This is a genomic window from Sphingobium sp. JS3065 (assembly GCF_026427355.1).
Classification (GTDB): Bacteria; Pseudomonadota; Alphaproteobacteria; order Sphingomonadales; family Sphingomonadaceae; genus Sphingobium.
This window is the reverse complement of sequence record NZ_CP102668.1, coordinates 1-57,671: the sequence shown is the minus strand read 5'-3', so window position 1 is coordinate 57,671 and position 57,671 is coordinate 1. Positions and strand designations below refer to the sequence as shown.

Below are 57,671 nucleotides of genomic sequence, written 5' to 3'. Positions count from 1 at the left end.
CGCCGTAGCGCCGACGCGCAGATTCAACATATTCGTGCACGGTGTCGCGGCTAAGCCCGAGTATCTGGGCAATCTCCCAATCGCTCTTCCCCTGGGCCACAAGAGCGATGCATTCGACTTGGCGCGGACTGAGGGGAACGAACACGAAGGTCCTCATCTCTTCGCCGAGCAGTTCGCGCGCCCGGTCATAGGCGACCGAACCCAGCAAGCGGGCGGTGAGAATTTCCTCCACATCCAGCGGTTCATCACGCGCTCGGGCGACCGTGAAAATCGCCTCAGGCTCACCCGGCGTCCTGATCGGCAAGCTATAGCCCGCTGCAAGGTCATGATCCCTGGCGCGTATCAGGATGCTCCGCTGGCGCGAAGAAAGCTCAAGCACGTCGCCCACCCGATCCCAGGCGAGCCCCGATGGCGTGCGGGCGCAGGCCGCATGGATGGGGTCTTCGACATAGTGGCGCTCCTCGAGCACCTCCTCGAGCCAGGCCGACGGATAGGTGGTGAGAAACAGGCTTTCCCCGCCTCCGCGCCGAAGATCGACATTGTGGAGCAGCGTGAACCAGCGGAAGCCAAGTTCGCGCACGGCCGCATCGATGGTGCCTTGCAGATCGCCGAGGTTTCCAGCACGCGCACATTCCTCTGCGAAACGCGTGAGGTCATCCAGGCGGCCGCAATCTCTTATCCTGTTCGCCATAGACGGCCGAAACTCGTCGCCAGGACAACTCCCCGTCCAGTGATAAGCGATCAGCACGGTGATTATCACGGCGAGTTGAGAACGATTCGCAACAGTCTTCGAGGAATGAATCGCCTATGACACTTTGCCCGCTGGTAAAGTGTCATAGGCGACAAATGATGCCCAACGGTGCGGATTTCGGATTCACATTGATCCTTTTTTGTGCTTGATTCAGTCGCGTTATGTTTCAATCCTCGGCTCCTCTCGAACCTTCCGGCAACTGCGATATCGCAGCCTTACTCGAGAGATTGGCGCAGGCCTCAAGCCGCCCCCGCTACGCCTTCATGCTGCTCAACCTGATTGCCCAGGTCGCCGGCCCCGACGGCAGCGCCGGTCCCTGGATTAAGCAGGACAACGAGCTTGTTTCGCTGCGCGACTGGCTTTGCGCTGCGCTCACGCCGATGGCCCAGCGCAGCGCGCGTAACGTCGCCTTGGCCGAGCGGGTCCATAGAGACCTCGTCAGAAGCGACGCGCTTCCGCGCGATGCGCAGGATGCACAGCGTGCGGTCGCTGAGGAAATGCGTGCGCGCATTCGGACCGCCGGCAAAAGCAATCTCAGCCGTGCGGTTTCCGAGCTCGTAAATGCAGGATTCCTGCGCCGCCATTATCAGGGCTGTCGCGTCGACCATCAGAACCGCGGCGGGCAGCGCCACGCCGTCTATACATTGGTTGGGGATGCGCGTCTTCTCGGCCCGACGGTTCACGCGCCGAAAGCGTTGGTCCAGGGTGAATTCGCGTTCACGGGCTAAGCAGACTTGCATCCAGCCTGCAGCATTTGAACAAGATTGCCGTCAGGATTGATTGACTTCGGCTATCCCAGCCTGACGCAGAAAATCAGCGGCCCCTAGGTTCATGTCGATCTCCATTCCGGATCGGAGCCAACGATAGACGAAAGGCAGGAGCAGCGGATTGCTGGTTCTGCGCTGGAATATGCTGTTCTGAAATTCGCGCGACCGTCTTTCGCATTCGCTGTCGTCACAACCTCCCGCGAGCACCAGTTCCCACAATGCTTCCGCCTCTGCGCGGGCCAGTTTCTGAGCATCGGCGGCATCACGCTGCCGGAAGGCGTCGCGCACCGCCCAAGACGGGTGGCATCAATCCGCATGACTGGCTGAACCAGACGCTGACCGCGCTCGCCAACGGCCATCCGGCCAATCGAGTTCATGAACTGATGCCCTGGATCAACGTGGGCTGAGAACACCGCTCTGATGTCCGCTGTCAACGTTGCGGGCGCGCAAAGCCACCGCTGGGCGAAGCTGTGCCGTGGTGACCGCGCATAGGTGGAGACGGGACCTGAGAGACGTCGGTGATCAAGCTCTGATACGCGGGTTGGCTACCGCATTCCCGATTGTGCGTCCGGGGCTGATCCTATCTTACAGCGGGCGTCGGCGATGCCGGCCACAAAGCGTGTGACGGATATTCCCCTGCCGTGGTCCCGCCCCCGCCTGTGCGCGGGAGCTATTGTGATCGTCAGGCGGGTTGGACCTCCCGGGCGATCGCCCACATGAAGCCGGCGAGCTCGCGTGCGATCGCCGCGCAAACTACCGTGGTCTTCTTGCCCTTCGCGTTGAGCGCTCGATAGCGAGCCGTCAAACGGCTCTGCGCCTTCCAGGCGATCTCCCGCACCTTAGGTGTGGTCTGCTCCAGGCGGTACAGTTTGTTCTTACCCACCCGGGGCGGGTGACGGTAAGTCCAGGCGCTCTCCACCAGCATGTGTCGGACTCTTCCGTTGCCGGCCTTGGTGATCCCGCCACGTCGGATCGCGTCGCCAGTCGAACGCTCGCTTGGCACCAAGCCCAAATATCCCATCAACTGGCGCGGGCTGTCAAACCGGCGCACATCGCCAACCTCGGTGACGAAAGTGACCGCGACGACAAGCTCCACGCCTCTTAGAGCCAGATCCGAAAGTTGTTGAGCAATACCAGCCTGTTGTGATTCACGCCGTCCTTGCGAAGAGATGGAGTGCCCCATGGCATGGACTGGTATTGCCCGGCGGGAGCATAGCCGGGAAGGATTGAGATATCCAACCGATATGACGGATCGGGAATGGGCGTTGGTTTCGCCTTTTATTCCTCCAGCCAAATCCGGCGGTCGCCGCCGAACGACCGACATGCGGGAATTGTTGAATGCGCTGCTCTATCTTGCCGGGGGCGGGTGTGCGTGGCGCATGCTGCCCAAATGCTTCCCGCCGGTCTCGACGGTGCGGCGCTATTTCTACGCCTGGCGCAATGCTGGATTGTTCGAGGCGATCAACACGGTTCTGGTGATGAACCTGCGTGAGATCGAGGGACGCGACGCCTCGCCCAGCGCTGGGGTGATTGACAGCCAGAGTGTGAAGACCACAGAATCCGGCGGCCCCACGGGCTATGATGCAGGCAAGAAGATCAAGGGAAGGAAGCGCCATATCCTCACTGACACTTGCGGCTTTCTGATCTTCATCCTGGTCCATGCCGCAGACATCCAGGACCGGGACGGTGCCGTCGATGTCCTCAAAGCAGTGCGCCAACGCTTTCCTTGGCTACGACACGTCTTCGCAGACGGCGGCTATGCAGGGGACAAACTCAGAGACGCACTGGCCTCGATGGGAAAGTGGACTGTCGAAATCATCAAGCGGTCCGACGCTGCCAAGGGCTTCCATGTCCTACCCCGCCGGTGGGTGGTCGAGCGCACTTTCGCATGGCTCGGCAGATGTCGTCGCCTCGCCAAAGACTGGGAGGCATCCATCGCCTCATCAACTGCTTGGACCCTCATTGCCTCCATACGCATGGTCACTCGACGAACCGCAAGGTATTGCTATGCTTGATAAACTTCTGAATCGGACACTTAAGGCCTGGAGCGCGCGAACGACCGGTGCCAGTGACCAGCTGGGCAGAAACTCTTCGATCGCGGCCTCGATGCGAACGATACGCTCTCTGTCCGTGCGAACCGCATCGACGAGTTCCTGCAGTGCGATTTGGTGAGCGGGATGATCGAAGTGCTGTTCTTGCAACCAGCGGAGGTGGCGTGCCCCCCATGCCGTTTTGCGCGGAAAGATGCGCCCGTGCTTCAGCATGAACGCACTCACCTGTTGTCGGTGAACGCGCTGGGTCTCGACCGCCGCAGCGCGAGCGCGGACCAGGTCGCGCATCGCTTCATGGCCCTCATCAGGAACCCACACCGGCGTCAGTTCCCCTGCGCGCAGGAGCTTGGCCAAACCGACCGCATCACGCCTATTGGTCTTTACCCTGTCGCCGGGGCGCCTCGGTATCAGCGAAGGTGCGACGACGTCGCAGGGATAGCCCATGGATGTGATCAACCGGTGGAGGCCATAGCCCGTCGGCCCGGCTTCGTAGCAGAAATGGATACGTTCGTGCTCGGCGGCGATCCGCTGCACTACCCGTCGCATGGCCTCGAGAGAGGCGTCGACTTCTCCCAGGAACCGCACCTCGCCTCCGCGCTCGCCGTCCGCGACCGCAATCGCGTTCCGCGTCTTTGCCACATCCATTCCGACGAAAACTTCTGTAGAATGCTCCACGGCTCATCCTCCTGCGATGAGGATCGGCTCGGCCACTCCGAGCAACCCTCGCCACCACAGTGTAGGGCGAGCCACCCTCAGCCAAAGAGCGGACATACGGTCTTACGTCGGGTTCCGCGAAGTCGAGGATCAGCTGGCCGTCGTCGCGCATGGACAAGCAGCAACGCTCGCCGACGACCAGCGTGCCGCGTCGCCGAAGCGCTGCGTCATGTAGCGAACCCCCTACCGCGCTTACTATTCGCCCCCGATCGAGCAGATCGATGCGTAGCGCACGCCGCTGCCTATCGACCTGACGCTGATATAGCTACGCAACGATCAGGTGGCCGTTCGCGTTGCGCTGTACTAGGCACTCAGCGGATTGCCGGCCAATCGCGCGACGCGCTGACGTGGTACAGCATGCCGAACTGGCAAGTCGCCGATCGCCTCTCGGAAGGCGACATCCCGGCCGCGGCTGTAATGAATAGAGTTTCTGTCAAGCCGGGTTAGCCGCTGCAATATCGATCGGGATCGCAGTCAATACCGACATGCCAGCTCTCGGCTCGACATCTTCCCGCAGCCCACTTGCAAGGATATTGACGTTGGCGCCGCCGGCAGCGTTGGCTCGCTTCCAGCCGCCTTGATGACCCCAGCCGTGCGGAATTACGATCGTACCCCGCCCGACGTCCGCAGTCAGCTTCGCAGGCAAGGTGATTGCGCCGCTTTTGGAGCGCACTTCAACCTGTTGGCCGTCGCCAATGCTTTTCTCCGCCGCGTCCTCCGGATTGATCAGCGCGTATTGCGTGCGAGCGGGCGGCATCGTTCGTTCGAGATTATGCAGCCAACTGTTCTGTGACTTTACCTCCCGCATGCCGATGAGGCGGAAGGGCAAATCGCCGGGATCTCGATGGGCCTTCAGCCGCACGAGCTCTGCGGCAACGGTGTCGCTGGCCAGATCGATCCTGCAATCGGCCGTGCGCAACCGCTGCTCCAGCGGCAGGATCGGAAGCTCTGATTTGAGTAGAAGGCCGTCCTTGTTGCGCTTGATTTTCCGCAAGTTCAAACCGCCTGGTCGCAGGCCGAACAGGTCGCCCGACTGGCTTTTGCGGAGCATGAAGTCATACAAGTGACTGGGCGTGAGTTGAATGCCAAGACGCGCCAGCCGACGATGCCATTTCGATGCGTATGCTCCGCCCAGTCCCATGCGGCGGGCAATATCCTGCAGGACGCGCCACTCCTCCCTGACGCCAGGCGGTGGCGGTACGACCGGCGGGGTGTACCACAATGCAGGACGCAGCATCCACGGCAGGATGCCCATGGGCAGGTCTTCCCGTTCGTAAAATGCCGTGACCGGGAGAATGTAATGCGCATGTCGGTTCGTTTCGTTGACGTAAAGGTCAAGCGAGAAATGGAGATCGAGCTGCTCGAGCGCGTCGCGCAGCCGATCGCCGCCCCCGGCACTGGCCATCACCGGATTGCCGGCAAAGGTCATGAGCGCGCGAACGCGTTCCTCGCCCGGCGTGGTGATATCCGGGACGAGCGATGTCGAGGGATGCGCGCCCAAGACATCGGGATGCTTGTAGACACGAGTCGGATTGCCGCCCGAACGGGCAAGCCCCGCATGTTCCAACTGCTCGTCGAAGGCAATCGGCGACCATCCAAAGACATTGCCACCTTCGCGCTCGATATTCCCGGTCAGCGCATTCACCGTGTCCTGAAGGATGTTCACCAAGGTCGCGAAGCGCTGCAGGCAGGTGCCCGTCCGGCCATAGACTACCGCACTGGGCGATCGTGCGAAATCTCGCGCCAAGGCGCGGATGACATCCGGTTCCAGCCGGCATCGCTCGGCACAATGCTCAAGAGAGAAATCCATGAGCAACTCGGCAAGCCGATCGACATTCTTGCCGTATCGATCCAGAAACGCGCGATTGGCGAGCTGTTCGTCCAGAATAACGCGGATCATCGCAATTAGCAAAAACGCGTCGCTGCCCGGGTGGACCGCGACGTGTTCGTATGCTCGCGCCGTTTCCGTGCGCCTCGGGTCGACCACCACGACACGTCCGCCCCGCTCGACAATGCTCTTCAGGGCGTCGCGGACGCGCGGCTCGCTGAAGGCAGACCCGTGCGAGACATAGGGGTTGGCGCCCAGGATCAACGCGAAATGCGTGCGCCACAAATCGGGTTTGACGGCCACTGCTTCCGATCCGAACAGAACCCCGCTGGCGACGAACTTGGCCGCGATATCGTCGGCGTACAAGGCATAGCGCCATTTGACACCCAATGCCGCGTGAAATCCGCCCATCCACATTGCGCCGGCAAAGCCGTATCCGGTCGGATTACCCTTGTAGGTCGCAAAGGCGGCCGTTCCGTGCTCGTCGCGGACCCGTATCAGGCGCGCTGTGATGTCAGACAGCGCGTCTTCCCAACCGACCTCCACGAATTCGCCAGGGCCGCCGATGCGCTTCAGCGGATGGCGGACGCGGTCAGGATCGGTGACGACGTCGGCTACAGCCTGTGCCTTCAGGCAAAGATGGCCTCGCGAGACCACGTGCTCGCGATTACCCTCGATTTTGACGATCCTCCCCTGGTCGACGGTCGCGATTAGCCCGCATAGCGGCTCACAGACACGACAATAGGTTCGCACACGGCGGGGATCGGCCAGATCTCCTGCACCGAGAACCCGTCTGCTGAGCGCCAGAACTTTACGAACAGCGGCTCGCAGGCATGGAAGCCAATTCATGACACCACCTTATCTTCAATGATCTGGCCTCGCAACATAATTAATGAAATAAACAATCCATCTGCGGGCACATCCACACATGGCTGGGCATAACAGTGGACGCTATGCTAACTTGACGATATTACTCGATCGATTAAAAGGCGGCGAGGTCTTTGGCATGCAAGTTCACGCACGGATGATCGCGTCCGAGCTGGATAGGTTGCGAATTTCTTAGGTAATATGTCGAGTGCTAGGCACATCGATGGTCGAACCATAGTATCACGAGGCAGATCTTAGTAATATTTAGATTGGTACAAGGAGCCGGTATGAAAGCGACTAGCTTCAGTGAAGGAATGGAGCGGTGATGATCACCATAGAGGCAAGGGTGCCCCCCCTCGTGCAGGCACGAGTGTTAAGCAAATTGCTGAAGCCCATCAGCAATGGAGATGCACCCATGTCTTACGATTATCATATCGGCGTGGATTACCACAAAGCCTATACGCATCTGGTTGTGCAGGATGTCGGCGGGAAGGTACTGCGATCGGGCAAGGTGAAGAACGACCCGCGCTCGCTTGCCGGTTTTTTGGCGCCCTATCTGGAGAACAGCCATGCGGTGATGGAATCGAGCCGCAACTGGACGGTGATGTACGACTGGCTGGACGAGTTGTGCGACGATGTTGTCCTGGCGCACCCGCTGAAGGTGAAGGCGATAGCCGACGCCAAGATCAAGACCGACAAGATCGACGCGACGATCCGGGCGCATCTGCTGCGGGCCGATTTGATCCCGGAGTCCTATGTACCATGTGAGGTCGCGCGCGAACTTCGCCAGGCGTTGCGAGAGCGGATGTTCTTCGTGCGGCTGCGCACGATGGTAAAGAACCGGGTGGTGACGATCGTCGACCGCTATCCCGAGCAGACCCGAGCGCTGCGGGAGATGTCGGATCTGTTCGGCAAGATCGGGCGGGGCCAGCTCGAACTGCTTTCGGTGTCGACGATCGATCGCGAGCATATCGATCGCGCGCTTGCCTTCATCGATGACATCAACCAGCGGATCCGCGAGTCCGAGAAGACGATCCGTCGCTTCAGCAAGGACAATGCGGACGTCAAACGTCTGAAGACGATGCCTGGCGTGGGCGAGTTCTTCGCGCGCCTGATCGCCGCCGAGATTGACGATGTTACACGCTTCCGTTCGGCCAAGAAGCTCGCCGCCTATGCCGGGCTCGTGCCTTCGACCTATGCGAGCGGCGGCAAATGTTGGAACGGGCGGATCATCAAGGCTGGCAATAAGTGGCTGCGCTGGGCTTTCGTAGAAGCCAGCATTCCTGCCATGCGCGCCGAGCCTGCCCTCAAATTCGAATATGAGCGCCTGAAGGCGACCAAGGGCGCGAACCGCGCCAAGGTCGTCATGGCGCGCAAGCTCTTGACGAGCGCCTACCAGATGCTGCGCGACCAGCGTGACTATGAGCACCGCGACGCGCTAGAGCGACCGTCTGATCCTTCTCGGCTGTCCTGATGTGCCTCTAGTGGGTCCTGCATCGCGGGGCCGCACTCTCTGGGAGAATGGGAAGCCGAGAGCCGAATAACCGGAATGTGACCGAGCCTATAAGGCAAGGGCACGGATTGGAGAATGGCTCAATGCCGAAACGAGGCCAGGGCGCCTGTCCTCGAAAGTTACAACTCGTCCGTGCTGGCGTTGGCGGACACAGGAAAAACAACGAACCCACGAGGGAAAGTGCTTTTGACGTGCACTCCGCCTCTTGAGTTCTTTCATTGGAGAGAGGCATGAGCAAGGAAGTATGCGTTGTTACGGGGGGCGCGTCGGGAATCGGACTCGGCGCGGCTATGGCGATGGCTAGGTCCGGCGCGACCGTTGCCATCCTAGACAAGCGAGCGGAAGCTTGCGCATCCGCTTTGGAAGAGATGAAGCGCGCCTCTCTCACTGCACATTCCTACGTCGTCGATGTGACCGATCCCGTCGCGGTGAACGCTGCGGCAGAAAGCATCGAGGCGGAACTCGGCCCCGTTACCGGCCTGGTCACGTCCGCCGGTATCAGCATTCCCGGGGCGCCGGAACATATGCCATTGGAAGACTGGCAGGCCGTGATGGACGTGGGGGTCACGGGCATATTCATCTGCTGCCAGGCATTCGGGCGATATATGTTGGAGCGCAAGCGCGGTGCGATCGTCATTGTATCGTCGATCGCAGGGTTTGGCTGCGCGCCCAACCGACCCAACTACACGGCATCCAAATGGGCCGCGATGGGCTTGACCAAATCGCTAGCGGTTTGCTGGGCCGATCGCAATGTGCGCGTAAATTGCCTTGCCCCCGGCTTCGTGGACACACCTCTGGCCAGAGCATCGACCGGCGGTTGGCAAGACATTCTTATGTCTCGCAACCCCATGGGCAGGTCCGCGTCGCCGGACGAGATCGGCAATGTCGTTCAGTTCATGCTTTCGGACGCTTCATCCTACATGACGGGCAACATCATGGCGGTGGACGGCGGACAGACCTCGTCGCATTTCCACAGTCGAGAACCAGTTCCAAGCTGAGTCTGCGGGACTGCCCGACCTCGATCGATCTTTGGAGCGGGCGCGGCTCAGGCCACTCTGGACCGTACCCGCATTACTGCGTGGCCGACGGCGGCGGCATCGCCCACCGGGCGTCGGTATGCGTCATTGTTGGATATCATCATGTATGACACGCTGTTCACGCCCTTCGATTGCGGCAGCCTGACGCTGCGAAATCGCTTCGTGATGGCGCCTATGACCCGGTTCATGTCCAACAACCAGCGACCCGGACCCGAGGTGGCCGCATACTACCGGCGCCGCGCCGAGCACGGCGTCGGGCTGATCATTACCGAGGGCGCGACGGTCGATCATCCGGTTTCCTCCCAATCGCTGCGCGCTCCCGCATTTTTCGGGCAGGCGCTGGATGGGTGGACACGCGTTGTCGAAGAGGTCCATGAGGCGAGCGCCAAGATCGTGCCGCAACTTTGGCATGTCGGTGCGATGCGGAACCCTGGAGGCGAACAGCCCAATCCGCATCTGCCGAGCGCGACGCCCTCTGGGCTGTATCGGCCTGGCAGCAAGCAGATCGCCGAACCGCTGAGTAAGGTCGAAATTCAGGCGATCATCGACAGTTTTCGCCGCGCCGCCGTCGAAGCTCGGCGGCTCGGGTTTGATGGGGTCGAGCTGCACGGTGCCCATGGCTATATTCTCGACCAGTTCCTGTGGGGTGCACTTAATCGGCGAGACGACGAGTATGGTGGCGATGCCATCGACCGCACTCGGTTTATTGTCGAACTGGTGGCAGCGATTCGCGCCGAGGTCGGCAACGATTTTCCCATCATCTTGCGGGTTTCCCAATGGAAGCAGCAGGATTACGACGCGCGACTTGCGGACACGCCCGATCTGCTCACAGCGATCTTCAGCCCGATATCGGATGCCGGCGTCGATATGTTCCATTGCTCTCAGCGGCGTTACTGGGAGCCGGAATTTCCAGGATCGCATCTGAATTTCGCCGGCTGGATGAAGCGGCTCCTGAACAAGCCGGTAATCACGGTCGGGAGCGTCGGGCTGAATGGCTCGATGGTCGTCGAAGCTGATCAACACGATGCAGAGGTCTCTCGAGATCTGGAGCCCTTGGCAACCGGTGTTGCCACAGGCGAATACGACCTGATCGCGGTGGGTCGAGCGTTGATCGCGGACGCCGAATGGGTCGACAAGGTCCGCACGGGCCGGTTGGATGAATTACATGCGTTTTCAAAAGACCACCTAACCTCGCTTTGGTGACCGGCGAGACCGTCGTCTCGCGACGCGCGTCTTGAGACCAGGATCGCCACTCACTTCGACGGTGGCATATGCTGCACTGCTTCATGTTCCGCGCCGGATTTGGAGCTTGCGGATAAGTGAGCATCCAACTGTTGTGCAAGTTCCAAACGGCAGCAGTTAAACTCATAGCTAAATAGTCGATTGACGCTTGACACGCTTTAACGCGCATTACTAATTAGTCGCAATCCGGGCGGCCTGTACTATGCAAAGGCCGACGGGTCGTTCATCAAGGAACTTGTCCACGAGCCCGATCTTCTCACCCCCCTGAATCAGCCCAATGGCGTGGGCCTCTCGCCTGACGGGAAGCGGCTCTACGTATCGGAAACCGCGACAGGTAGGCTGTGGGGCTGGTCGGTCGTCGCACCTGGCGAACTAGGTCAGTTGGAGCTGCTGCCTGGCCGCGAGAACGGCATCTTGGCGTACGCCGCGAACGGCGCCGGCTTGCTTTACGATGCGGGCGATTATAGCCTGTTCGACTCGTTGGCAGTCGATAGTGAGGGCAATATTTGCCTTGGCACACTCCAGAATAGCGGGATCACGGTCGTACGTCCCGAGGGCGGGAAACGGGACTTCATCGCGATGCCCGAATACGACTTCTTCACAACCAATATCTGCTTCGGCGGGCCGGATCTGCGCACTGCCTAGGTTACGGCATCCGGCCTTGGTACGGTGTGGGTGATGGATTGGCCCATCAGCGGTCTGCTGCCAGAATATACGACCGGCTGGCGATCACAGTACAATCCTCGACCATGAACAACCGACTGACCCGGCCAAGCCGGGTCACGGTTACGGCAGCGACACAACGTTTAGCCCCTCAACGCTTCCAGCAGCGTCTCGCCCAGCAGGCTGGGCGACTGCGAGACGCGGATGCTGGCTTCTTCCATCGCCGCGATCTTGCTCTCCGCATCGCCCTTGCCGCCCGACACGATCGCGCCGGCATGGCCCATGCGGCGGCCTGGGGGCGCCGTGCGGCCGGCGATGAAGCCGGCCATCGGCTTCTTGCGGCCGCGCTTCGCCTCGTCGATCAGGAACTGCGCGGCCTGCTCCTGTCAACGGGCGCCGAAGATTCCGCAAAAGTGGGCATCTAAAATTCCCTAGTTTGGCGGGACGGTTGTGTCGGTGATCAGCCGTGATGGAGATCGGGATTTTCCTTTGCTGGCGGGCGGCCACGCCGTTTGGGCAAGGGCGGCGGGTTGATGGACGGTGCCATGCGCGCATGCTCGGGCAGCAGGTCAGCGTGCTGTCGCATGCGATAGCTGGAGCCCTCGATCTGGATGACCACCGCGTGGTGAAGGAGGCGGTCGAGCAGCGCGGTGGCCACCACCGGATCGCCAAAGACATCACCCCATTCGGCAAAGCCGCGGTTGGATGTCAGGATCATAGCGCCCTTTTCGTATCGGGCATTGACGAGTTGGAAGAACAGGTTGCCACCGCCCGGCGTAACAGGGAGATACCCGATCTCGTCTACGACGAGCAGCGCGGATCGGCATAGGAAGCGGATCCTTTCGCGCAGCGTGCCCTCCCGTTCCGCCTTGGTCAGTGAAGCGATCAGATCGGCGAGCGGGATGAAGTAGACGCTCTTGCCCGCCTTCACGGCCTCGACTGCAAGAGCAGTGGCGATATGGCTTTTTCCGGTACCGGGCGGACCCAACAGATGCACCACCTCGGCCCGGTTGATGAAGTCCAGGCCAGCGAGCGCCAGGATGCGGTTCCGGTCGAGCGATGGCTGGAAGGAGAAGTCATATCCGTCCAGCGTCTTGATGATCGGCAGCCTTGCCATGCGCAGGGCCGCCTTGATCCTGCGGTTCTCCCGGAGCGATAGTTCTTCGTTCAGCAATATGTCGATGGCCTCGATGCCATCGATTTTGCCCTGCTCTATGCCGCGCAGGGTGGCGTCGAGCATCTCCAGAGCGCGTGGCATTTTGAGATGGACCAGGCTGCGGCGGATATTATCGACGCGGGATGCGGCACCCCCTTGGTTCATGGCCGTTCTCCCCGCGCCAGTTGGCTGCCGATCGCCTGATAGATGGCCAGGGAGCGCACAGCGACATGCTCGCCTATACGACCGATGGCGATTACCTCTTTGCCATGGATACGGCGCTTGGCGCCGCTGCCGCCTGTCCGATGCGCAGGATCGATCCTACACTGCCGACGCCCCTCAAGAACCGGGTGCTCGGCAATGACCTGGCCCAGGTCTACGATCCTGATCTTGTCAGGCAACTGCTGGATTTCGACGACGCGCCGAGTGCGATCGGGAACGCTGTAGTAATTGCCGCCGACAGAGACCATCCCATCATGGCTGACGCGGCGCTCCAGCTTCAGAACGGCGTCAAAGCGACCCGCCGGGAGCAGCTGCAACTCAGGCTGCTCGGCGGCGAAGGCTTCAACAATAATCCGCTGCGTCGTCCCGTGGACACGGACATTGGCGACGGTATCGAGCCAGTCGATTAGCTGGACATTGAGATCGTCCAGATTGCGGAAGCTGCGGCCCAGGAAGAAGTCCTTGCGGATATAGCTGAACGGCCGCTCGACCTTTCCCTTGGTCTTGGCCCGATAGGGACGGCAGGCGCGTGGCACGAAGCGGTAATGCCCCGCCAGGGCCAGCAATGATCGATTGTAGATGATATGGCCCTGATCATCTTCGCCGGTTACGGCGGTTTTCATGCGATCGTAGAGGATTTCGATCGGGACGCCACCGAGCGCTTCAAAGGCCTGCATATGACAGCGCAACAGAGTTTGGAGATCCTGGTGCATGACGTAGCGTGCAAACAGGAAGCGCGAATGTCCCAGCACCAAGCTGAATAGCCAGACGATCCGGCTGACGCCGGGCTCATCGGTAAATTCGACGACGAACCGGGCAAAGTCGACCTGTGCCTGCACGCCAGGCGGCGTCTCGAACCGAACCTCGAAGGGCTTGGGGCCGTTTTCCGGTCGAATCGCTGCCAGGAACCGCTTTACCGCAGTATAGGCGCCCATATACCCCAGCTCACGGATTTCCCGCGTCAGACGCGCCGCCGTCAGATCGGGAAAGGCCACCACTCGCTCACGCAAAAATTCTAGATAGGGTGCCAGTTTGTTCGGTCGACCCAGCATGCGTGGGCCGTAAACCGGGGCCTCGACACCCCGTTCGATATATTTTCGGATGGTCTTGGGATCGCGACCAGTGCGTCGGGCAATGGCGGATATCGATACGCCCTGCCGATGTAATTCGAGGATCATCATCAATTCTCCAAGTCGGATCATCGGCCCCGTCTCCGCGTCTGCAAAGGAGATGAGGACAATGTCGGCTCATCTCATTCTGCCGGGGCTAGCCCCGGCAGAATGAGATGAAGGGGCCACCAACTAGGGAATTTTCAAAGCCCACTTTTGCGGAGAATTGCATGACCGATGACAGCTCCTCGGCGTCGCCGCCGATCTCGCCGATCATGATGATCGACTGGGTCGCCTCGTCGGCCAGGAACAGCTCGAGCACGTTGATGAAGTTGGTGCCGTTGACCGGATCGCCGCCAATGCCGACCGCGGTGGTCTGGCCGAGGCCCGCGTTCGTGGTCTGGAACACCGCCTCATAAGTGAGCGTGCCCGAGCGGCTGACCACGCCGACGCTGCCCTTGGAAAAGATGTTGCCCGGCATGATGCCGATCTTGCACTCGCCCGGCGTCAGCAGGCCGGGGCAGTTCGGGCCGATCAGCCGCGACTTGCTGCCCGACAGCGCGCGCTTGACCTTCACCATGTCGAGCACCGGAATGCCCTCGGTGATGCACACGATCAGCGGCACTTCCGCGTCGATCGCTTCTAGGATCGAGTCCGCGGCGAAGGGCGGCGGGACGTAGATCACGCTCGCGTCGGCGCCGGTGCGCTCGACCGCTTCGGCGACGGTATCGAACACCGGCAGGTCGAGGTGGGTGGTGCCGCCCTTGCCCGGGGTCACGCCGCCGACCATCTTCGTGCCATAGGCGAGTGCGGTCTGCGTGTGGAAGCTGCCGGTCTCACCGGTCATGCCCTGCGTGATGACCTTGGTGTTCTTGTCGATAAGGATGCTCATGCTGCTGCCCCCCGAACTTGCGCGACAATCTTCTGCGCCGCGTCGCCGAGATCGTTGGCCGGGACGATCGCCAGACCGGAATTGGCGAGGATGGCCTTGCCCTCCTCGACGTTGGTGCCCTCGAGCCGAGCGACCAGCGGCACGCTGAGGTTCACTTCCTTCGCCGCCTCGACGATGCCGGCGGCGATGATGTCGCACTTCATAATGCCGCCGAAGATGTTGACCAGGATGCCCTTCACCGCCGAATCGCTTCCTCGACCGCGATCTCGTCGAACGGGTTCATGCTCATCTTGACGCTCGCCAGATCGACGGCCGTCCCGTCCGCCTTCACGCGGGGCTTCACATTATAGTCAAGCACCCGCTTGACCGGCACCAAGACTTTCATCGATCAAACCTCGCGGTATTCTTCAGTGTTCGCATGATGCCGAGCGACGCCGTCAATATTTGAACTTGAGCTGCACTCTGACCTCGCGACCAAAGTTCAAGTTGCCGATGAGATCGGCAGGAACCGCCGCCGCGGTACCTGTCGCTGATCCGGTCAGCGGCACCGAGGTGGCACGGTACGCTCGGAACACGTTGGTGAGATTGCGGCCGATTACGCCGAAGCTCCAGCGGTTGCCAAGCTCCAGCTCGGCATTAAGGTCCAGCCGAATCGACTGCTGCTGCCGCGCCCCCGGGGCTTGCTCCTGCATTGGGTTGTAAGCGTCGGTATAGAATGCGTCGGCCCCGACGGTTAACTTTGCCGACTGAGACAATTGCTTCTCGTAACTTCCTCCCAGGCTTCCCGACCAGAGCGGAGCGTTGGCAAGACGGCGTCCAGCGAAACGCTGCTGCAGCCCCACACAGCCGGCTGCGATCGACTGGCCAGAATAGCAGACATTCTGAAAGTCGATGAACGTGGCATCGTTCAGGTAAACCGAACCATGGACCTCTAGGCCCGGCACCGAGCGCGGGCGAACGCCAACATCGAGCTCGACCCCTTTCACGCGTGCCGACGAGGCATTCAAGATTCGCTGAACGTTGATCGTCGGATCGAAGAACGTGACTTGCAGGTCGTCATATCGATAGGAATAGGCCACCAGGCTGCCGCGTGCTCCGCCGGGCAGGCGTCCCTTGATCCCGGCTTCCCAGCCTTGCGCTTTTTCCGGCCGATAATCTCGGGTAATCGGCGGCGCCGGAGGCTGCGGTAGCAGCGGCGTAACGCCACCATCAAACCCGCCTGACTTGAAGCCACGCTTGTAAGCCAGATATGCGGTCAGGTTGGACGTCGGCCGCCATGTGACCGTCGCTTCTGGCGAGACGTTGTCAAACTCAACCTCAGTGCGCACCAGGTTGGTATAAGGAACGCCATTCGCTGAAACCGCCAACCGCTTGCGTTCGCGTGTCCAGCGGGCCCCGCCTGCAAGCTCTAGCATTGAGATCGGACGAACGAGCAGTTGACCGTAGGCCGAATAGGTTTTGCCATCCTGAGTCAGCCGGTTGCGGGGGAAGAATGTGACAAACAGCGGCTGGCTATACGTCCAGATGTTGGAGTCCTGGAAGAATGCGCCACCGAACACGTCGAAAACGCCGCCGAAATCAGTCGAAAGCCGGAATTCCTGCGTGAACTGACCGACATTTGTGGCCGAGAGCGAGGCTGAGCGAACAGCCGGCTCATAGCTGAACGGCGAGAAGAAGATGTCGTCCAGATAGTAATACCCGGTCAGCGACGTGACGTTGATATTGGGTGCCAGCTTGTAGTTGATCTCGGCAGAGACGACCACTTGGTCGGTGTCGCCGAACGGGCGGCCGTTGCCATATTGGGGTGCTGCCGCGACCTGGCTCGGCACCAGATCGCCATCATACACGATGCGATCCTGCTTGCAGTCATCGATTGGGACAAGCGCCTGTGGGACGCCCGATCTGCAGTAGATGCGCTGACCGATGCGGCCGCCGCCAGTGCCCTTTGAGTTGAAATAGGACCCCTTGAGTCGGACCGATAGCGGGCCGTCCGGGTTGATCAGGAGCGTCGCGCGGGTGAACCACTCCTTGCTACCCGGGGCACGATCGTCCGCAGGCGTCAGCGAGACGCCGGGAACGGTCGCCCCGCGCACCTTGAAATAGCCGTCGGTATCGGCGTATCGCGTTACGACCCGAAGCAGGACGTTGTCGGCGATTGGACCCGAGACCATGCCTTCGACATATTTGCTGCGGGCGTAGAATTCGTAGCCGGCCAGTAGCGACGCTTCGAACTCGCGCTTCGGATCCGCCGACCGCAGCGAGATCACGCCACCCGGGCTGTTCTTTCCAAAGAACAACGCCTGCGGGCCGCGCAAAACCTCGACCGAGGCGACGTCGATCAGACCCGTCCGAAGCACCGTAGCGTGGCTGACCTGAATGCCGTCGATGTTGATCGCCACCGCCTGATCCTGCAAGCCGTTGGTCGACGGGCTGGCGATACCGCGCAACGCGATCGTGCCGCCAGCGGGGTTCGGGGCAGGCGCGACGAGCAGCCCTGGCACCAGCGAGGCGATCGACGAGATGTCGCTGGCAGCCTGACGCTCGATCGTTTCCCCGCTTACGGCCGTCACCGCCACCGGCACTGTCAGCGCGGTTTCGGCGCGCTGGCGGGCGGTCACGACGATTTCGGCGGGCTCCTGTGCACCTGCCTCCTGAAGGGCGGGCGCGGCGTCGCTTCCTCGGGCAGCTGCCGGTGAAACCGACATCATGACGCTGCATAGCAGCGCCGCGTGTAGTCGCTCAAGCCGCCCGCTCGCCATCCCCATCGACCTCTCCTCTCGCTATACTCGGACCGCATCCGTGCGCTCAAATGTTGGTTTCATCCGCGCGCAGGCAGCGAAAAATCTGGTCGACGACGATCTCAAGATTTTTGCGGCACTGCGTCACCACATCGCCCGGGTCAGCCGTGTTCGCCGCGATGCCCAACGGCGTTGGCCAACCTCGCAGGGCGTGAGTGATCGTGCGGAGCGTGTGTAACGTCGAGCTTGCCGCCTGCCACCCGGCTGCCGTGGCGACGAGCCCGACGGGCATGCCGTCGAAATATGGGCGCTCGTCGCTGCTCATATCTTCGGCATAGTCCAGTGCGTTTTTGACGAGGCCGGAGATCGAGCCGTGATAGCCCGGCGAGCCGACGATCAAGGCATCCGCTTCCCGAAGCGCCGCCAAATAGCGCGCTACCCCGGCATGAGACTGATTGACGCCGTGCTCATAGTGCGGAAACGCGATCGCCGGCCCTGTGAACAGCGTCGTACGCGCCCCGCGCCGTTCCGCAATCGCAAGTGCTTCGGTAAGCACGCGCGCCGTGGTGGATGTTTCACGCAGCGTGCCGCCGATCGCGACGATATGAACAGATGCCATAGGGCGGGATTAATCGATCGATTATGGCGAGTCAACAAGTGTTAACTGCATATTTAAGTCCCGGTTGATTACGGCCTGATGCGTCAGCAGGGATCGATGCGGACCGGTATCGCCGTCATCGCAGGCATCGCATTTATTGCTTCAACGTTAGTCGTAGTGCTGACCAGCTGACTCGTCGATACGCCATGCTGGCTGTAGTCGTCGTCGGGCAGCAGTCCGCGGCAGTGCGTCATGGCGACGCTTCCGCGCCGCAAACTGGGGTCGGCCGCGACGATCACGCCGATGCTGCCGGTCGCACTGGTTAGCGCGATCCGGCCGCCGCGCTCAATGCCCAGATCCGCCAGATCGTCAGGATGCACGTAAAGCGGATTTTGGGCGTCGCGCTTGCGTGTTTCAGGCAACGTCCGCCCCACGCTGTTATAGGTCGTTCGAACGCGCCGAACGATCAGCAGATATGGATAGGCAACATCCGTCACGGATGTTTCGATCAAGTCTGCAACCTCTGCAAGCTCCTCGACGATATCAGGCGGCGCGATCGCGAACCGGTGCGTCGTTTCGCGAGCTTCGACGACGAAGTCGTGCTCGTCAAAGACGTGTCCGCGCGGAAACTGCCGCAGCGTGTCGAGCGGGACACGTGAATCGCGAAACTGAATGTCGAGCAGGTCGTCCGTCGATGGCGGTGGCTGATCGAGATCGAGCTCGGCACCAGCATAGACGAGCCGAAGGCCCAGGCGCTTCGCAAGCGCCCAATAGAAATGCCAGTCATCAATGACCTGAGACCCCGGCGGCGCGGATGCGACGGCTGGGATATATTGGTTAAACTGCGAACCGCTCAACGCGAGTTCCATGTGCGGTGGGCGCGCGATATCGGTGCGCTCATAGACCATCTTCGGCGGGATGATGTAATCGCACAGCATCGTCGTCGCGGTCATATAGGGATCGACCGCAACCAACAGGTCCAACGCCTTCAGACCCGCGACAGCCTTCGCCTGGTCGGGCAAAGCCACCGCCGGGTTGCCGCCGTTGACGATCAGCGCGCGAATACGGCCTGGACCGTGCAGCAGCATCTCGTCGGCAAGGATGCCGCTCATCCGCTGGCCAAAGATTGCGCCATGACCCGTGCTGCTTTTCGGGCCATTCTCCCAGCCGCGGTCACCTGGAATCACATCGGCCGTAAAGCGGCGCATCGGTGAAAGCACGCCCGGGCTGAGCACCGCTTCGCCCTCGCGAAGCAACCGGCCGCACAAACCGTTGAGCGTTTCAACTAGATGGTCGGCGAGATTTGATCGGGGCGCCATCGAACCACCAGTGCCAATGATCGCGATGCCTCGGTTGGCATCATGGGCGAACATTCGGGCGGCGCTCACAAGGTCGGCCGCGCTGATACCGGCCTGCGTGGCCACCCGATGTTCATCAAATGGATCGACGGCGGCCCGCAACGCGTCAAGGCCGTCCACATAGTCAACGCAGAATGGACGATCCTCCCACCCATGGGTCAAGATCACTCGGATCAGCCCCGCCAGGATAAGGGGGTCCTGCCCCGGGACCGGCTGCAGGAATAGGTCAGCCTGGGCGGCGGTTTCGGTCCGTCTAGGATCGATCACGATCAGCTTGAGACCACGCTGTCGGGCCGCTTTGAGGCGGCGCGAAGGATCATAGTCCAACAAACTGTACCCGCCTTTCGAGACCAGGGGATTGGTCCCGATCAGCAGCGCAACGTCTGAATCTTCTAACCGATGCTTGCCCGCGTTCCAGGCACCCATTCGCGCCTTCGTCACGGCATGACACGACTGGTCGATCGTCAGCGTCGTGAAATAATTTTGCGAACCTAGCGCCGCCATCCAATCGACAAGCATCTGCGATGCAGTTGCGTTCTGGTAGGTTTGCGTCCCCTTGAACAGACCGACGCTGTCCGGACCGGACTCCTCGACGATCGCGCGGAGCCTGTCAGCGATCTCGCCCAGCGCGGTGTCCAGATCTATCGGCTGGAAGCCGCCGTCCGCCATCCGCTTCATCGGATGAAGGAGACGTTCGGGGTCGTTCATCAGTGCGGGCGCTTGAAGACCGATGGAGCAATTATAACCGCGGCTCGCTGGATGATCGCGGTCACCCCGGACGGCTGTCACCTGCCCTTCGTCGTCCAATGACACGACCATGCCGCAAATGGCAGTGCAGACCCGGCACATCGAGAGCACTTCGGCCATAATCACCTCGATCGGTTGTGCTCAACCACGCTCCCGCAAGATCAGGTCGGCAATAATTCGCATGCTGATCCAAAGCCAGCGGGAGATGCGCCGCGCATATCGAACGGCGCATCTGTCATCACCCAGTGCGATTAATATTTGACCGTCAGACGTAATTCTATCGTGCGCGGACGATTGGAGAAGCCCGCGAAATCCGACATGTTCCCCGGTAATGTCAGGCTGCCCGTGTTGGCAGCGACAATCGGCGTCAGCGTTGCGCCGACCGCCTGCTGAATACGGAGCTTGTCGGTCAGGTTGCGGCCTACCAGCGCCAGCTCCCAGCGCTCGTTCTGCGCACCAATGCGCAGATTGGCGTCGAAGAGCCAATAGGCGCGTTGAAGCGACTGGATCGGCTGCTCGGCGATCGGATAATAGCTGCTTGAGTAGTTGCCGCCGCCGGACACACCAATTTTCAGCCCGGATCCGACATTCTGGTCATATGCCACTTGGAAGCTGCCGGTCCAATCCGGCGCTTTGACGAGAGGTTTGCCAGCATAGTCCTGTTGCAGATAAGCCGTGCCAGCGGCATTAAGCGTGCGATTGCACCCCTGAGCAACGGTCTGGCCAGTGTAACACGGGCCGACATAATTGGAATAGCGCGCTTCATTGTAGTTCACCGCGCCCATGAACGACAAGCCCGGCACCGCGGGCGGAGCGTAGTTGACGGTCAGCGCAACACCCTTGACCGTCGAGCTAGCGGCATTCTGCAACCGCGTAATGCCCGTCAGAGGATCGAACGATGCAACCTGCAAATCGGTATACTTGTAGCTGTACAGGTTCAAATCAGTGCGCAAACCTGGGGCGAGCCTGGCCTTGATGCCACCCTCGAAGCCACGCGCCTTCTCGTCACCGAAAGTGTAATCCTGCGTCGTAGGCTGGCTGATGAACGAGCCCACATTGAAGTTGCCTGATTTGATGCCCGTACGATAGCTGACATAGATGTTCGTATCGGCGTTGGGCTTGTACGAGAACGTCGCCTCCGGGCTTACGGACTTGAACGTGCGCGACGGCCGCGAAAGCGTGATCGGGCCAGTGAGACTCGAGGTCAGTGTCGCCGACTTCCGTTCGTTCGTGTAGCGCGCACCACCGCTCAGCTCGAACTGATCGGCAATCTGCCAGGTCAGCTGACCAAAGACCGACCATACATCGGTATCCACGCTCCATCGGCCGTTGTTGCTGGGCGGCGGCGCGCCGTTGCCAGCGATGTCCAAAGTGGCAGGTGCAAAGGCATCAAAGCTGCCCGTGCTGATGAATCCACCCACCATGAAGTTAAGCGGGGTATCGAAATCGCTGGAGAGGCGAACCTCCTGCGAATAATCGACCTTGTCCATCTCGGTGTAATTGCTGACGATCCCGGCGGTCGTGTAACCTGCGTTGGTGACTTCGCGGTGGCGGAACTTGTAAAGCCCGGTCACGGAATTCAAAGTCAGTCCGCCGGACAAGTCATAATCGACGGCGAGCGACGCCAGATATTGATTGAGCTTCAACCGTGGCGTGCCGTCGCCCAATTGAGCAAGGCCAGCGGATGCAGTTAACGGGTTAGCGTAGGGAACGACACGCTTGTCCAACACACAGTCGCCGACGCCGGCAACGGTGCCACGTGATTGGGGCGTGCCGCGGGGGCAGTAAAAAAGTTGAGATTCGAAGCCTGCTGGGCTGCCGGTCTGCTGCCCGGCCGTACCCTTGAACCGGATCGTCAGCCGCTCATTCGGCTCGAACTTCAGCGAGAGGCGGCCAGCGAGATCCGTGCCGTACGGAACGCGCATATATTCGGGACCACGCAGAACACCGTAGGTCGGGTGGACCGTCCCCGGCGGCAACGTGTTAACGAAATAACCTTGGCTATGCGTGCGGTAGAGTGCCAGGCGTGCCGACAGCGTGTCCGTCAACGGACCAGAGATAAACCCTTCGGTCAGCAACCGGTCGCCTTCAAACTCGTAGCCGATGCGAGCCATCGCGCGAAGCGTATCGGTGGGTTCGGCGGAGGTGATCGAAATTAGGCCGGCGGTCGAATTCTTGCCGTAGTACAACGACTGCGGTCCATTGAGAATTTCGATCTGCTGCAAGTCGAACTGCGCGAAGCGAAACGCGCCGCCGTTCGTGGCGGTCACCCCATCAATCACCAGCGCAACGGCCTGATCGACGACCGAGCTACCTGAAGCGCCCGAACCGACCCCGCGCAGCGCCACGCTGCCGCCAAACGAGCCGGCATTGGGCGATACATTGAGGTTGGGCGTGCTGGCAGCGACGTCGCGCAGATCGACAATGTTGCGTCGTGCCAGCTCTTCTGACCCGACCGCTCGGATGGTGATCGGCACGTCGATGCTCTGCTCGTTGCGCTTGCGAGCGGTAACGATGATGTCGTCAGCAGACACCGGCGTCGACGGAGCAGCCGTCTCCGTACGGGTTTGCGCTGCCGCTGCGGTCGGAGCGGCGAGCGCGCCTGCTACGCCCACAGCCAATGCACCGCCTAGCAATGTCGAGCTCAAAAGCGCTTCACGAAAATGCGGCAATTTTCTGACCTCCCCTTAATCGACTCTATAACGAGCTTAGGAACGTTATTAGTCGATTAAATAAGGCCGTCAAGTGCAGTGTGGTCGCCAGGCGTGAATGCCTTACAGCGCGTCAGACCCGCACAGACGAGGCCATTAGATTTCGATTACGATCTTCCCCACATAGTCCCTGCGAAGCATGCGCGTGATCGCCTCACTCAACTGATCGAGCGGGTATCGAGCAGCGATCAGGGGGCGGATGCCGGTTGCCTCGATCCCGGCGACCATATCCTTGATATGATCGAGACTGCCGACCTGAAGACCCTGGAGCCGTGCGTTTTTCTGCATTAGGGGCACAGTCGAGAGTTCCCCGCTCCATCCACCCAGGATACCAATCTGGCCAATGAAGCCAGCTTCGCGCACTGCGGCAAAAGATTGCGCCAGCTCGGTACCGCCGGCAACGTCTATTACGGCGTCACATCCGCGACCGTCGGCAAGTGAATAGGCAATCGCGCCCCAATCCGGCTGAGCGTTATAATTTAAGACATGCGTCGCGCCCAAGTCGCGCAACATTTGCGCCTTGCTGTTTGAAGATGACGTCGCAATCACCCGGGCGCCGCATGCAACTGCAAACTGCAATGCAAAGATCGAGACGCCGCCGCTCCCTTGCGTCAGCACCCAGTCGCCTGGCTTAATATGGGTTTCAACAAATAGCGCGCGCCATGCGGTTAGCCCAGCACAGCCCAGGGTTGCCGCTTCTGCGGCGCTATACCCCGCCGGGGGACGGGCAAACCAGGACGCCGGATGCGTTTCAAAAACGCGAGCATGTCCATCCACGTTGAGTCCGGGCCGGGTGACCCACCGCGCTGGTGTATGTGGGCCGCCATCCCAAGCAGGGAAGAAGCGCGCCATCACGCAGTCGCCAACGGCCCAATCGCTGACATCGGAGCCGACCGCATCGACGATGCCCGCCCCATCGGCTAGAGGGATACGGCCCTCGTCGTCCGGATCGAGCTGGCCCGTCATCATCATCAGGTCAGCGAAGTTGAGCGACGAAGCTTGATTGCGCACCCTAATTTCGCCGGGTCCCGGATCAATTACCGTGCAACTACCATGGACGAGCACAGGGCCGTCAGGACTCGAGGTTACTCGAACGCAACGATTCAACATCTGCCGTTCCTTTGACCAAGAAGGTTGGCGCGGAAGCCTAGCTCACGCGAATGGCAGTGGCGGCTGACGGTCCTGCCGCGACATGGCACACGGGCTGGTCAATGCCACCCCACGAAGCTGACACGTCGAGACGTCGGCGCCCCCGCGGCTTCAGCCGTTTTCCTTGCGCAGCAGGCCGTTAAGGATGAGCTCCAGCAATGTCTTGGTATACAGACGCCGGATATCATCGTCGATTTTGTCGACATCGAATGCGATGCGCATGATGTGCTGACCCATGAAAATATGGTCGCATGCACCCAAGATGATGAAAAAGAACATCATTGGGTCGATCGCCTTGAACTCGCCGGTCGCGATACCTTCTTCCAGCAGGATCCGCTGTGTGCGTGCCAGAGGCTTCGAAATCCTTGTCGCGACGACCTTGCCAGATTCGGGATCGGCGAACAAATAATGGAACAGGCGATTGATGAACGGATAGCGAAAATAAATGGTGATGATCGCCTGCACGTGAAGGCGGATTTTGTCAGCAGCGCTCATCTTCATATCGACGAGTTGGTCAAGCCGCACCATGCTTTGCGCAAGGATGTCCTCGACCAGAGCAAGCAGCATGCCCTGCTTATCGCCGAAGTAGTATTTTATCAGCGCGGAGTTCAAACCCGAATGCTTCGCAATCTCGCTCAACGAGATATCGATGGTGCTCCGCTCGGTCATCAGCGCACAAGCCGAATTAAGCAACACTTGCCGAGAATTCATTTTTTTTTCGCCAGCCGTGGCGCCCGAAGGCGCGATCGCCGCTGCTCTCGGCATAACCTTGTCTCTTCATGATCCGTGATCATCGGTCAATCGCATCCACCGGACATGGTGTCAAGCTTGAACATGGCCACGGTCGGTATATACTTAGACGATTAGTTATAGGCTGAAAGTTCCGCTAGTCGGGACAGGTGCTGATCAGCATCGCCAAATTCACAAGCTAGCATAATCGCCCGCTTGAAATAATGACCAATAGCGAGTTCGTCGGACATTCCCATGCCGCCGTGCAGCTGCACCGCATTTTGGCCGATAAAAACTAATGCGCGCGCGATCGCCACTTTGGCCGACGATGCCGCGATGGCACGATCGTTTGGGTCCGCATCAAGGCTCAATGTCGCGCGATAGACGGCCGACTTCGCAAGCTCCAGCTTCATGTGCATATCGACAATGCGATGCTGCACCACTTGGAATTGCGAAATTGCCTGACCAAACTGGCGTCGCTGTTGAACGTAATCGATCGTGTCCTTTAACAGCCGCGACATCACGCCGATCGCCTCCGCCCCGGATGCCGCAATCGCATGATCCAGAATGACTTCCATGTCTGCAAGCCCGCCGTCGAGGTCGCCGATCAGCGCTGTTCTCTCGATCAAAACAGACTCGAAGTGAATGTCGGCAGCACGCCGGCCGTCCAACGTGTAATAGGGCCGAAGCGTAACGCCCGGCGTATGCGGATCGACCAGGAACGCCGAGATGCCGCCGCGATCGCCAACCCTGCCGGACGTGCGCGCGGCAACGATCAGATCGGTCGCCCATGGCGCGGCCATTACGACCGATTTTGAGCCGTCGAGGATCCAGCGGTCACCCGATGCCGTAGCGCTCGTAGTCACATCTGACAGCCTGATGCCATTGGCAGTGTCGGCCCAGGCAACAGCGAAGCGCGCGCGGCCCGACACGATCCGTGCGATATCCACATCGCGATTGCCTGCTCGGGCCAGGAGTCCACCGGCGATCACGACTGTCTCGAGGTAGGGCTCGTTAGTCAGGTTTGCGCCCAGTTCCTCCATGATCGTCATGACATCAATGCTGCCGCCGCCAAGTCCACCGGCCGATTCCGGTAGCGGGGCGCCAAGGATCCCTAGCTCTTCGGCAAAGGCCGTCCACAAGTCGTCGCGCCAGCCCAGCTCACTGTGGCTTACCGCGTTGCGAACCGCGATGTCGTTCCGCGCCGCGAGGAATGCCCTGAGCGTCTCGCGCAGCTGACCTTGCTCCGCAGTCAAATCGAAATTCATGCTAGTGCCTCACAGCTGAGCGTGAAGTGCGGTTGATGATCCGGACGACCGCATGGGGGTTGTCAAAGTGCCTCAACGATGGTCACATTCGCGATGCCGCCCCCCTCGCACATCGTCTGCAGCCCATAACGCATACCGCGCGCCCTGAGCGCGTGTACCAGCGTTGTCATCAACTTGGTTCCTGATGCGCCCAGCGGATGGCCTAGTGCAATGGCACCACCATTGACGTTCAGCCGGGCGTGGTCCGCGCCCAGTGTCTGGAGCCAGGCAAGCGGGATCGGGGCAAAGGCTTCATTCACCTCGAATAGGTCTATGTCGGCGACGCTCATCCCCGCTCGCTCCAGCGCCCGCTTTGTGGCGGGGATGGGCTCTTCCAGCATGATGACGGGATCGCCGGCGGTAACGGTCAGATTGTGGATCCTGGCGAGCGGCGTCAGCCCATGCGTTTTCAATGCGTGCTCGCTTACCACAATCACCCCCGATGCCCCGTCGCAGATCTGGCTGGCGCTGGCTGCTGTGATGCTGCCGCTTTCGCTCAGCAGCTTGACGCCCGCCAGCGTCTCCATCGTCGCATCATAGCGGATGCCCTCGTCCGCAATGTGAGGTATCTGCCCGCCCGCGCCATCATCGACCAACACCGGCACGATCTCAGCCGAAAAGGCGCCCTTGCGGGTTGCCGCCGCGGCGCGGCGGTGGCTCTCGAGCGCGAACCGATCAAGATCTTCGCGTGAAAGTCCGTATTTGCGCGCGATCGCCTCCGCACCTTCGAATTGGCTGAACGCCTCGATCCCATAGCGGTCCTTGATCCGCTGCGACCAAGGACCAGTACCGACGCCCGCCTTGTCCGCCAGATAGGTAGCGCTTCCCATCGGCACGCGTGACATGCTCTCGACGCCCGCCGCAATCACGACATCTTGCGTCCCGCTCATCACCGCCTGCGCCGCGAAGTGAAGCGATTGCTGCGACGAACCGCATTGACGATCGATTGTCACCGCCGGGACACTGTCCGGAAGGTTCGACGCCATCACGGCGTTGCGCCCGATGTGCATGCTTTGCTCGCCCGCCTGCCCGACGCAGCCCATGATGACGTCATCGACCGCAGTAGGGTCGATCGCGGCACGCGCCACCAGCGCATCCAGCAGGGTGCCCGCCAGGTCGGCAGGATGCCAGCCTGCCAGCTTGCCGTTACGCCGGCCGCCAGCCGTGCGGGCCGCGGCCACGATATATGCCTCCGACATGTCAGATACTCCGGGAAATTGTTCTATGAGGTCAGCCGGCCGCCCTCGGCCGCGAGCCTGCGCAGCAATGGCGAAACCGAGTCAGGTCCGATCATCGCGTCGAGGGAATCGACGATGCGGGGCAAGCCGATCCGGTCGGCCCAGCACATCGGCCCGCCGGTCCAGACCGGCCAGCCGTAACCGGTGGCTAGGGCAATATCGACGTCCGACGCACGTAGTGCGATCCCCTCCTCGACAACCTTCGCCCCCTCGTTGACGACCGGATATAACAGGCGCTCGACGATCTGCGCGTCATCGAAAGCCTGTTGCGGCACGTTTGCCCGGGCGGCGAACTCGCGGATCACCTGTTCGGCGACGGGTGATGGTGCGGCGCGGCGTTGTTCGTCATAATCATAATAGCCGCCATTCTTCTTCTGGCCCCACCGCCCCATCTCGCATAGCACTTCCTGCACGGTACGCCCAGCGCTGTTGTCGCGATCCCACCCGATGACATCCAATCCGACCAGATCGAACATCTGAAACGGACCCATCGCGAACCCATAGCGGTTCATGGCACGATCAATCTCGCTGGGCGTCGGTCCTTCAAGCACCAGCGCCTCGGCGGCCTCCATACGCGGCTTCATCACGCGATTGGCGATGAAGCCGTCGCATACGCCAGACAGCACGGCGACCTTGCCCAACCGCCGGCCCAGCGACATGCCGGTCGCGATCACGGCATCGGACGTCCTGGCGCCGCGCACGACTTCCAGCAGGCGCATGATATTGGCGGGAGCGAAGAAATGCAGTCCGATGACTTGGTCGGGCCGCGCCGTGACCGCAGCGATCTCGTCAAGGTCAAGGAATGAGGTGTTGCTCGCCAGAATTGCGCCAGCCTTCGCCACGGCGTCGATTTCCTTGAAGATCGCCTGCTTCAGCGCCATCGATTCGAAAATGGCTTCGACAACCAGGTCGGCACCGGAAACGGCGTCTTCCAGGCTCGAACCGATGCGCAGCAGCCCGACGCGGCGCATGCCTTCCTCCGGCGATATGCGGCCCTTGTCCGCCAGATCGCCAAACGTCTTGTGGATCCGGGCGGCGCCGCGCTCGGCGGCATCGCCAGCCTTATCAACCAGGAAAACGGGATAACCGGCATTGAGGAACACCATGGCGATACCCGTGCCCATCGTCCCGGCGCCGATTACGGCGACGCGCTCGACCGTCAGCGGTTGTACACCACGTTCGATGGGGATCTTGCCGGCGGTGCGTTCGGCGAAGAAGAGGTGACGCTGAGCAATTGACTCCTGCGAATCGACGAGTTCCTCGAACAGCGCCCATTCGCGCGCCAGACCTTCGTCAAAGGTCAAGGTCGCAGCCGCCTCGATCGCCTGCAGGATGAGGCCTGGGGCCTTGAAACCCTGCAAGTCACGCTTGTGCGTCGCGCGAAAACGCTCCAGCGCTTCGCGTGTCGCCGTCGCGTCAAGATCGACCGCCAGGTCACGCACGCGCCGCAACGGCTCGCCACGCGCAATCAGCTGCTGAGCGTACAGGATCGCGCCCGGCAACAAGTCACCTTCGACAATGCGATCGATCAGGCCATCGGCCAGCGCCTTCGTCGCTCCTATCGGGCGGCCACCGACGATCAGCGTCAGCGCCTTTTCGATCCCGACGAGGCGCGGCACACGTTGTGTGCCGCCTGCGCCGGGTAGCAGGCCGAGCGAGACTTCCGGCAGCCCGAGTTTCGCCGATGATGTCGCAACCCGATAGTGGCATGCCAGCGCCAACTCCATGCCACCGCCCAGCGCAGTGCCGTGAATCGCCGCGACAACCGGCTTTGTTGACGCTTCGATCAGGTCGAACACGGCATTGAGGTCAGGCTGCTGCAACGGCTTGCCGAATTCGCTAATATCGGCTCCCGCAAAAAAGGTTCTGCCGGCACAGTGGATGACGATCCCATGGGCATCGGCGTCCGCCACGGCGCGCCGCAAGCCGGCCTCGAGCGCGACGCGAACCGCGTGGCCAAGCGCATTTACGGGCGGGGAATCGATGGTAAGGATCGCAATCCCGTCCGCGACCGCATAGGTTGAAATCGCGGTTACCCGGCTCATCTCGTTCATGTGTCTCTCCAATTCGACCGCAGATCCGGGCGAAAGATCGTGGTTCTCGAGGCGCAGCGCAGACATTTACGCGCCGCGGAATTCCGCCTGTCGCTTGCCGGCGAAGGCGGCGATGCCCTCCGCGGCATCAGCGCTGGCACCGGCGATGCTCTGCTCACGTCGTTCGTCAGCCAACATCCGCTTCCAGTCGTAATCGACCGCATCCCAGATCATCCTGCGCGTCTGGCAAAGGCTGGTCGGACCCGTGGCCAGCCGCTCGGCCAACTCGATCGCTGTGGCGTCAAGCACATCATCGGGAACCACGCGGTTGACCATGCCCCAAGTCAACGCCTGCGCTGCCGAGATGCGTTCCGCCAGCAAGGCCATCTCCATCGCGCGGGGACGACCGACGGTCCGTGCCAGCAGATGCGAAGCGCCGCCGTCCGGCACCAGACCAATCCTCGAAAACGCCAGCAAAAAATAGGCGCTCTCGCTGGCCACGATGAGGTCAGCCGCGAGCGCCAGGGAACAGCCCACGCCAGCAGCCGCGCCGCGCACCGCACTGATCCAAGGGATCGGCAGTTCTCGCAACCGTTGCATCAACGGGTTCACTTGCGTTTCGAGCATCAGGCCGAAATCAAGCGAGTCCAGCTGGGCAGGATCGATGGCGAGATTGGCCCCGGAACAGAATGCCCGCCCTGCACCGGTCAGGATCATCGCGCGCGAAGTTTGCTCGACATGCTCGATCGCCGCGGCCAGTTCATCCGCCATCCGTTCAGACAGAGCGTTGAGCGTATCCGGCTGGTTGAGGCGCACGACGCCCAACGGGCCATGTTGCTCAAGCGCGATGCATTGGAACTGCATTGAACCCTCTATCTTGTTTGCGTCGGCAGCAGGGAAACGAGCCGCGGAACTTCGGCAAGCGCGCGCAACGCGTCATTCAAGTGCGTGCAGCCCAAGGTCCGGGGTAACCGCTCAAGCACCGAGGCCCGCAGATCGGCCATCGGCGTTCCGACGAGCGAAAAGACATTCTGGATCGCGCCCGCACATTCGCGATACGGCAGAATCTGCGGCAGCGCCTCCAACGCTGTCAGCCGCTGGCCGCGCTCGTCCGCAGTCCCGACGAGGCGATATTCGTGCAAGCCGGCCCGCATCCCATCAGGACGAGCGGCACTGTCTTGGAAGGTCGCGTCGATATGGATCGCGCCACCCTCGCGCCACACGTCAATCCGGCGCGCGCGCCGCAGATTGGCGCCGTCGATCACGGGAAAACGGTGCCATCCCGTCGGGTCCTCGGGCAGCACCAGCGGCGGCAGGATCGTCGGCGCATCGAGGCCCGGTTCCACCTGCAGCGCTCTCGACCCCGGCCGAAAGCCGATACACACCCCTTCCATCTGCGGCAGCCGCTCGTCACGATGCGCATCCTGCGCAAGCCGCGCGGCAATGTCGCTCCACTGGCTCCAGGCCCATCCCGCGATCAGCGAAACGCCGGCAACATCGTCGAGCACGAGGTAAAGGGGCGCCCCCGCAGCATGCTCCTCGTACAGCACTGACAGCAATTCGCTGCGAAGGTGCCCCCCGCCCCGAGCGCCGACCAGCGCGTCCAGAACGGCGCGCGGTGGATCCGCGGTCACAGCCTGGATTACGCGCCCGTCCAGCCATGCCTCGACGGCATGTTCCGCGGCAACCTGCGTAACGTCCCTTGCCCTACCCGTAATCAAGTCGCGCGCGCGCCCTTGCAGGCGCATCTGTCCGTCACGGCCATTCGGCCAATCGGCGTAGATGGTCGATGTCCGACGAGCGCTGTGGGGGCGCCGGACGGGCGAACTGTTGATCGGGTTGCGTGGTGGCCATGAATCGACGGCCAGTGGCTCCCCGCGAAGCGAAAAGTCGGTCGCGCGATCGCTCATCCGAGGACCGTCGCGTGGCCTGCGGGGACGATGCCGTCGACCGTGCGATGGCGCGCGTCCTTCTGTAAATTACGCACAAGCCCGACCATCAGCGCGACTGACCGCTCAGCTTCTCTCGCTTGACGATCAGACCGACCGCCTTGGCGTCCCAAGCATCGGCCGTGATGCCATCTTCACGCAGGACGTATTTTTGGATGCGATTGGACGGTGTTTTCGGCAAATCCGGCAATAGCCTGAAATAGCGCGGCACCATGAAATGCGGCAGGCGAGGGGTCAGAAAATTGATCAGCGCTGCCGGGTCATGGACGTGACCCTCATAGACACTGATGCAAGCCATCACCTCTTCTTCGTAACCGCCATCCGACACGCCGATCACGGCTGCCTCGCGGATGCCCGGAAATGCCATGATCTCGGCCTCGACTTCCATCGCTGAGATATTCTCGCCGCGACGGCGAATGGCGTCCTTGACACGGCCGACGAAGTAGAAATAACCCTCCGCATCCTGCCGCAGCATATCGCCGGTATGAAACCATCCGTTACGCCAGGCTTTTGCGGTCGCCTCCGGGTTGTGCTGATATTCGGTGAACATCGCCCACGGAATGCTTGAGCGCACGACAAGTTCGCCCGCCTCTCCATCCGGCAGCGGGAAGTCATGCGCATCGACAATCCGCGCTTCGAACCCCGGGCGAACCCGCCCGCATGATTCCATCGGCACCGGCCCGTCGGCCATGATTGGCGTGGCGAGCTCAGTCGCGCTGTAGGCGAAATGCACGCGCAAATTGAAGTATCGTGCGAACTCGTGGACGCGCGGCGTATGTGGGGAGCACAACAACCAGCGCAGCGACGTTTCACGATCCATATGTTCCATTTCCTTGATCAGGAAATCGAGCATGACCCCGATCAGCGCGCAGCCCGTCGCTTGGGTCCGTTTGACCTGAGGCCAGAAGTCGCTGGTGCGGAATGATTCCAGCAGCGCAAAGGTGCTACCTGCCACGAGACTGGCGTAGAGGGTACCCGCCGCGCCGACGTGAAAAAGCGGACCATAGAGCAGATAGCGATCACCCTTGTCGATGCACCATACGCCGACATTCTGATGATAGGTGTGCGCGTAGGAATTGAGCACCCCCTTCGACGCGCCGGTCGTGCCCGACGTGAACACGATCAGGATCGGATCCCAGGGCTCGATCGGCTCGACGAGGGGCGCAAGCTCATGGCTGGTGTCAAGACTTTCCCAGGCGACGATGCCGCACGTCTCGATGGCGCAAGTCGGCGCGCCCCCTACGACCACGAGCGTTTCCAGCGGCGCGGCCTTCAGTTCGCTCAGGCGGTCGATCAGCCCAGCGTGAACGATGCCAACCTTCGCTTGCGCCAGCTCGATACAGTGGCCCAGCAGCGTGCCGCGGTAGCCGATGTTGAGCGGCACGTAGATCGCGCCGAGATAGTTGACCGCGAACCAGGCGAGCACGGCTTCCTTGCCATTCAGCAACCACCCCACGACATGGTCGCCCTGTTGCACGCCCAGCGCCTGAAGCCCGGCGGCCACGGCACGTACATCCGACAGCGCCTCTGCAAAGGTCCATTCGCTGTCGTCCTCGAACAGACCGAACACGTCATCGGGAATCGTCCGCGCCCGGTCTTCCAGCAGGTAACGGACGACGCACTCCTCCCGCGACGGGATGTGCACGCCGGCGAACCCGGGAACATCAGCCAACTGTGGCATCAGTCCGTCTCGTCCGCGGGGTCGAAAACCGTGGTGAATCCGAACTGCCGCGCGACTTCGATATTATAGTCATGGGTTTCGGGCGGACCGATATCCACCAGATTTAGCACCGTGCAGAAGTGCTGATAGATGCCAATGGAGTGCGCCAGATCCAGAAAGTCACGGTGGCCAAGCACCGCGTGCAGCTCCTTGACCAGCCATTTGGGGGCGTTACCGGTCGTCGCCGCGACATTCGCAAGCATCACGACCTTTTCGTCTAGCGTTCCCGGTCGCGGCTCGCCATCGCCCAATGCATACCGCACATCGCCCTCGGTGCAGCCGAAATGCACCATCGACATCCGGCAATGCTGGATTGTGGCATAGTCGCACTGCAACGCCTTCATGGTTGCGACCATCGCAAGCTGGCGCAGCCGGGGATCCAGCTGCGATTTCCAGCGCAGGTACAGACCCAACCGCCCCATGTGCAGTAGCGGTGCCGGGCTGTGCCCGAACACACCGATCAGCTTTGAGCTGGATGCATCGCGATTCTCTTCATGCTTCAGTTCGCCATCGAAAACCAGCTTGTGGTATTTTTCTTCAACTTGATCCCGCGTCACCATCGGTATCAGCATAGCCACCCTCTCACTCAAAGATTTAGACGGTACGGTTGCAGTACGACGCCGCCGACCGACATTTGCTATAGTGGCAAGGCCCACCGCACTATGGCGACACGCCTGCGTTTGTTACCGTGTCAGCTCGCGCCCGCTGCTGGGCGGATCGCCGCTGGCCCCGCCATGATGCCACCGTCCACCGGCACGTCGATCCCGGTAACGTAGGAGGACTGGTCTGACAGCAACCAGACTGCGGCGTCCGCGATCTCGGACGGTTCACCCGCGCGCGTCATCGGCGCGCCCGCGGCGAGCGCGGGATCCACGTCACCAATCTGACGGCGCACCATGGGCGTCACGACCAGTCCTGGACAGATCACGTTGACCCGAATGCCTTCCGCAGCACATTCGAGTGCAACCGTCTTCGTGACGCCACGAATTGCCCATTTGGCGGCCGTGTACGACCCCATTTCCCGCGTGGCGTTCAAGCCCGAGCGCGACGACATGTTGACAATCGATCCTCGGCCAGAGGATTTGCGGATCGCCTGGATCTCATGCTTCATCGAGAACACGGTGCCAAAGAGGTGCGCGTCCGTCAGCTTGCGCCACATGTCCCAATCTGCATCGGCAATCTGCTGACGCGGCAAAACCGGACCAGCACAGTTCACCGCACCGTCAAGCTGACCGAACTCGGCCAATGCCCGTCCGATCAGCGCCTCGATCTCCGCTTCGACCGACACGTCGCACTGCACTGCAGCCGCGCCGACCCCACACGCACGCGCCGCCTCCGCTACACGCCGAGCCCCGACTAGATCGACATCGCCGATCACAACGTTGGCTCCGGCGTGCGCGATTGCCATCGCGCACGCCTCGCCGATGCCGGATCCGCCACCCGTGATCACGAATGCCTTGCCCTTCACGCCACTCTCCAACTCAAACTCGGCCCAGCCGGATCACCTTCGCAGCGGTTTTGCCGTCAAGTTTCCGGTGTCGCATTCTTCAGGCCAAGCATGCGCGTCGCGTTACCGCCGACGATCTTGTCGATCTGCGCATCGCTCAACCCCGCGAGATTGCGCTTCATGTTGTTGCGACAATAAGGGAACGAACCTTCGTGGTGCGGGTAGTCGCTCGACCAGAGGATATTGTCCTCCAGTCCGAACTCGACCGCCGCCTTCACGCCCTTCGGCTCATCCAAGAACGCTGCATAGCAATGCTCGCGGTAATAGTCGCTGGGCAGGTTCGGAATCACGGGCCGCACCCACATGTGATGCGCGCGATACGCATGGTCCATCTGGGTCAGCACCCATGGAACCCAGCCGATCCCGCTTTCGATGGTAGCGAGGCGAAGGCCACGATGCCGTTCGAATACGCCCGAGGAAATCATCTGCACGACCGGCTCGATCGGCGTGATCATCGAATGGCTAAGATAGTTGATGATCGCGCCGCCGTCGCCAGCGATGGCGCGCGGGTCCTGCCCAGACGACACGTGAAGCACGATCGGCAGCTTGGACGCCTCGATCGCATCCCACAGCGGCTCGAAACTCTTATCGTTATACTCCAGCGGGAATCGTGCCTCGGTCGCACGATGAAAGATCGGGCGATTGGGCAGCATCAGGCTGGTAAATCCCTCAGCGGCAGCCCATTCGATCTCCTTGACGGCGGTCTGGACATCGCCCGGCGAAATGAGCGCCGCAGGCAGTGAGCGCTGCCAGTCGTCAGCGAAATATTGCCTGACGAAGCGGTTATAGGCCCGTGTCATCGCCGTCTGGAACTTCACGTCGGGCGTCGCGTAGCAAAGCTGCCCCTTTTGCGGGAACACGATCTCGTAATCGACGCCTTGCGACTGGCGATCGCGCTTGCGCTGCTCGATGTCACGCCCAGCGGCGGCACGCAGAACGTCCTGGTCCTCCATCCGCTTAGAGAACGGCGACAAAACCTCGTACGATTCGAAGTCCTCGAGCGTCGGCAATAGGTCGCGTCGGCTCTCAGCGACTTTGACCAGCTGCGGCGTCCAGCCCTCGGTGATCAGCCACTGGTTGCCATCCTCGTCCGTTTCGAATCGAGGAAGGCGATCCTCGTAACCCGGTTCGATCATCTCCATGAAGGACATCGGCTCGTTCACATGGCTGTCGCACGAGATCACGACGGGCTTGTCCGTCGACTTCTCGTCAATGCGCGAGTGCCATGTTTCGAAAGGCGGGCTCTCCAGCCGCCAGGCATTTTTTGCGTCAGCGTTCATAATCACCTCATCTGCTTGTTGCTGTCAGAGCACTGTTCAACCGTCACGTCAAGAAATTTAATGAAGCGATTACATTCCGCCTGGAATAGGGCGCCACGTCTGTCGATAAGTCAGGCTATGGCTATATTTTTTAATCGGTCGATTGACCACTGGTGTATCGTGGGATAGGCACGAGTAACCGACATAGGAGAGGTTGTGACCAGCACTGGTATTTGCGTCGTGACGGGCGGCGGATCAGGGATCGGCTTAGCGGCAGCGAGAGCGGCAGCGATGGGGGGTATGACCGTGGCGCTGCTTGACACGGATGAAAGCGCCGGTGCCGCCGCAGTTGCCGCGCTTACGCAAGATGGGTTCGATGCTCGCGCTTATGCGATTGACGTAACCGACGAAGATGCCGTCAGGTCAGTAGCTGAGCGGATCGAATCGGAGCTTGGCGCGGTGGCAGGTTTAGTCACATCGGCGGGTACGAGCCGCCCGGGACCGGCCGTGGAACTTTCACTGGCCGATTGGCGGACGGTCATCGACGTCAATCTGACAGGGACCTTTATTTGCTGCCAGGCCTTCGGCCGAGCCATGTTAGCTCGTCAACGCGGCTCGATCGTAACGATCTCTTCGATCGCAGGCGTCAGCGCGGTGCCGAGTCGCGTCAACTATACAGCGTCGAAATGGGGGGTGGTGGGCATGACCAAGGCGCTGGCCGCCAACTGGAGTATGAACGGCGTCCGCGTCAATTGCGTTGCGCCGGGCATGGTGGACACACCGATCCTCCAGAAGGCGCAACTATCTCCTGAATATTGGGAAGATGTGTTCTTGGCCCGGACACCGCTGGGTCGGCCGGCACGCCCCGACGAGATTGGCTCGATTATAGCGTTCCTGCTGTCGGAAGCGTCATCGTACATGACGGGTTCCGTGCTTGTCGCCGACGGCGGTATCACCCTGGGATTTGACGCCCAGCGTCCGAAGCGCGCCACGTCCTAAAAGCGCGCGCCTTCATGTTAAAAGATAAGCTGAGGAAGTAACTCATGGTGCACCGGGTCGGGATAATCGGGGGCAGTATCGATGCAAAGTGGGGGAAGGAAAGTCACCTTCCAGCGGCACTTGCCTCGCCCAATATGAAGATCACCGCCGTTTCAACGCGTTCGATGGAATCTGCGACGCGCAGCGCAGAGGCGCTCGGCGCCCTGCATGCTTTCGATAATGCCGATGCGCTGGCCGCGTGCCCTGATGTTGACCTAGTCATCGCCTCCGTGCGGTCGAATTATCACATCCAAAGTGTGCAGGCAGCGCTGGACGCCCGCAAGCCGGTATGGTGCGAATGGCCGTTCGGCCGCGGCGACGCCGAATCGCTTCGTGTGACCGAGACCGCGGAACGGCTTAACCTGCCGACGATTGCCGGTCTGCAAGGGCGTTTCGCCCCCGGCGTCGCTTATGCGAGACAGCTGATCGACGAGGGTTACCTGGGCGAGCTGCGCACGGCGGCAATGTATCTCGAGTCGCACGTCTGGGCATATGACCTGATCGCGGCGACCTATACGCTCGACGAACGTGAGAATGCCAACGTCCTGTCGATTAAGGGCGGCCATTCGCTCGATATGCTGACCTATCTTGCGGGAGATGTGGTTTCGGTTGCCGGTACGGTATCGCACCTGCAGAAATCGGTATTTGCCAAGGACCTGGCGCGCGAGGTCGAAATGAGTTCGCCCGATCAGTTCGCCGCGATCGGCCGATTGTCGTCTGGCGCCGTGTTCTCGACGCACATTACTGGGGCTGCGCCGCGCGGGATGCCGTTCAGTCTCCATCTGGTGGGTGACAAGGGGCAGTTGATCCTGACCACAGACGGCATGCCGGAGATGGCTCCCCTCACGCTCAGCGGATCGCGAGGGAGCCAGCCACCTCAGGTGCTTGAGATCCCAGCACAATATTTCCCCGAGGATCGAAGCCTGGTCGGACCCGCGATCGTCATGGCATGCGCCTACCGCGCGCTTCCGGATGACTTGTCCAATGGGGCCGCGCCATTGCCCGATTTCCGTCATGGGCTGAAAATTCAGGCGCTAACCGCCGCGATCGCTGAATCCTCGCGTGACGGCATCGTAAAGCATCTCGCATGACCGGTGACGTGCTGACCGACCGCGCTCGGACGCTCGATGCGCTATTGCGGGAACGCCATAGCTGTCGCGCATTCGAGGTGAAACCTGTACCTCGTGAACTGATTGCAGCGATGCTCGAGCTGGCGCAGCGGTCGGCCAGCTGGTGCAATTCCCAGCCGTGGGACGTCACGATCACCCAAGGTGCCGGGACTGAACGGCTGCGAGCGGCGCTGCATGAACGCGCACTAGAAGACGCGCGTGTCGGCCAGAACCGCTTTGACCCCGACCTGCCCTTCCCGGCGGCCTATGAGGGCGTGTATCGGGAGCGGCAGCGCGCGGTCGGTTGGCAACTCTATAGCAGTGTCGGAATTGCCCATGGCGACCGCGTCGCGTCGGGCAAGCAGGCATTGGAGAATTTCAGACTGTTCGGTGCACCACACGCGCTGATCCTCACGTCGCCGCGTGCGCTGGGCGTCTATGGGGTGTTGGACTGTGGCATCTACATGGGTACGCTGCTGCTGGCTGCGCAAAGCCTTGGAATCGCGATGGTCCCGCAAGCGGCGCTCGCCACCTATTCGTCGCTGATTCGGGAGACGCTCAATATTCCGCCGGACCGCGACGTCGTGTGCGGCGCGTCCTTCGGTTTCGCGGATCGGGATCATCCCGCAAACGGCTTTCGCAGCGACCGGGCGAGCTTGGCCGATGCCACGCATTGGGTCGAAGCCTGAGCGGAAATCTAATTATCTGATTGGGAGTTCCAGGTGACGAAAACGGGACCGCTCAGCGGCGTAAAGATCATCGAATTTGCGGGACTCGGCCCGGGCCCTTTCGCCGCCATGCTGCTATCCGACATGGGTGCCGAAATATTGCGCATCGAGCGCCCCAAAACGTCGCCGCCGACGGCGTGGGAAGTCGATCGCCGGGGTCGTCACACGATCGCGCTGGACCTGAAATCGCCTGCCGACATCGAAACCTGCCTTGAACTGATCGCAGAGGCGGACATCGCGATCGAAGGCAATCGGCCAGGCGTCATGGAGCGGCTGGGGCTTGGCCCTGATGCACTACTAGGCCGTAACCCGCGCCTAGTGTTTGGCCGGATCACTGGCTGGGGACAGGAAGGCCCATTGGCGCTCGCCGCTGGGCACGATATCAACTATCTGGCGCTGACAGGCGCCCTGCATACCATCGGCACCGAAGACAAGGTGGTACCGCCGCTGAACTTTGTCGCGGATTACGGCGGTGGTGCTATGTTCCTTGTCGCCGGGGTGCTCGCCGCGCTGCATCACGCGCGCGCGACCGGCGAAGGCCAGGTAGTCGATGCGGCCATGGTCGACGGCGCGGCGTATATGGCATCGTTGTTCTATGGCTTCCGCGGGACCGGAAACTGGAGCGACCGTCGCGCCGACAATCTGCTTGATGGCGGCGCTCCGTTCTACGACACCTATCAGTGCGCTGACGGCAAGTGGGTCGCGGTTGGGGCGCTTGAACCGCAATTCTATGCGCTGCTGGTCAATCGCGTCGGGATTGAAGGCATCGATTTGTCAAAGCAGATGGACCAGCGCGAATGGCCTGCGCTCCGCGCGAAGATTGCCGAAGCTTTTCTCACCAAGGATCGTGAGCAATGGTGCGAGTTGCTGGAAGGCAGCGACGCCTGCTTTGCCCCGATCCTGTCAATGGATGAGGCGCCGCTCCACCCCCACAATGTCGCGCGCAGTACATTTGTCGACGACAACGGCATCACTCGGCCGGCCGCCGCACCGCGTTTCTCGCTGACGCCGGCCGGTCAGCCGGGCGCCGATACGGGTCACCATGAGACCGATCGCGCGTTGGCCGGCTGGCGCGGCCAGATGGTCGCTATCTGAACCTGCGAGCGGACTCACAGAAAATCGCGTCTCGTCCAATTCGCTGAAGAAGCAAGGTCAAGAACAATGGACTTCCAGCTCCCGGAACACGTGTCCCTTATTCAGGATGCAATCTCCAAATTTTGTCAGGACAATATCAGCGTCACGCAGGCCAACCAGTGGGACAAGGATGATGCGTTTCCGCGCGAAATTTTCGACCAGTTGGCGGCGCTTGGACTGGGGGGGCTTACGGTCGAGGAGGATTACGGCGGGTCAGGCCGCGACATCCTGGCCGGCGTGGTGGCGATCGAAGAATTGTCCAAGCACAGCATGGCGCTCGCCGTGCCCTATATTATGGATGCGTTCTATGCCGGCATGAACCTGTCGGAATGCGGGTCCGAGCGGCAGAAGGCAGAGCTGCTGCCGCTCGTTGCCGCAGGCAAGATGCTGTTTGCCTATGGCTGGACCGAACCCAATGTCGGTGCCGATCTCGCAAGCGTCACCACCCGCGCGGTCCGGCAAGGCGATCATTTCATCGTCAATGGATCGAAGCGCTTCTGCTCTGGCGCCGATATTTGCGACATCATCTACACGCTGGTGCAGACCGGCGCCCCGGAAGACCGGCGGAACAACCTGTCACTATTGCTGATCCCGCCCGACAGCAAGGGCATCACGATCGAGAAGATCGGTGGCCTCGGTCTCAAAGGCGCAGCGACGACCGACGTGACGTTCGAGGACGTGATCGTTCCAGTATCAGCGGTCATGGGCGAGGAAGAAGGCATCAACAGGGGCTTCTCGATGCTCAGCGGTGCCGGCCTCGACGTCGAGAAGATCGAGGTTGCCGCGATGGCCCTGGGCATTGCCTCAGCCGCGCTCACCGAAGCATGGAACTATGCCGAGGAGCGATCGCAGTTCGGCCAGCCAATTTCTGCATTCCAAACAGTGCGCCATCTGCTCGCCGACATGCAGACGCGCCTGTATGCCGCACGGTTGTTCACCTACAATGCGGCCTGGCGAGCCAATGAGCGCATTCGCAGCGGCGTGGAAACGTCAATGGCCAAGCTGTTCGTGACTGAAACGGCAAAGAGCATCGTTCTGGACGCACAGACGGTCATGGGCGCCTATGGTTATGTCGACGGCTATGGCATTGAGCGGAACGTCCGCGACATCCTCGCCATGCCGATCATCGGCGGATCATCGGCAATCCAGCGCAACAACATCGCAAATTGGATGCGGCTGGCAAAGTGACATCGGAGACATCGACATGAGTGGTTTCAACTTCCTCAAAACCGAAGAGACATCGGCCGGCGTATTCTCGGTCGTCATGGACCGCCCGCCAGCGAACGGCGTCAACCGCGACATGTACATCGAACTATACGAGCTGTTCTCGAACCCCGATCAATTGGGCGAGGTTCGTGTGATCGTCCTGAGTGGAGCGGGCAAACACTTCTGCGCCGGGAACGATCTGGACGAATTTCAGACCATGACCCCGTCGAACGGCACGGAACGGATGTGGCGCGTGCGCGAGGCATTCTACGCCATCCAAGACTGCTCGGTGCCGGTCATCGGCGCGGTGCAGGGTGCGGCGCTGGGCACAGGTCTGGCAATTGCCGCCTCGTGCGATTTCGTAGTCGCCGCGTCCGAGGCACGCTTTGGTCTGCCCGAACTGACCGTCGGCGTCATGGGCGGCGCACGGCACCTCGCGCGCATCGCACCGCAACCGCTCGTGCGCCGGATGTTCTTGACTGGCGAGCACATCAAGGCCGTCGATTTCGCGCAGGCAGGCGGGTCGATTGTGGTCGATGCATCAGGTGCACTGCTCGAAGCGGCCAATCGCTATGCCCAGCGCATTGCCTCATTCAGCCCAACGGCATCCCGACTGGGCAAGCAGATCCTGAACAAAATCGAATGGATGGACATCTATTCAGGCTATGAATTCGAGCAACGCTACACCGTCAAGATGAGCGGGCATGCTGATTCGAAAGAGGCGTTGCTCGCTTTCCGTGAATCGCGCGCGCCCCAATATCGACCGCTCGGTGACTGGCGCCTTTGAAACCTTCCTGGCCAAAGAACCAATAGCGTGAAAGGGACGAGATCCCATGCCGGCTGATCACAATCGGGGGCGAAGCACGCCCGAGGCAGGCGCAATCAAGGCACTCTGCATCTTCGTGGCGCTGCATGTCATGCTGTCGGTCGATCGATCGATCATGGTCGTCGCACTGGAACCGCTGCGCAACGAATTCAAACTGTCCGACACGCAGCTGGGGTTGTTGACGGGCATCGGGTTTGCGTTCTTCTTCGGGCTGGCAGGGCTTCCCCTGGGCTATATGGTGGACCGCTGGAACAGGCGAAATATCCTTGCGGCCTCAACCGGGCTGTTCAGTTTGATGACGCTGCTGGCATCGTTCGTCACTTCATTCCCGCAGCTATTAGCCACCCGCTTGCTGGTCGGTGCAGGTGAGGCTGGCGGCACCCCCTCGATGCTGTCCATGCTTTCCGACCTTTTCCCGCCCGAACAACGGGCGCGGGCCATGTCGATCTACTATTCCGGTGTGCCGCTGGGCGGAATCGTGGTGCTATTTGCCGGCGCCTGGATCGCCCAGACGTTCGGATGGCGGACGCTGTTCCTGGTCGCCGGCGTGCCCGGACTGGTTCTAGCCCTCTTGCTGCTGGTGTTCGTGCGCGAGCCGGCGCGCAAGCAGCAAGTTGGTGTCAGGGACAAAACCGACATTCGCGCGACGCTTCGTTTCATGTGGTCGCAGCGTGCCGTACGGCATCTGATCTTCATGACGATCGTTGGCTCGGCCGCATCGCTTGGTCTGTTCTTTTTCACCGTTTCGTTCCTGGTGCGCGCACACAATTACTCACTGGCCGAAGCAGGGTTCCTCATGGGGGCAAGCTATGGCGTGGTCGGCCTGTTCGCCACCGTGCTGAGCGGCGCGATTGTCGATCGTCTTGCGCGCCGTGACGAACGATGGCGGCCGTGGTTCTGCTCGATCGTCAGCCTGGTCTCGTGCGCTTCGATCATCGGCATGGCACTCGCGACCGGACCGATCGGAATCACGATCGGTGTCTGTATGTGGGCTTTCAGCAGCATGGCGACCTATGGCCCCACGCTGGCCTTGCTGCAGTCGCTGGTCGGCGCGCGCATGCGTGGCACCGCCTCTGCCGCCTATCTGTTCATGTCCTATTTCGTCGGAGCAAGCCTCGGCCCGCAGTTCGTAGGATCGCTTAGCGACGTCCTGACGCCGCATTACGGAGCGAACGGCTTGGCTATCGCCATCATGTGCGCCGCATTGCTCTATTGCTGGGGTGCTGCTCACTATTTTCTCGCGGCACGGACCGTGCGGGCAGACTTGGTGCGCGCAACTGGAGCTTAGCCGCTGCGGCAAAACATGCCGCGGCCTCAGGAGCGCTGCGATCAGTCGTCGAACCCAATAAAGCTGGCCGCTTCGTCCACTGTGCGGCGCTCCGAGACTACAGCGTTCGCAGCAAACGCCTCGTCCGGCCAACCGAGCGCGATGCTCTTCATGATGACCTGGTCATCGGGGATCGCGGCATGCCGACGCACGACTGGCGATTGCATGATGCCCTGACTGTTGATCACGCTACCTAGGCCGCGCGACCAGGCCGCGTGGACAAGCATGGTGGCAACCGCGCCACAGTCGAACGCCGCGTCGTCATTGTCATGCAACTGCCGGTCATAGGTAATGATGATACAGACCGGTGCATCGAACTGGCGAAAGCCGCGCAAAACCCAGTCGTCGCGGCGAGCTGTATCGTCTCGGGCAATGCCCATCGCCGCAAACAGCTGCTTGGCTACGCCGATCTGCCGCTCGCGATGCACGCCGGCATAAGGCTGGCCAGCGCGGAATTCTCTGGCATCAGGCGATCCCGCCACAATGCTGGCAACACTCTCGCTGCGAATGCGATCGAGCATATCCCCGGTCAGCACATGAAAATGATAGGGCTGGCTATTGTATGACGAGGGCACGCGCATCGCCAGAGTGAGTATCTCCCGGATCACCGTCAGCGGGACGGGATCGGGCCGATATCCGCGAATGCTGCGGCGGGTGGAAATGACGCTGTCAAACAGCAAGGCAACTTCCTCCGATCCAGTCCTTCGCCACCGGGGTCAGACGGCCAAACCCCAACCGAACCAGGTCACGAGCCGCCCGATGCCGGACGGATGCCGACTGGACCGGCCATGATTCCGCCGTCCACTGAAAGATGGGTGCCGGTCACGTAGGACGAACCCGGTGACAGGAACCATAACGCCGCGGATGCGATTTCCGACGGCTCGCCGGCGCGGCACATTGGCGCTCCGGCCGCATCCTTGGGATCCATCGCTCCGATCTGACGGCGGACCATTGGCGTCGCGATCAGACCTGGGCAGATCGCGTTGACGCGGATATTTTCCTCCGCGCATTCCAGTGCGGCGGTCTTTGTGACGCCCAATATAGCCCATTTCGACGCGACATAGGGACCGATTTCGCGGACGCCGTCCAGCCCGGCGCGCGATGACATGTTGACGATGGCGCCTGTCTTCGATGTCGCGCGGATCGCGCGGATCTCGTGCTTCATTGCAAAGACGGTGCCGAACAGATGGACATCCACATGATGGCGCCAGACGCTCCATTCGGCTGCAGCAATTTCGGCGCGAGGCGGGACGCCGCCGGCGTTATTCACCGCGCCGTCTAGCCGTCCGAACGCCGACGTTGCGGTCCGGATCAGTTGTTCCAGATCTTCCTCTCGCGCCACATCGCAGCGAACCCCGATCGCCTTTTGCCCATTGTCCGACAGTTCCGCCGCGAGCTGCTCCGCAGAATCAAGGTCCAGATCACCAATCACGACATGCCCCCCGGAAGCGGAGATCGCACGTGCGCAGGCCTCACCGATACCGGCCGCCCCGCCGGTAACTACATAAACCTTTCCGTCAAGCATCTTGCATCCTCTCACGCTATCTTTGGACTGGGCCGCTTCGACCACCGTTTTGGCTCGTTCGGGGTCAGCGCCGCAACGCTCCGAAGCGACACGATTTGGCCAAGCACTGGCTCAACATTCCGTCAGTTCCCTTACCGATGGCGCGCCCGCCAGCAGCGGCGCGAGCTGCTTGATAGCACCCAGCACCGGCTCGCTCTTGTTGTGGACCTTCACCGCGGCCTCGTCGGCGTAGACTTCAACCACGGTGACCGGGTTCGCGCCTAGCGAATAGGGCGCGATATAGACGCATCCTGGCTCGTTCGCACGCACCGCATCGCACACGCCCTTCAACGCGGCAACGCCTTCCTCGAAGCGATCCGGCTGAAGATTGATCTCGACCAGTTTCAATATCGTCATGTTGTCGACTTTCCTTCCTGCCTGGAGTCGCCGGCCAGTATGGATCGTTCGAGAGATGTGGTTAATCACAACCCAAGTGCCTTGGCGATGATGTTGCGCTGGATCTCGTTCGACCCGGCATAGATCGATCCCGCTCGTTCGTTCAGGTAGCGTAGCGGGGCAAGTGCGGCGAATTGGGGACCGATATAGTCTGGTTGATGAGGATAGGTCACCGGGCCTCCGGGTAATCCGGCGGCGGGTTGATACGCCATCGCGTAACGTCCCGCGACACGCATGCCCAGTTCGGTCGTAAGCTGCTGGAGTTCGGTACCACGGATTTTCATTGCCGATGCAGCTGCGATCGGTACGTCACCGCGCCCTTCAGCATTCATGACACGGAATTCAAAGGCCTCGAGTGCGTTGATCTCGACTCGGGCCGCCGCGATCTGGACCGCAAATGTCGGATCGTCCATCAGCGTGCCGCCGCCGCCTGTTGGCGTCTCGCGCGCCGCGTCGACAATCTGGTCGAGCCGCACCTGCAGTTCTGGCGCATAGGCCACGCCGCCGCGCTCGAACTCGAGCAGATATTTGGCGACGGTCCAGCCCTGGTCGATTTCCCCAATTACGTTCGCTTTAGGTACTCGGACGTTATCCAGAAAGATTTCGTTCTGCAGATGCTCGCCCGTGTACGAAATGATCGGGCGAACCGATACGCCGGGCGTATTCATGTCGATCAGCAGAAAGGTGATGCCCTTTTGCGGACGATCATATTTGCCCGTCCGTACCAGGAAGAATCCCCAGTTCGCCACGTTGGCGTGCGTGTTCCAGATCTTCTGGCCGTTGCAGATCAGGAAATCACCGTCATCGGCGGCGCTGGTCTGCAACGAGGCAAGATCCGATCCGGCTCCTGGCTCGGAATAGCCCTGGCACCAGAAATGTTCGCCCGTCAGCATCCGAGGAAGGAAAAAGTCCTTTTGCGCCTGCGTACCGAACCCTAACAGCGCGGGCGCGCACATTTGGATGCCCATTGGCGATACCGGTGGCGCGCCAGCGCGGACCCGCTCGACCGTGTAGATGTAGCGCTGCACCGGCGTCCAGTCAGCACCGCCATATTGCTTTGGCCAAGCCGGTCCCGCCCAGCCTTTCTCGTACAGGATCTGCTGCCACTGCATGGAGCGTTCGTGATCGGCGTAGACGCTGGTCATCAGCATGCCGCACTCGCGGATCTCGTCCGTCAGCTTGTCTGCCAGAAAATCACGAACCTCGTCGCGAAACGCCAACTCTTCGGGCGACCAGCGCATGTCCATCAGGCTGGCACCGCTTCGGAGGGGGCGCGCAGTCGGGCAAGACGCCCATCGATGATGTCCTCGGCTTCAGCGATGATGCGATCAACCAAGTTCTTGACCGTCGGAATATCGTGGATCAGCCCCTGGACTAGCCCAATGGTCCAGATCCCGTGATCGGGATTGCCATTGACGAGGCCCTCACGGCCCCTGGCACCCTTGACGAGATGTGCGATCGATTCGAACGGGTTGCCCTCACGCTCGATCTTCACCGCTTCGACCGCCACCATGTTCTTGGCCACCCGGGCGGTGTTGCGGTAGCTGCGGAACAGCAGTTCGGTCGCCCGCTCGTCATTGGTCAGGATCGCCTGCTTGATGCCGTCATGAATCGGCGCCTCAACCGTCGCGCAGAAGCGCGAGCCCATGTTGATCCCTTCCGCACCCAGCGCGAGCGCAGCAACTAAGCCACGGCCGTCGCCAAATCCGCCGGACGCCAGCATCGGCACTTTCACCCGGTCAGCCGCCGCCGGAATCAGCACCAGCCCAGGAATATCGTCCTCTCCAGGATGGCCTGCGCATTCGAAACCGTCGATTGAAATCGCATCGACCCCCATTCGCTCCGCCGCCAGCGCATGGCGGACCGCCGTGCACTTGTGGATGACTTTGACGCCCGCCACCTTAAACGCATCGACATGCTCTTGCGGCTTGTAGCCAGCCGTCTCGACTGCGGTGATGCCACTTTCGATGATCGCGCGGCGGTATTCGTCATATGGTGGTGGCGTGATCGAGGGAAGGATAGTGAGGTTCACACCAAACGGTCGGTCCGTCATATCGCGCGTGCGGGCAATCTCGCGCACCAGCGCCTCGGGCGTCGGCTGGGTCAAAGCGGTCAGGAACCCCAGCGCGCCCGCATTCGCCACTGCAGAGACAAGCTCGGCCGTGCCGACCCACTGCATTCCGCCCTGTGCGATTGGATGTTCGACCCCGAACAATTCGGTGAATCTCGTGCTGATCACTTCAGCTTCCCCACATTTCTGTTCCAAAGGCGACGGCGTGGCATCACATGCGCCGTCAGCGACAAATCAGTCATAGGACGGCTCTTCCCACCAAGGATAAAAGTCCGGCATATCGCGCGACACCCTGTCCGGAAATCGCGCCGGGCGCTTCTCGAAAAACGCGCTGACACCTTCCGCCACATCACGGCTACGGCCTCGCGAAAGGATCGCGCGGCTGTCCAGCTTATGCGCTTCCATCGGGTGGGACATGTCCACCCCGCGCCACAACATCTGACGAATCAAGGCAACCGATACAGGCGATGTATGATCCGCGATTTCTCGCGCCAGCACGCGCGCGGCCGGCAATAACTCATCCGGCGCATGGACAGATCGTACCAGCCCCCCAGCCAGCGCTTCGGCCGCATCGAACACACGGCCGGTCGTGCACCATTCAAGCGCCTGGGACAGACCGACCACACGAGGCAGAAAATACGCAGAGGCGGCTTCATTCACGATGCCCCGTCGCGCGAACACGAAGCCGAACCGCGCGGTATCGCTAGCGATGCGAATATCCATCGGTAGCGTCATGGTGACGCCGATCCCGACCGCTGGGCCGTTGATCGCGGCGATCATCGGCTTCAAACACTGTAACAGCCGCAAGGTGATCCGGCCGCCGCCATCCCGCGCCGCCTCGCTAGCATAGTTCAGCGAGCCGTCTGGATTGACGACGCCATCGACATCGAAAGCCGACGCGCCGGCGGAAAGATCAGCACCGGCGCAATAGGCGCGCCCGGCACCCGTGAAGATGACCGCGCGAACCGTGTCATCAGCATCGACACGATCGATCGCGTCGATGACTTCTTCCATCATGCGGTTCGTGAAAGCATTGAGCTTGTCAGGCCGGTTCAGGGTGATCGTCGCGATCTGATCCTCGACCGCATAGCTGATGGTCTGATAATCCACCCTTAGTTGTCCAGCGTCCGCGCGATCAGCAGCTTCATGATCTCCGTCGTGCCGCCATAGATGCGCTTGACCCGCACATCCTTGTACAACTGCGCGATGCGATACTCGTCCATATAGCCATAGCCGCCGAAAAATTGCTGGCAGCGATCGACGATGGTCTGCGCGCGTTCGGACGTCCAGTATTTCGCCATGCTGGCGGTCATTGCATCGAGCGACCCGGATGCCAGCTTCGCGATGCAGTCATCGACGAACAGCCGCCCGATAACGGCGTCCGTTTTGCACTCGGCCAGCGTAAACTGCGTGTTCTGAAAATCCAGGATGCGCTTGCCGAACGCGCTCCGTTCTCGCACGTAATCGAGCGTCACGTTCATGGCTGCCTCGATGATGGCCATGCTTTCGATCGCGATCATCAGCCGTTCCTTGGGCAGCTCCTTCATCAGCTGCGCCATGCCGAGTCCTTCGCTGCCGCCCAGAACGTTATCCGCCGGAACCTGCACTCCGTCGAAATGCAGCTCGGACGTGTCGCCCATCTCCATACCGATCTTGTCGAGGTTGCGGCCTCGCGTGAACCCGTCGGCACCCGCAGCTTCCACCACGATCAGCGAAATACCCTTGCTGCCCGCATTCGGATCGGTCTTCGCCACGGTGATGATCAAGTCAGCCTGCTGGCCATTCGTGATGAACGTCTTCTGGCCATCGATCGCATAGCCATTGCCACTACGACGTGCGGTGGTGCGGATTCCCTGCAAGTCGGACCCCGTGCCGGGTTCGGTCATTGCGATCGCGCCGATTGTTTCGCCCGACACGATCCCCGGCAACCAACGACGCTTCTGCTCCGCCGAGCCGTAATTCTGGATGTAGCCGCCGATAATCACATTGTGCAGGGGCAGCCCCCAACCGTCTAGGCCGGCCAGCCCCAAGCGCCGGATCAGCACCGCCTCGTGCCTGAAATCCCCCCCGGCCCCGCCGAATTCAGGCGCGATCGAGAGGCCGATCAGGCCGGCCTGCGCGGCTTCGCGCCACGCATCCAGTTCGACTTCGCCGTCCGCGCGCCACTTAGCCGCCCGGCTCGCGGGCATCCTGTCAGCCAGGAACCGCGTTACCGAATCCTCGAAGATGGCGAGTTCCTCGTCCATCCACCCTGCAGGCGTATCGAACACGCCAGCCATGATCAGCGTGGCGCCATACGGATGCCACCGTCCAGACGGACATCCTCGCCGTTGAAATAGTCATTCTCGACCATGGCAAGAGCAAGCTGAGCATATTCGTCGGGACGGCCCAGGCGTTTGGGGAAGGGCACCGAAGCGGATAACGCTTCAACGACTTTTTCACCTGCAGACTGCATCAATGGCGTCGTAAAGATACCGGGCAGGATGGTATTCACACGGATCCCAGCATCCATCAGATCGCGCGCAACCGGCAGCGTCAGACTGACCACCCCGCCCTTTGACGCGGCATATGCAGCCTGACCGATCTGCCCATCCTCGGCCGCGACTGATGCCGTCATGATGATCACACCGCGATCGTTTAGCGACGAAAGTGGATCAAGTGACAACATGCCGGCTGCCGATTGCGACACGCAGCGGAACGTCCCGACCAAGTTGACCTGGATGATCCGCTCGAACTCGCTCGACGGGAAGAACTTAGTGCTGCCATCCTCTTTCGACCGGCTGGCCGTCTTGATCGCGACACCGATTCCGGCGCAACAGACCAATATACGTTCCTGCCCATGCGCTGCGCGCGCCGCGGCGAAGCCTGCTGCGACACTATCGTCCTTCGTCACGTCGATTTTGCAGAAGAGGCCGCCGACCTCGTCGGCAAGTGCTTGCCCCTTGTCTTCCTGCAAGTCGAAGATCGTAACCTTCGCGCCCTTCGCCGCCAGTGCCCGCACCGTTGCCTCGCCAAGGCCGGACGCACCCCCGGTCACGATTGCGGCGATGTTTTCGTTAAGCTGCATGATATCCCCGCTAATAATTGTCGGCCGCGCCTCAGGCTGCGATCCGCTCGATGATGATTGCAGGGGCCATGCCGCCGGCCGCGCACATCGTGACTAAGCCGTAGCGACCGCCAGTGCGCTCCAGTTCGTCAAGCACCGTGCCGATCAGGATAGCTCCGGTGGCACCGATCGGATGGCCCAGGGCGATCGAGCCGCCATTGACGTTCACCTTTGCACGATCGAGCTTCAGGTCGCGGATGAACTTCTCGGCCACCACCGCGAATGCCTCATTGATCTCCCACAGGTCAATATCGTCCTTGGTCAAGCCCGCCCGCGCCAGCACCTTACGCGCCGCCGGCACCGGTGCATTGAGCATCAAGGTCGGATCGTCGCCCATGTTCGCCGTCGCGACGATCCGCGCACGCGGCTTCAAGCCATGCGCTTCGGCATAGTCACGGGACGTGACCAACACCGCAGCGGCACCGTCCACTACCCCGGACGAGTTTCCTGCATGATGGACAGGCTCAATCTTAAGATCGGGATAGCGGCGGGTAATCTGCCCGCGGAACGTCGCACCGCTCTCATCATACGGATAGTCTGCAAGTCCAGCAAAGGCCGGCTTGAGCTGAGCGAGCCCCTCGGCCGTCGTCTCCGGCCGCGGGTACTCGTCCTTAGCCAGCAGCACCTTTCCATCGCCATCAGTTACCGGCACGATCGACTTGTCGAAACGCCCCTCGGCGATCGCTGCGGCCGCCCTGCGCTGGCTCTCGAGTCCAAACGCGTCCAGTGCTTGGCGATCAATCTCTTCGAGCGAGGCGATAGCGTCTCCGCACACACCCTGATGTGATTGCGGATGCACGGTATCGAGCCGCTCGTTCATCGACCCCATCAGGGTTGGCGGCAGGCCGGCGGCGGCATCCTCCTGTGCCAGGGCCGACGTGTAACTCATCATTTCCGTCCCGCCGGCGATGACGACATCTTCCATGCCGCTCATGACCTGGGCCGCTGCCAGCGCCACGCTCGAAATGCCGCCGCCGCAGAACCGGTCGAGGGTCACGCCGCTGGCCGTGATTTCATAACCTGCATCAAGCGCTGCCATGCGGGCCAGATCGCCACCCTGCTTGCCACGCTGGCTAGAAGTTGACCAGATGATGTCGTCGACATCCGCCGTATTAAGCCGGTTCCGATCCGCGATGGCACGCAATACCGTCGCAGCCAGATGCTGCGGGTGCAACGCTGCCAGCGCACCCTTGCCAACTTTGCCGATTCCGCGGGGAGTACGGACGGCGTCAATGATGACCGCTTCAGCCATGCCAATTTTCGACCTCTACTATCTAACTAGTCGATCATTTAAGACGCGATATCGCCTTTGGCAACTGGTATTTCGGCGAGCACTGTGAAAGCGCCGCCCATGACAAATTCCCGGCGTCCATGATGGGGTTGCACAATATTATATGATCGATTAAACGACGCACGCGAGATAAAGGGCCGCCATCGAACGGGACGACGCATGCAGCAGCAGGAGAGGATTGCCAGCCGTTATGATCGGGACACTTCAGCCGGGACCATCGCCGCAGCGGTCGATCTGACCGGCAAACTGACTGTGATCACCGGTGGTTCGGTCGGCTTGGGTTTTGAGACGGCCAGAGTGCTGGCGCTGGCAGGCGCGAACGTGATCATCACCGGCAGGCGTGAGGCTGTCCTACGCGCGGCCGTTAACGAGTTGCAGAACTCCGGCGCGACCGCTCTCGGCGTGCCGGTGGACCTCATGTCGGTCGCGAGCGTGGATAGGTTCGCCGATGCGGTGCTCGCACTCGGCCGCCCTGTGGACCTGCTGATTGCAAATGCAGGCATCATGGCAGGACCGCAGCAGCTCTCGCCGGAGGGGATCGAATCCCAGTTCATGACGAACGTCGTGGGGCATGCCGTTCTGCTCAGCCGCCTGGCCAATGCGCTGGTCGCGGCGAAGAACGCCCGATATGTCTCGCTGAGTTCGCTCGCCCACCAACTTTCGCCGATCCGCTTCGATGACCTCAATTTCGAAGCTGGTACCTATGACGAATGGACCGCTTATGGGCAGTCCAAGACGGGATCGGCACTGCTTGCTGTGAAGGCAGCAAGAGCGTTGAGACAGCACGGCGTTGCTGCCCTAGCAGTACATCCCGGAATGATTACCACCGAACTAATCCGCTCGGTCACGCCCGAGTCGCGCGCCAAGCTTGGCCCTAACTCGGATCCCAAAAATCCCGAATACTGGCTGATGCGCAAGGACATTGCGCGCGGCGCCGCGACGACGGTGTACGCCGCGACGGATCCCAGCCTTGCAGGCAAAGGGCCGCTCTATCTCGAGGATAACCGCATCGCCGATGTCGTGAGCGCGCCGCGAGCAACACGCGATGGCGTCATGGCTCACGCGCTGGACCCCGAGGCTGCCGACCGCATGTGGCGGATGGTGGAGCAGATCGCCGGGCGCGCGCTGCCGCTGCCCTGATCGCCTGATCTAGCGGCGGCCATACGCGATCGGTGTCGAAACAGATTGAGGAAACGCAATGGATTTCGAGTTCAGCGACAAGGTCAAGCAGCTCCAGGCGAAACTGGCGGCGTTCATGGAGGAGCGGATCTTTCCGGCCGAACAGGAGGTTGGGGGGGTTTACGAGAATCATGCCAACCTATGGCAGGAATGGCCGGGGATGGAGGCATTGAAGGCGCACGCGCGAGCCGAGGGCCTGTGGAACCTGTTCCTGCCGCACGAATATGGCGCCTTCAGCCCCGGCCTGTCGAACCTCGAATATGCGCCACTCGCCGAAATGACGGGACGCGTGCCGTGGGCGAGCATCGTATTCAACTGCTCCGCGCCGGACACCGGAAATATGGAGGTGCTTGCCAAGTTCGGTACGCCGGAACAGCAGAAGCAGTGGCTCCAGCCGCTGCTCGACTGAAAGATTCGTTCTGCCTATGTGATGACCGAACCGCAGATCGCATCGTCCGACGCAACGAACATCGAACTCAGCATCCTGCCCGATGGCGACGATTATGTGTTGAACGGCCGCAAATGGTGGATTTCGAATTTCCGACATCCCGCCTGCCAGGTGCTGCTCGTCATGGGCAAGACCCTGGCTGAAAATCCACGTCATCAGCAGCATTCGACGATCATCGTGCCGCGCAACACGCCAGGCGTCGTGCATGTTCGCCAGCAAAGCGTGCTTGGGCGGTTGAATTCGCCCGGCGGCGAATCCGAACTTAGGTTTGATAATGTTCGCGTGCCGCGCGAAACCCTGATCCTGGGCGAGGGCCGCGGGTTTGAAATCGCGCAGGGACGTCTTGGGCCCGGACGCATCCTTCACTGCATGCGATCAATCGGTCAGGCGCAACGCGCGCTCGACATCATGGCGCGCCATGTCGAACATCGTGTGGCCTTTGGCCGAAAGCTGTCAGAACAGGCGGGCATCCGCCAGAATATCGCGGATTCATATTGCGAAATCGAACAGGCACGTTTGCTGACACTCAAGGCTGCAGACGCAATGGACCGTTACGGCAACAAGGTCGCCAAGGACCTGATCGCTGCGATCAAAGTCGTCGCGCCGCGGATGGCACAGCGGGTAATCGATCGTGCGGTTCAGGCATTGGGCGCGATGGGATTAAGCGACGATACGCCGATCGCGCGTCTCTTCGCCATCAACCGCATGGTGCGCATGGCGGATGGTCCGGACGAGGTGCACATGTCCCAGCTCGCCAAGCTGAAGATCAAGGAATATCTCGACATGCCCGTGCGTTAACGATGCTCAGGTACGACGGTTCGAACAATGCTAGGCGGGGGGGGGGCCGCCCCGGTCGGCATTGATCCACGTCAGCGCCCGTTCGAATAGCTTGTGGGCAAAGCCGTTCAGGCGGAGGCCGATCGCCATCAGCGCGAGCCCGGCTGAGCCAGTCGGCGATGTCGTCAATCCCGGGAAATTGCGTCACCCCGGGCCAGCATTCGAAGTTGGCGTAGGATTCCAGCTGCGCGCGCCACCGCGCGACCTGCCGCCCCAAAAAATTGTCTGGCTTTCCGAACCCTTCGAGACCGATCGCCTGTTAATCGAGATTGCCGAGGTCTGCCGCTGCCTCCGCCAACGCAAAGCCCATTCGGCGACGGATGTCCGGGCTGGCCGCATGGCGTGCGGGCAAGCCGGAAAAGGCGTCAAATCCGTCCATTGGCTCCATCAGGTAAAAGGCAGCGCCGAGCACGTCGGGATTGCTGCATGCCGCAATCAAGCCTGCGTGTGGCACCGATGTGCCCGCAAGCGCGCCAAGGACGCGCGCTTCGCGCCGCATTGTTTCGTTCGCTCGATCCCCACCGCTATGCGGAGGCTGCCGAAGCACATAGCTTCTACTGCCCCGCGAAAAGCGGAACAGCAGGTTTTGCGTTCCGCCGGTCAGCAGGCGGCAATTGGCGAAGGGCCCGGATTCAAGCCCTTGCGAGTCCATCCAGTTGGCAAGATCAGCAAGATCGAATGGCAGCCGTGGCTCTCTATCGTGAACAAACTCGGTTGCGTCCGAAGACTTGCCAGAAAGAGGTTCCGTCATTCCCAAGATGGGGTGTCTCACCCTGGCCGGTGCGCGTTTCAGTTCACCTGGCGATCATGGTCGGCCCAGTACGGCGCGCGTAGTTCGCGACGGAGGATCTTCCCTGCCGCGTTGCGTGGCAGCACTTCGACGACGTCGATCGATTTCGGCACCTTGTAGGCAGCGATCTGGGTGCGCGCCCAGGCCAGCACGGCCGGCCCGTCCAGCCGTCGCCCGGCGCGTAGCACAACGCAAGCTTTTACTGCCTCCCCCCATTTCACATCGGGAACACCTATGACGGCGACCTCAGCAAGATCGGGATGCCCCTGTAGCGCGCTTTCCACCTCGGCCGGATAGACATTCTCCCCGCCCGAAATGATCACGTCCTTGATCCGATCTTGGATGTAGATAAATCCATCAGCATCCATACGGGCGGCATCGCCGGTACGCAGCCATCGATCAGGAAACCTAGTTGCAGCTGTTTCGGCTGGTCGGCGCCAATAGCCCAGCATGTTGGCGTCGGAGCGGATCACGATCTCACCGACTTCTCCCATGGCTACCGGGGCACCGTCAGCGTCCACGATCCGGCATTCGACACCGGGCGCTGCCCGCCCCGCCGATCGCAGTCGCTCGGGGCGTGCGGTATCGTGATCGCTGGGCGGCAGGACGACGACGGCTCCCGTGGTTTCGGTCAAGCCGTAATATTGCAGGAATCCAGCATTCGGAATGACCGACATCGCGCGCTGCAATAGAGGCAGCGGCATCGGTGCCGCACCGTAGAGGATATAGGCCAACCGGGAAAAATCTGTGGCGGCGGCATCGGCATGATTGATTACCATTTGCAGAGCGGCAGGCACGAGGAAGATCCGCGTCACGCCAGCGCCGATCGCGGCCAGGGTACCCTCCGCCGAGAATTCGGGCTGAATGATCGCGGGAATGCCGGCCCCCAGCGCCATCGTGCCCATTCCTGTCCCACCGATGTGCGCGCAAGGCATACCGATGAGCAGCGCTTCGTCCTCGCGCCATTTGGCCCACGGCACGCCGGCGGTGATCGCAGGTTCGCGCAGGCAGAAGAGGTTGCGAGAACTCAGGACCGCGCCTTTCGGCGCCCCAGTAGTGCCGGACGTGTAGAGTTGCAGCACCGGCTCGTCGGGGGCCGCGCCTTCGAATTCACCCGCCCGGATCGCCGTCATCCACGCCCGGACCGTATCGGCAGCGACTACGATCACCCGCTGAAGCTTGTCCGACGTGATGGCATGCGCGGCTTCGATGAAGTCTGCCTCGGCAACGATGATCTTCGGCTCGACATCCTGCACGATAAACTGGACTTCGGCCGGTGTCAGTCGCCAGCCTACCGGGACGATGATCGCGCCGATCCAGTTCGCGGCATAGAGTAATTGAAAATACAGGTCAGCGTTCTTGCCGTACCAAATGACCCGGTCGCCGTGAGTGACGCCGCGGGCTGCCAAGGCTGCACCCAGTTTTCGCGTAAGAAGATCCAGCATCTCGTAGGTTATCACCCGGCCCTGGTCGATCATCGCTACGGTTGCTGGCCGCACGGCTGCCCAATGTCGAACGAACGTATGGATGCTCAGCATGACAGATCGGATCAGTACGGCGGACGGGCGTCTGTGTGATTCAGTCTGTTCATGCATCCTCCTGTTCAACCAGATGCTAGCAGAGGCACTGCCTCACTCGCAAACCCAGCTCCTTGCATTTATACATTAGTCATTTAATCGACTGCTGCAACCTTTGCTGACATGCTTGGATAGGCGGCGAATGACAAACGGTGATGGTCGCACTGGCGCACAGAAAGCTGTGGGCGCCTCAATCGCGAGCAAGCTAAATTTTTCGGGGAACACTGTGTTGGTCGTTGGCGGATCCAGCGGGATCGGCAACGGCATTGCCCAGGGATTTCGCGCCTGTGGTGCAACGGTGCACGTCTGGGGCACGCGGCCTTCCGCCGACGACTATCGCGGAATCGACGGTTCGGACCTCGGCGGCCTCAGTTATACGCAAGTCGATGTGTCCAGTGCCAACGCGATCGCCGCGGCGCCGTTGCCTGGGGGGCCGATCAACGTGCTCGTCCAGTCCCAAGGCGCGGTACGCTATCGCCGCCAGGAGTTTGAAATGGATGGCTGGCAGGAAGTCATCGACATCAACCTGAGCAGCATCATGCAGATTGCGATGCGATGCGAAGACGCAATCAAGGCCGCTGGCGGATCGATGATCATCGTAAGCTCAGTTGGTGCCTTCACAGGTCTTCACGGAAACCCGGCCTACGCCGCCTCTAAAGCGGGGGCGGTGAGCTTGGTCAAGACGTTCGCAAAGGCTTGGGCTGCCGATGGCGTGCGGGTCAACGGCCTCGCGCCAAGCCTGGTCGATACCAAAATGACCAAGGTGACGATGGACAATCCGGAACGGCGCGCGCGATCGTTGGCGGAGATCCCGCTAAACCGCTTCGGCACGATTGAGGAGATGGCGGGTGTCGCCCTGTTCCTCGCTTCCCCGCTTGCCGGCTATGTCACGGGGCAGACGGTCATCGCCGATGGCGGAATGACATGTTGAGCGGAATTGTGAAATGCGCGGCAACGCCCGCAGCGCGCTGAAGCCGACGCGCCCCGCTTCGCAATGACGGAGCCGGGACGTTATAGCGCGTCCCGCTGACGTTTGTGCTCTTTCCCGCCGTCGACGCTGGTCGGTCCGCCAACGCCACCGTGCTTACGATCGCCGCCGTCTGCTCGATCGCCGCGATCAGCCGGTGCGTCGCTACTGCTTCGTCGAAGCTGGCGCTGTTTGCGTGCCACGCCGCGCATCGGCAGCTAG

Annotated in this window: 48 protein-coding genes and 8 pseudogenes (1 of these 56 running past the window's edge); 18 read left to right on the top strand and 38 right to left on the bottom strand. The window is 61.3% G+C overall.

Annotated features, from left to right (window positions below; genetic code table 11):
* Positions 1 to 691, bottom strand: partial view of a helix-turn-helix transcriptional regulator gene (locus tag NUH86_RS24295; RefSeq protein WP_267253293.1) — the 5' portion only. It extends 71 nt beyond the left edge of the window; only the first 691 of its 762 coding nucleotides appear in the window; the start codon lies at positions 689 to 691; the stop codon falls past the left edge of the window.
* A 221-nt stretch (positions 692 to 912) separates the two neighbouring features.
* Between NUH86_RS24295 and NUH86_RS24290 the strand changes: the two genes are divergently transcribed.
* Positions 913 to 1,479 (top strand): hypothetical protein, encoded by a 567-nt coding sequence (locus NUH86_RS24290; RefSeq protein ID WP_267253292.1) that lies wholly within the window; start codon positions 913 to 915, stop codon positions 1,477 to 1,479.
* 42 nt (positions 1,480 to 1,521) lie between these two features.
* On the opposite strand, the gene NUH86_RS24285 is transcribed toward NUH86_RS24290, so the two are convergent.
* The gene (locus NUH86_RS24285; RefSeq protein ID WP_267253291.1) at positions 1,522 to 1,806 is read right to left on the bottom strand and encodes an S-4TM family putative pore-forming effector; all 285 of its coding nucleotides are present in this window, start codon (positions 1,804 to 1,806) and stop codon (positions 1,522 to 1,524) included.
* Here NUH86_RS24285 and NUH86_RS24280 point away from each other — a divergent pair.
* Positions 1,737 to 1,925, top strand: coding sequence for a transposase domain-containing protein (locus NUH86_RS24280; protein ID WP_267253290.1), 189 nt, complete (start codon positions 1,737 to 1,739; stop codon positions 1,923 to 1,925). The two genes, NUH86_RS24285 and NUH86_RS24280, sit on opposite strands and share 70 nt — an antisense overlap.
* 275 nt (positions 1,926 to 2,200) lie before the next feature.
* Here NUH86_RS24280 and NUH86_RS24275 read toward each other — a convergent pair.
* Positions 2,201 to 2,623 (bottom strand): annotated as a pseudogene (locus NUH86_RS24275) (transposase); the annotation flags it as partial.
* Between the two features lie 76 nt (positions 2,624 to 2,699).
* Here NUH86_RS24275 and NUH86_RS24270 point away from each other — a divergent pair.
* A complete protein-coding gene (locus NUH86_RS24270; RefSeq protein ID WP_267249579.1) occupies positions 2,700 to 3,533 on the top strand; it encodes an IS5 family transposase in 834 nt (277 codons plus the stop codon).
* Between the two features lie 21 nt (positions 3,534 to 3,554).
* On the opposite strand, the pseudogene NUH86_RS24265 reads toward NUH86_RS24270, so the two are convergent.
* Both NUH86_RS24265 and NUH86_RS24260 read right to left on the bottom strand, forming a co-directional pair.
* Positions 3,555 to 4,244, bottom strand: a pseudogene (locus tag NUH86_RS24265) (IS110 family transposase); the annotation flags it as partial.
* 472 nt (positions 4,245 to 4,716) lie between these two features.
* Positions 4,717 to 6,657, bottom strand: coding sequence for a molybdopterin-dependent oxidoreductase (locus NUH86_RS24260; RefSeq protein ID WP_267253289.1), 1,941 nt, complete (start codon positions 6,655 to 6,657; stop codon positions 4,717 to 4,719).
* A gap of 33 nt (positions 6,658 to 6,690) precedes the next feature.
* Between NUH86_RS24260 and NUH86_RS24255 the strand changes: the two genes are divergently transcribed.
* Positions 6,691 to 6,825, top strand: coding sequence for a hypothetical protein (locus NUH86_RS24255; RefSeq protein WP_267253288.1), 135 nt, complete (start codon positions 6,691 to 6,693; stop codon positions 6,823 to 6,825).
* Here the strand turns inward: NUH86_RS24255 and NUH86_RS24960 are convergent.
* Positions 6,775 to 6,960: pseudogene (locus NUH86_RS24960) on the bottom strand (hypothetical protein); the annotation flags it as partial. The gene NUH86_RS24255 and the pseudogene NUH86_RS24960 sit on opposite strands and share 51 nt — an antisense overlap.
* 433 nt (positions 6,961 to 7,393) lie before the next feature.
* On the opposite strand from NUH86_RS24960, the gene NUH86_RS24250 reads away from it, so the two are divergent.
* The 4 genes from NUH86_RS24250 (at position 7,394) to NUH86_RS24235 (ending at position 11,415) form a co-directional block, all read left to right on the top strand.
* Positions 7,394 to 8,452 carry an IS110 family transposase gene (locus NUH86_RS24250; protein ID WP_267253287.1) on the top strand — a complete coding sequence of 353 codons (1,059 nt, stop codon included), beginning with the start codon at positions 7,394 to 7,396 and terminating at the stop codon, positions 8,450 to 8,452.
* 269 nt (positions 8,453 to 8,721) lie between these two features.
* Positions 8,722 to 9,489, top strand: coding sequence for an SDR family NAD(P)-dependent oxidoreductase (locus NUH86_RS24245; RefSeq protein ID WP_267253286.1), 768 nt, complete (start codon positions 8,722 to 8,724; stop codon positions 9,487 to 9,489).
* A gap of 141 nt (positions 9,490 to 9,630) precedes the next feature.
* Positions 9,631 to 10,731 (top strand): NADH:flavin oxidoreductase, encoded by a 1,101-nt coding sequence (locus NUH86_RS24240; RefSeq protein ID WP_267253285.1) that lies wholly within the window; start codon positions 9,631 to 9,633, stop codon positions 10,729 to 10,731.
* A 213-nt stretch (positions 10,732 to 10,944) separates the two neighbouring features.
* Positions 10,945 to 11,415 (top strand): SMP-30/gluconolactonase/LRE family protein, encoded by a 471-nt coding sequence (locus tag NUH86_RS24235; protein WP_323749054.1) that lies wholly within the window; start codon positions 10,945 to 10,947, stop codon positions 11,413 to 11,415.
* A 161-nt stretch (positions 11,416 to 11,576) separates the two neighbouring features.
* Here the strand turns inward: NUH86_RS24235 and NUH86_RS24230 are convergent.
* The 21 genes and pseudogenes from NUH86_RS24230 to NUH86_RS24130 form a co-directional block, all read right to left on the bottom strand.
* A pseudogene (locus NUH86_RS24230) lies at positions 11,577 to 11,819 on the bottom strand (succinate--CoA ligase subunit alpha); the annotation flags it as partial.
* Between the two features lie 74 nt (positions 11,820 to 11,893).
* The gene (istB, locus tag NUH86_RS24225) at positions 11,894 to 12,754 is read right to left on the bottom strand and encodes an IS21-like element helper ATPase IstB (protein WP_067739292.1); all 861 of its coding nucleotides are present in this window, start codon (positions 12,752 to 12,754) and stop codon (positions 11,894 to 11,896) included.
* Positions 12,751 to 14,013: an IS21 family transposase gene (gene istA, locus NUH86_RS24220; protein WP_067739295.1), complete on the bottom strand. Its 1,263-nt coding sequence runs from the start codon at positions 14,011 to 14,013 to the stop codon at positions 12,751 to 12,753. Before istA ends, istB begins: the two co-directional genes overlap by 4 nt.
* Positions 14,014 to 14,107: 94 nt before the next feature.
* Positions 14,108 to 14,812: pseudogene (sucD, locus tag NUH86_RS24215) on the bottom strand (succinate--CoA ligase subunit alpha); the annotation flags it as partial.
* Positions 14,809 to 15,060 (bottom strand): annotated as a pseudogene (gene sucC / locus NUH86_RS24210) (succinate--CoA ligase subunit beta); the annotation flags it as partial. The pseudogenes sucC and sucD, both read right to left, overlap by 4 nt.
* Positions 15,054 to 15,197: pseudogene (locus NUH86_RS24205) on the bottom strand (electron transfer flavoprotein subunit beta/FixA family protein); the annotation flags it as partial. The pseudogenes NUH86_RS24205 and sucC, both read right to left, overlap by 7 nt.
* 52 nt (positions 15,198 to 15,249) lie before the next feature.
* Positions 15,250 to 17,577: a TonB-dependent receptor gene (locus NUH86_RS24200; RefSeq protein ID WP_267253284.1), complete on the bottom strand. Its 2,328-nt coding sequence runs from the start codon at positions 17,575 to 17,577 to the stop codon at positions 15,250 to 15,252.
* A 40-nt stretch (positions 17,578 to 17,617) separates the two neighbouring features.
* Positions 17,618 to 18,169 (bottom strand): NADPH-dependent FMN reductase, encoded by a 552-nt coding sequence (locus tag NUH86_RS24195; protein ID WP_267253283.1) that lies wholly within the window; start codon positions 18,167 to 18,169, stop codon positions 17,618 to 17,620.
* A gap of 83 nt (positions 18,170 to 18,252) precedes the next feature.
* On the bottom strand, positions 18,253 to 20,373 hold the full coding sequence (locus tag NUH86_RS24190; protein ID WP_267253282.1) for a molybdopterin-containing oxidoreductase family protein: 2,121 nt from the start codon (positions 20,371 to 20,373) through the stop codon (positions 18,253 to 18,255).
* Between the two features lie 131 nt (positions 20,374 to 20,504).
* Positions 20,505 to 22,925 (bottom strand): TonB-dependent receptor, encoded by a 2,421-nt coding sequence (locus NUH86_RS24185; RefSeq protein ID WP_267253281.1) that lies wholly within the window; start codon positions 22,923 to 22,925, stop codon positions 20,505 to 20,507.
* Positions 22,926 to 23,060: 135 nt separating this feature from the next.
* The gene (locus NUH86_RS24180) at positions 23,061 to 24,074 is read right to left on the bottom strand and encodes a zinc-dependent alcohol dehydrogenase family protein (protein WP_416365407.1); all 1,014 of its coding nucleotides are present in this window, start codon (positions 24,072 to 24,074) and stop codon (positions 23,061 to 23,063) included.
* A gap of 150 nt (positions 24,075 to 24,224) precedes the next feature.
* The gene (locus tag NUH86_RS24175; RefSeq protein WP_267253280.1) at positions 24,225 to 24,878 is read right to left on the bottom strand and encodes a TetR family transcriptional regulator; all 654 of its coding nucleotides are present in this window, start codon (positions 24,876 to 24,878) and stop codon (positions 24,225 to 24,227) included.
* A gap of 98 nt (positions 24,879 to 24,976) precedes the next feature.
* Positions 24,977 to 26,110, bottom strand: coding sequence for an acyl-CoA dehydrogenase family protein (locus NUH86_RS24170; RefSeq protein WP_267253279.1), 1,134 nt, complete (start codon positions 26,108 to 26,110; stop codon positions 24,977 to 24,979).
* A 62-nt stretch (positions 26,111 to 26,172) separates the two neighbouring features.
* Positions 26,173 to 27,348 carry an acetyl-CoA C-acetyltransferase gene (locus NUH86_RS24165; RefSeq protein ID WP_267253278.1) on the bottom strand — a complete coding sequence of 392 codons (1,176 nt, stop codon included), beginning with the start codon at positions 27,346 to 27,348 and terminating at the stop codon, positions 26,173 to 26,175.
* Positions 27,349 to 27,371: 23 nt separating this feature from the next.
* Positions 27,372 to 29,441 carry a 3-hydroxyacyl-CoA dehydrogenase NAD-binding domain-containing protein gene (locus NUH86_RS24160; protein WP_323749053.1) on the bottom strand — a complete coding sequence of 690 codons (2,070 nt, stop codon included), beginning with the start codon at positions 29,439 to 29,441 and terminating at the stop codon, positions 27,372 to 27,374.
* Between the two features lie 66 nt (positions 29,442 to 29,507).
* Positions 29,508 to 30,284, bottom strand: a complete 777-nt coding sequence (locus tag NUH86_RS24155) for an enoyl-CoA hydratase-related protein (protein WP_267253277.1) — start codon at positions 30,282 to 30,284, stop codon at positions 29,508 to 29,510.
* Between the two features lie 8 nt (positions 30,285 to 30,292).
* Positions 30,293 to 31,330 carry a DUF2889 domain-containing protein gene (locus NUH86_RS24150; protein ID WP_267253276.1) on the bottom strand — a complete coding sequence of 346 codons (1,038 nt, stop codon included), beginning with the start codon at positions 31,328 to 31,330 and terminating at the stop codon, positions 30,293 to 30,295.
* A gap of 88 nt (positions 31,331 to 31,418) precedes the next feature.
* On the bottom strand, positions 31,419 to 33,050 hold the full coding sequence (locus NUH86_RS24145; protein ID WP_267253275.1) for an AMP-binding protein: 1,632 nt from the start codon (positions 33,048 to 33,050) through the stop codon (positions 31,419 to 31,421).
* Positions 33,050 to 33,661 (bottom strand): carboxymuconolactone decarboxylase family protein, encoded by a 612-nt coding sequence (locus NUH86_RS24140; RefSeq protein WP_267253274.1) that lies wholly within the window; start codon positions 33,659 to 33,661, stop codon positions 33,050 to 33,052. Before NUH86_RS24140 ends, NUH86_RS24145 begins: the two co-directional genes overlap by 1 nt.
* A gap of 119 nt (positions 33,662 to 33,780) precedes the next feature.
* On the bottom strand, positions 33,781 to 34,557 hold the full coding sequence (locus NUH86_RS24135; RefSeq protein ID WP_267253273.1) for an SDR family NAD(P)-dependent oxidoreductase: 777 nt from the start codon (positions 34,555 to 34,557) through the stop codon (positions 33,781 to 33,783).
* A gap of 56 nt (positions 34,558 to 34,613) precedes the next feature.
* Positions 34,614 to 35,876: an amidohydrolase family protein gene (locus NUH86_RS24130; protein WP_267253272.1), complete on the bottom strand. Its 1,263-nt coding sequence runs from the start codon at positions 35,874 to 35,876 to the stop codon at positions 34,614 to 34,616.
* A 195-nt stretch (positions 35,877 to 36,071) separates the two neighbouring features.
* Between NUH86_RS24130 and NUH86_RS24125 the strand changes: the two genes are divergently transcribed.
* The 7 genes from NUH86_RS24125 to NUH86_RS24095 all read left to right on the top strand — a co-directional run bounded on the left by NUH86_RS24125 (position 36,072) and on the right by NUH86_RS24095 (position 43,184).
* Complete coding sequence (locus NUH86_RS24125; RefSeq protein WP_323749052.1) at positions 36,072 to 36,854, top strand: SDR family NAD(P)-dependent oxidoreductase; 783 nt, start codon at positions 36,072 to 36,074, stop codon at positions 36,852 to 36,854.
* Positions 36,855 to 36,898: 44 nt separating this feature from the next.
* Complete coding sequence (locus NUH86_RS24120; RefSeq protein ID WP_267253271.1) at positions 36,899 to 37,984, top strand: Gfo/Idh/MocA family protein; 1,086 nt, start codon at positions 36,899 to 36,901, stop codon at positions 37,982 to 37,984.
* Positions 37,981 to 38,691 carry a nitroreductase gene (locus NUH86_RS24115; protein WP_267253270.1) on the top strand — a complete coding sequence of 237 codons (711 nt, stop codon included), beginning with the start codon at positions 37,981 to 37,983 and terminating at the stop codon, positions 38,689 to 38,691. The genes NUH86_RS24120 and NUH86_RS24115 overlap by 4 nt, the downstream gene beginning before the upstream one ends.
* A 33-nt stretch (positions 38,692 to 38,724) precedes the next feature.
* Entirely contained in the window at positions 38,725 to 39,825 is a 1,101-nt protein-coding gene (locus NUH86_RS24110; RefSeq protein WP_267253269.1) for a CaiB/BaiF CoA transferase family protein, read from the top strand.
* A gap of 66 nt (positions 39,826 to 39,891) precedes the next feature.
* Positions 39,892 to 41,052 carry an acyl-CoA dehydrogenase family protein gene (locus NUH86_RS24105; RefSeq protein WP_267253268.1) on the top strand — a complete coding sequence of 387 codons (1,161 nt, stop codon included), beginning with the start codon at positions 39,892 to 39,894 and terminating at the stop codon, positions 41,050 to 41,052.
* Positions 41,053 to 41,068: 16 nt separating this feature from the next.
* On the top strand, positions 41,069 to 41,857 hold the full coding sequence (locus tag NUH86_RS24100) for an enoyl-CoA hydratase-related protein (RefSeq protein WP_267253267.1): 789 nt from the start codon (positions 41,069 to 41,071) through the stop codon (positions 41,855 to 41,857).
* A 46-nt stretch (positions 41,858 to 41,903) separates the two neighbouring features.
* A complete protein-coding gene (locus NUH86_RS24095; protein ID WP_267253266.1) occupies positions 41,904 to 43,184 on the top strand; it encodes a spinster family MFS transporter in 1,281 nt (426 codons plus the stop codon).
* A 41-nt stretch (positions 43,185 to 43,225) separates the two neighbouring features.
* On the opposite strand, the gene NUH86_RS24090 is transcribed toward NUH86_RS24095, so the two are convergent.
* The 9 genes from NUH86_RS24090 to NUH86_RS24050 form a co-directional block, all read right to left on the bottom strand.
* A complete protein-coding gene (locus NUH86_RS24090; RefSeq protein ID WP_267253265.1) occupies positions 43,226 to 43,903 on the bottom strand; it encodes a nitroreductase in 678 nt (225 codons plus the stop codon).
* Positions 43,904 to 43,968: 65 nt separating this feature from the next.
* Positions 43,969 to 44,748, bottom strand: coding sequence for an SDR family NAD(P)-dependent oxidoreductase (locus NUH86_RS24085; protein ID WP_267253264.1), 780 nt, complete (start codon positions 44,746 to 44,748; stop codon positions 43,969 to 43,971).
* A gap of 111 nt (positions 44,749 to 44,859) precedes the next feature.
* Positions 44,860 to 45,144, bottom strand: coding sequence for a putative quinol monooxygenase (locus NUH86_RS24080; RefSeq protein ID WP_267253263.1), 285 nt, complete (start codon positions 45,142 to 45,144; stop codon positions 44,860 to 44,862).
* Positions 45,145 to 45,209: 65 nt separating this feature from the next.
* A complete protein-coding gene (locus NUH86_RS24075; RefSeq protein WP_267253262.1) occupies positions 45,210 to 46,430 on the bottom strand; it encodes an acyl-CoA dehydrogenase family protein in 1,221 nt (406 codons plus the stop codon).
* Positions 46,430 to 47,422 (bottom strand): NAD(P)H-dependent flavin oxidoreductase, encoded by a 993-nt coding sequence (locus NUH86_RS24070; protein ID WP_267253311.1) that lies wholly within the window; start codon positions 47,420 to 47,422, stop codon positions 46,430 to 46,432. The genes NUH86_RS24075 and NUH86_RS24070 overlap by 1 nt, the downstream gene beginning before the upstream one ends.
* 66 nt (positions 47,423 to 47,488) lie before the next feature.
* Positions 47,489 to 48,364, bottom strand: a complete 876-nt coding sequence (locus NUH86_RS24065) for a crotonase/enoyl-CoA hydratase family protein (protein WP_267253261.1) — start codon at positions 48,362 to 48,364, stop codon at positions 47,489 to 47,491.
* 2 nt (positions 48,365 to 48,366) lie between these two features.
* Entirely contained in the window at positions 48,367 to 49,533 is a 1,167-nt protein-coding gene (locus NUH86_RS24060) for an acyl-CoA dehydrogenase family protein (protein WP_267253260.1), read from the bottom strand.
* Positions 49,534 to 49,535: 2 nt separating this feature from the next.
* Positions 49,536 to 50,321: an SDR family NAD(P)-dependent oxidoreductase gene (locus NUH86_RS24055; protein WP_267253259.1), complete on the bottom strand. Its 786-nt coding sequence runs from the start codon at positions 50,319 to 50,321 to the stop codon at positions 49,536 to 49,538.
* 31 nt (positions 50,322 to 50,352) lie between these two features.
* On the bottom strand, positions 50,353 to 51,612 hold the full coding sequence (locus NUH86_RS24050; RefSeq protein WP_267253258.1) for an acetyl-CoA C-acetyltransferase: 1,260 nt from the start codon (positions 51,610 to 51,612) through the stop codon (positions 50,353 to 50,355).
* A 198-nt stretch (positions 51,613 to 51,810) separates the two neighbouring features.
* Here NUH86_RS24050 and NUH86_RS24045 point away from each other — a divergent pair, with 198 nt between their 5' ends.
* Together NUH86_RS24045 and NUH86_RS24040 are read left to right on the top strand one after the other, a co-directional pair.
* Positions 51,811 to 52,791, top strand: a complete 981-nt coding sequence (locus tag NUH86_RS24045; RefSeq protein WP_267253257.1) for an SDR family NAD(P)-dependent oxidoreductase — start codon at positions 51,811 to 51,813, stop codon at positions 52,789 to 52,791.
* A gap of 58 nt (positions 52,792 to 52,849) precedes the next feature.
* A pseudogene (locus tag NUH86_RS24040) lies at positions 52,850 to 54,076 on the top strand (acyl-CoA dehydrogenase family protein).
* A 298-nt stretch (positions 54,077 to 54,374) separates the two neighbouring features.
* Here NUH86_RS24040 and NUH86_RS24035 read toward each other — a convergent pair.
* Together NUH86_RS24035 and NUH86_RS24030 are read right to left on the bottom strand one after the other, a co-directional pair.
* The gene (locus NUH86_RS24035) at positions 54,375 to 54,767 is read right to left on the bottom strand and encodes a phosphotransferase (protein WP_267253256.1); all 393 of its coding nucleotides are present in this window, start codon (positions 54,765 to 54,767) and stop codon (positions 54,375 to 54,377) included.
* Between the two features lie 137 nt (positions 54,768 to 54,904).
* The gene (locus NUH86_RS24030) at positions 54,905 to 56,443 is read right to left on the bottom strand and encodes a long-chain-fatty-acid--CoA ligase (protein WP_267253255.1); all 1,539 of its coding nucleotides are present in this window, start codon (positions 56,441 to 56,443) and stop codon (positions 54,905 to 54,907) included.
* 232 nt (positions 56,444 to 56,675) lie between these two features.
* Between NUH86_RS24030 and NUH86_RS24025 the strand changes: the two genes are divergently transcribed.
* The gene (locus NUH86_RS24025) at positions 56,676 to 57,413 is read left to right on the top strand and encodes an SDR family NAD(P)-dependent oxidoreductase (RefSeq protein ID WP_267253321.1); all 738 of its coding nucleotides are present in this window, start codon (positions 56,676 to 56,678) and stop codon (positions 57,411 to 57,413) included.
* The last annotated feature ends 258 nt before the right edge of the window (positions 57,414 to 57,671 follow it).

Excerpts from the sequence above, each read along its gene's own strand:
- NUH86_RS24290 (WP_267253292.1), top strand. The coding sequence starts at position 913 with ATGTTTCAATCCTCGGCTCCTCTCGAACCTTCCGGCAACTGCGATATC.
- NUH86_RS24280 (WP_267253290.1), top strand. The coding sequence starts at position 1,737 with ATGCTTCCGCCTCTGCGCGGGCCAGTTTCTGAGCATCGGCGGCATCAC.
- NUH86_RS24270 (WP_267249579.1), top strand. The coding sequence starts at position 2,700 with ATGGCATGGACTGGTATTGCCCGGCGGGAGCATAGCCGGGAAGGATTG.
- NUH86_RS24255 (WP_267253288.1), top strand. The coding sequence starts at position 6,691 with ATGGCGGACGCGGTCAGGATCGGTGACGACGTCGGCTACAGCCTGTGC.
- NUH86_RS24250 (WP_267253287.1), top strand. The coding sequence starts at position 7,394 with ATGTCTTACGATTATCATATCGGCGTGGATTACCACAAAGCCTATACG.
- NUH86_RS24245 (WP_267253286.1), top strand. The coding sequence starts at position 8,722 with ATGAGCAAGGAAGTATGCGTTGTTACGGGGGGCGCGTCGGGAATCGGA.
- NUH86_RS24240 (WP_267253285.1), top strand. The coding sequence starts at position 9,631 with ATGTATGACACGCTGTTCACGCCCTTCGATTGCGGCAGCCTGACGCTG.
- istB (WP_067739292.1), bottom strand. The coding sequence starts at position 12,754 with ATGAACCAAGGGGGTGCCGCATCCCGCGTCGATAATATCCGCCGCAGC.
- istA (WP_067739295.1), bottom strand. The coding sequence starts at position 14,013 with ATGATCCGACTTGGAGAATTGATGATGATCCTCGAATTACATCGGCAG.
- NUH86_RS24200 (WP_267253284.1), bottom strand. The coding sequence starts at position 17,577 with ATGGGGATGGCGAGCGGGCGGCTTGAGCGACTACACGCGGCGCTGCTA.
- NUH86_RS24195 (WP_267253283.1), bottom strand. The coding sequence starts at position 18,169 with ATGGCATCTGTTCATATCGTCGCGATCGGCGGCACGCTGCGTGAAACA.
- NUH86_RS24190 (WP_267253282.1), bottom strand. The coding sequence starts at position 20,373 with ATGGCCGAAGTGCTCTCGATGTGCCGGGTCTGCACTGCCATTTGCGGC.
- NUH86_RS24180 (WP_416365407.1), bottom strand. The coding sequence starts at position 24,074 with ATGTTGAATCGTTGCGTTCGAGTAACCTCGAGTCCTGACGGCCCTGTG.
- NUH86_RS24175 (WP_267253280.1), bottom strand. The coding sequence starts at position 24,878 with ATGCCGAGAGCAGCGGCGATCGCGCCTTCGGGCGCCACGGCTGGCGAA.
- NUH86_RS24170 (WP_267253279.1), bottom strand. The coding sequence starts at position 26,110 with ATGAATTTCGATTTGACTGCGGAGCAAGGTCAGCTGCGCGAGACGCTC.
- NUH86_RS24165 (WP_267253278.1), bottom strand. The coding sequence starts at position 27,348 with ATGTCGGAGGCATATATCGTGGCCGCGGCCCGCACGGCTGGCGGCCGG.
- NUH86_RS24160 (WP_323749053.1), bottom strand. The coding sequence starts at position 29,441 with ATGAACGAGATGAGCCGGGTAACCGCGATTTCAACCTATGCGGTCGCG.
- NUH86_RS24155 (WP_267253277.1), bottom strand. The coding sequence starts at position 30,284 with ATGCAGTTCCAATGCATCGCGCTTGAGCAACATGGCCCGTTGGGCGTC.
- NUH86_RS24150 (WP_267253276.1), bottom strand. The coding sequence starts at position 31,330 with ATGAGCGATCGCGCGACCGACTTTTCGCTTCGCGGGGAGCCACTGGCC.
- NUH86_RS24145 (WP_267253275.1), bottom strand. The coding sequence starts at position 33,050 with ATGCCACAGTTGGCTGATGTTCCCGGGTTCGCCGGCGTGCACATCCCG.
- NUH86_RS24140 (WP_267253274.1), bottom strand. The coding sequence starts at position 33,661 with ATGCTGATACCGATGGTGACGCGGGATCAAGTTGAAGAAAAATACCAC.
- NUH86_RS24130 (WP_267253272.1), bottom strand. The coding sequence starts at position 35,876 with ATGAACGCTGACGCAAAAAATGCCTGGCGGCTGGAGAGCCCGCCTTTC.
- NUH86_RS24120 (WP_267253271.1), top strand. The coding sequence starts at position 36,899 with ATGGTGCACCGGGTCGGGATAATCGGGGGCAGTATCGATGCAAAGTGG.
- NUH86_RS24115 (WP_267253270.1), top strand. The coding sequence starts at position 37,981 with ATGACCGGTGACGTGCTGACCGACCGCGCTCGGACGCTCGATGCGCTA.
- NUH86_RS24105 (WP_267253268.1), top strand. The coding sequence starts at position 39,892 with ATGGACTTCCAGCTCCCGGAACACGTGTCCCTTATTCAGGATGCAATC.
- NUH86_RS24100 (WP_267253267.1), top strand. The coding sequence starts at position 41,069 with ATGAGTGGTTTCAACTTCCTCAAAACCGAAGAGACATCGGCCGGCGTA.
- NUH86_RS24095 (WP_267253266.1), top strand. The coding sequence starts at position 41,904 with ATGCCGGCTGATCACAATCGGGGGCGAAGCACGCCCGAGGCAGGCGCA.
- NUH86_RS24085 (WP_267253264.1), bottom strand. The coding sequence starts at position 44,748 with ATGCTTGACGGAAAGGTTTATGTAGTTACCGGCGGGGCGGCCGGTATC.
- NUH86_RS24080 (WP_267253263.1), bottom strand. The coding sequence starts at position 45,144 with ATGACGATATTGAAACTGGTCGAGATCAATCTTCAGCCGGATCGCTTC.
- NUH86_RS24075 (WP_267253262.1), bottom strand. The coding sequence starts at position 46,430 with ATGGACATGCGCTGGTCGCCCGAAGAGTTGGCGTTTCGCGACGAGGTT.
- NUH86_RS24060 (WP_267253260.1), bottom strand. The coding sequence starts at position 49,533 with ATGGCTGGCGTGTTCGATACGCCTGCAGGGTGGATGGACGAGGAACTC.
- NUH86_RS24055 (WP_267253259.1), bottom strand. The coding sequence starts at position 50,321 with ATGCAGCTTAACGAAAACATCGCCGCAATCGTGACCGGGGGTGCGTCC.
- NUH86_RS24050 (WP_267253258.1), bottom strand. The coding sequence starts at position 51,612 with ATGGCTGAAGCGGTCATCATTGACGCCGTCCGTACTCCCCGCGGAATC.
- NUH86_RS24045 (WP_267253257.1), top strand. The coding sequence starts at position 51,811 with ATGCAGCAGCAGGAGAGGATTGCCAGCCGTTATGATCGGGACACTTCA.
- NUH86_RS24035 (WP_267253256.1), bottom strand. The coding sequence starts at position 54,767 with ATGGACTCGCAAGGGCTTGAATCCGGGCCCTTCGCCAATTGCCGCCTG.
- NUH86_RS24030 (WP_267253255.1), bottom strand. The coding sequence starts at position 56,443 with ATGCTGAGCATCCATACGTTCGTTCGACATTGGGCAGCCGTGCGGCCA.